The 57671-nt window shown below is 71.0% G+C and carries 46 protein-coding genes and 4 pseudogenes (2 of these 50 running past the window's edge); 21 read left to right on the top strand and 29 right to left on the bottom strand.

Translation table 11 applies throughout. The features are described from left to right. The 3 genes from ACFYYF_RS31980 to ACFYYF_RS31970 form a co-directional block, all read right to left on the bottom strand. Window positions 1–822, bottom strand: the 5' portion of a protein-coding gene (locus ACFYYF_RS31980; protein ID WP_388780963.1) for a serine hydrolase domain-containing protein. The gene continues 756 nt to the left of window position 1, outside the view; the window shows 822 of its 1578 coding nt (coding positions 1–822); its start codon is at window positions 820–822; the stop codon falls past the left edge of the window. 111 nt (window positions 823–933) lie between these two features. Further along, on the bottom strand, window positions 934–1461 hold the full coding sequence (locus ACFYYF_RS31975) for a hypothetical protein (protein ID WP_388780962.1): 528 nt from the start codon (window positions 1459–1461) through the stop codon (window positions 934–936). A gap of 152 nt (window positions 1462–1613) precedes the next feature. Beyond that, on the bottom strand, window positions 1614–1964 hold the full coding sequence (locus ACFYYF_RS31970) for a DUF5958 family protein (RefSeq protein WP_388780961.1): 351 nt from the start codon (window positions 1962–1964) through the stop codon (window positions 1614–1616). Window positions 1965–2004: 40 nt separating this feature from the next. Between ACFYYF_RS31970 and ACFYYF_RS31965 the strand changes: the two genes are divergently transcribed. Together ACFYYF_RS31965 and ACFYYF_RS31960 are read left to right on the top strand one after the other, a co-directional pair. Then, entirely contained in the window at window positions 2005–2448 is a 444-nt protein-coding gene (locus ACFYYF_RS31965; RefSeq protein ID WP_388780960.1) for a nuclear transport factor 2 family protein, read from the top strand. Window positions 2449–2839: 391 nt separating this feature from the next. After that, the gene (locus tag ACFYYF_RS31960; protein ID WP_388780959.1) at window positions 2840–3814 is read left to right on the top strand and encodes an NAD(P)-dependent alcohol dehydrogenase; all 975 of its coding nucleotides are present in this window, start codon (window positions 2840–2842) and stop codon (window positions 3812–3814) included. 19 nt (window positions 3815–3833) lie between these two features. Here the strand turns inward: ACFYYF_RS31960 and ACFYYF_RS31955 are convergent, their stop codons facing one another. The 3 genes from ACFYYF_RS31955 to ACFYYF_RS31945 all read right to left on the bottom strand — a co-directional run bounded on the left by ACFYYF_RS31955 (window position 3834) and on the right by ACFYYF_RS31945 (window position 6664). Next, a complete protein-coding gene (locus ACFYYF_RS31955) occupies window positions 3834–4721 on the bottom strand; it encodes a hypothetical protein (RefSeq protein WP_388780958.1) in 888 nt (295 codons plus the stop codon). A gap of 239 nt (window positions 4722–4960) precedes the next feature. Beyond that, a complete protein-coding gene (locus ACFYYF_RS31950) occupies window positions 4961–5374 on the bottom strand; it encodes a hypothetical protein (RefSeq protein ID WP_388780957.1) in 414 nt (137 codons plus the stop codon). Between the two features lie 306 nt (window positions 5375–5680). After that, window positions 5681–6664 (bottom strand): ArsR/SmtB family transcription factor, encoded by a 984-nt coding sequence (locus tag ACFYYF_RS31945; protein WP_388780956.1) that lies wholly within the window; start codon window positions 6662–6664, stop codon window positions 5681–5683. Between the two features lie 286 nt (window positions 6665–6950). Here ACFYYF_RS31945 and ACFYYF_RS31940 point away from each other — a divergent pair, with 286 nt between their 5' ends. Next, window positions 6951–7706 (top strand): hypothetical protein, encoded by a 756-nt coding sequence (locus ACFYYF_RS31940; RefSeq protein ID WP_388780955.1) that lies wholly within the window; start codon window positions 6951–6953, stop codon window positions 7704–7706. Between the two features lie 219 nt (window positions 7707–7925). After that, a complete protein-coding gene (locus ACFYYF_RS31935; RefSeq protein WP_361690337.1) occupies window positions 7926–9404 on the top strand; it encodes a glutamate--cysteine ligase in 1479 nt (492 codons plus the stop codon). 107 nt (window positions 9405–9511) lie between these two features. On the opposite strand, the gene ltaE is transcribed toward ACFYYF_RS31935, so the two are convergent. Next, window positions 9512–10639 (bottom strand): low-specificity L-threonine aldolase, encoded by a 1128-nt coding sequence (gene ltaE / locus ACFYYF_RS31930; RefSeq protein ID WP_388780954.1) that lies wholly within the window; start codon window positions 10637–10639, stop codon window positions 9512–9514. A gap of 446 nt (window positions 10640–11085) precedes the next feature. Here ltaE and ACFYYF_RS31925 point away from each other — a divergent pair, with 446 nt between their 5' ends. Beyond that, complete coding sequence (locus tag ACFYYF_RS31925; RefSeq protein WP_388781004.1) at window positions 11086–18015, top strand: glycoside hydrolase domain-containing protein; 6930 nt, start codon at window positions 11086–11088, stop codon at window positions 18013–18015. Window positions 18016–18041: 26 nt separating this feature from the next. Here the strand turns inward: ACFYYF_RS31925 and ACFYYF_RS31920 are convergent, their stop codons facing one another. Next, window positions 18042–18698 (bottom strand): LUD domain-containing protein, encoded by a 657-nt coding sequence (locus tag ACFYYF_RS31920; RefSeq protein WP_388780953.1) that lies wholly within the window; start codon window positions 18696–18698, stop codon window positions 18042–18044. 164 nt (window positions 18699–18862) lie between these two features. Here ACFYYF_RS31920 and sigJ point away from each other — a divergent pair, with 164 nt between their 5' ends. Beyond that, the gene (gene sigJ, locus ACFYYF_RS31915; RefSeq protein ID WP_388780952.1) at window positions 18863–19801 is read left to right on the top strand and encodes an RNA polymerase sigma factor SigJ; all 939 of its coding nucleotides are present in this window, start codon (window positions 18863–18865) and stop codon (window positions 19799–19801) included. A 174-nt stretch (window positions 19802–19975) separates the two neighbouring features. Here the strand turns inward: sigJ and ACFYYF_RS31910 are convergent, their stop codons facing one another. Beyond that, window positions 19976–22669 (bottom strand): glycoside hydrolase family 5 protein, encoded by a 2694-nt coding sequence (locus ACFYYF_RS31910; RefSeq protein WP_388780951.1) that lies wholly within the window; start codon window positions 22667–22669, stop codon window positions 19976–19978. A 236-nt stretch (window positions 22670–22905) separates the two neighbouring features. Beyond that, window positions 22906–23340, bottom strand: a complete 435-nt coding sequence (locus ACFYYF_RS31905; RefSeq protein ID WP_388780950.1) for a VOC family protein — start codon at window positions 23338–23340, stop codon at window positions 22906–22908. Window positions 23341–23547: 207 nt separating this feature from the next. Here ACFYYF_RS31905 and ACFYYF_RS31900 point away from each other — a divergent pair, with 207 nt between their 5' ends. Next, the gene (locus ACFYYF_RS31900) at window positions 23548–24318 is read left to right on the top strand and encodes a polysaccharide deacetylase family protein (RefSeq protein ID WP_388781003.1); all 771 of its coding nucleotides are present in this window, start codon (window positions 23548–23550) and stop codon (window positions 24316–24318) included. A 167-nt stretch (window positions 24319–24485) separates the two neighbouring features. On the opposite strand, the gene ACFYYF_RS31895 is transcribed toward ACFYYF_RS31900, so the two are convergent. Together ACFYYF_RS31895 and ACFYYF_RS31890 are read right to left on the bottom strand one after the other, a co-directional pair. Further along, window positions 24486–24692, bottom strand: coding sequence for a hypothetical protein (locus ACFYYF_RS31895; protein WP_388780949.1), 207 nt, complete (start codon window positions 24690–24692; stop codon window positions 24486–24488). Between the two features lie 432 nt (window positions 24693–25124). Continuing rightward, window positions 25125–25295 (bottom strand): hypothetical protein, encoded by a 171-nt coding sequence (locus ACFYYF_RS31890; RefSeq protein WP_388780948.1) that lies wholly within the window; start codon window positions 25293–25295, stop codon window positions 25125–25127. A 211-nt stretch (window positions 25296–25506) separates the two neighbouring features. On the opposite strand from ACFYYF_RS31890, the gene ACFYYF_RS31885 reads away from it, so the two are divergent. Further along, the gene (locus tag ACFYYF_RS31885; RefSeq protein ID WP_388780947.1) at window positions 25507–25821 is read left to right on the top strand and encodes a hypothetical protein; all 315 of its coding nucleotides are present in this window, start codon (window positions 25507–25509) and stop codon (window positions 25819–25821) included. Between the two features lie 973 nt (window positions 25822–26794). Here the strand turns inward: ACFYYF_RS31885 and ACFYYF_RS31880 are convergent. From ACFYYF_RS31880 to ACFYYF_RS31870, 3 genes are all read right to left on the bottom strand, one after another. Continuing rightward, window positions 26795–27655 (bottom strand): DUF4394 domain-containing protein, encoded by an 861-nt coding sequence (locus ACFYYF_RS31880; RefSeq protein WP_388780946.1) that lies wholly within the window; start codon window positions 27653–27655, stop codon window positions 26795–26797. Between the two features lie 453 nt (window positions 27656–28108). Then, the gene (locus ACFYYF_RS31875) at window positions 28109–28258 is read right to left on the bottom strand and encodes a hypothetical protein (protein ID WP_388780945.1); all 150 of its coding nucleotides are present in this window, start codon (window positions 28256–28258) and stop codon (window positions 28109–28111) included. An 82-nt stretch (window positions 28259–28340) separates the two neighbouring features. Continuing rightward, a complete protein-coding gene (locus ACFYYF_RS31870; protein ID WP_388780944.1) occupies window positions 28341–28769 on the bottom strand; it encodes an ATP-binding protein in 429 nt (142 codons plus the stop codon). Between the two features lie 515 nt (window positions 28770–29284). On the opposite strand from ACFYYF_RS31870, the gene ACFYYF_RS31865 reads away from it, so the two are divergent. The 6 genes and pseudogenes from ACFYYF_RS31865 to ACFYYF_RS31840 all read left to right on the top strand — a co-directional run bounded on the left by ACFYYF_RS31865 (window position 29285) and on the right by ACFYYF_RS31840 (window position 33519). Next, window positions 29285–29656 carry a DUF6153 family protein gene (locus tag ACFYYF_RS31865; protein WP_388780943.1) on the top strand — a complete coding sequence of 124 codons (372 nt, stop codon included), beginning with the start codon at window positions 29285–29287 and terminating at the stop codon, window positions 29654–29656. Between the two features lie 228 nt (window positions 29657–29884). Continuing rightward, a pseudogene (locus ACFYYF_RS31860) lies at window positions 29885–30426 on the top strand (DUF305 domain-containing protein). Window positions 30427–30490: 64 nt separating this feature from the next. After that, window positions 30491–30816: pseudogene (locus ACFYYF_RS31855) on the top strand ((2Fe-2S) ferredoxin domain-containing protein); the annotation flags it as partial. Window positions 30817–31183: 367 nt separating this feature from the next. Then, window positions 31184–31678, top strand: coding sequence for a hypothetical protein (locus ACFYYF_RS31850; RefSeq protein WP_388780942.1), 495 nt, complete (start codon window positions 31184–31186; stop codon window positions 31676–31678). Window positions 31679–31789: 111 nt separating this feature from the next. Continuing rightward, window positions 31790–32665, top strand: coding sequence for a class I SAM-dependent methyltransferase (locus ACFYYF_RS31845; RefSeq protein WP_388780941.1), 876 nt, complete (start codon window positions 31790–31792; stop codon window positions 32663–32665). A 473-nt stretch (window positions 32666–33138) separates the two neighbouring features. Then, window positions 33139–33519, top strand: coding sequence for a sigma factor-like helix-turn-helix DNA-binding protein (locus ACFYYF_RS31840; protein WP_388780940.1), 381 nt, complete (start codon window positions 33139–33141; stop codon window positions 33517–33519). Window positions 33520–33847: 328 nt separating this feature from the next. Here the strand turns inward: ACFYYF_RS31840 and ACFYYF_RS31835 are convergent, their stop codons facing one another. Then, complete coding sequence (locus ACFYYF_RS31835) at window positions 33848–34150, bottom strand: putative quinol monooxygenase (RefSeq protein WP_388780939.1); 303 nt, start codon at window positions 34148–34150, stop codon at window positions 33848–33850. Between the two features lie 366 nt (window positions 34151–34516). On the opposite strand from ACFYYF_RS31835, the pseudogene ACFYYF_RS31830 reads away from it, so the two are divergent. Further along, window positions 34517–34714: pseudogene (locus ACFYYF_RS31830) on the top strand (SCO5918 family protein); the annotation flags it as partial. Window positions 34715–34825: 111 nt separating this feature from the next. Here ACFYYF_RS31830 and ACFYYF_RS31825 read toward each other — a convergent pair. The 3 genes from ACFYYF_RS31825 to ACFYYF_RS31815 form a co-directional block, all read right to left on the bottom strand. After that, on the bottom strand, window positions 34826–35185 hold the full coding sequence (locus tag ACFYYF_RS31825; RefSeq protein WP_388780938.1) for a hypothetical protein: 360 nt from the start codon (window positions 35183–35185) through the stop codon (window positions 34826–34828). Window positions 35186–35860: 675 nt separating this feature from the next. Then, a complete protein-coding gene (locus ACFYYF_RS31820; RefSeq protein WP_388781002.1) occupies window positions 35861–36802 on the bottom strand; it encodes an SMP-30/gluconolactonase/LRE family protein in 942 nt (313 codons plus the stop codon). 222 nt (window positions 36803–37024) lie between these two features. Beyond that, on the bottom strand, window positions 37025–37909 hold the full coding sequence (locus ACFYYF_RS31815) for a helix-turn-helix domain-containing protein (RefSeq protein ID WP_388780937.1): 885 nt from the start codon (window positions 37907–37909) through the stop codon (window positions 37025–37027). A gap of 136 nt (window positions 37910–38045) precedes the next feature. Here ACFYYF_RS31815 and ACFYYF_RS31810 point away from each other — a divergent pair, with 136 nt between their 5' ends. After that, a complete protein-coding gene (locus ACFYYF_RS31810) occupies window positions 38046–38582 on the top strand; it encodes an SRPBCC family protein (protein ID WP_388780936.1) in 537 nt (178 codons plus the stop codon). 245 nt (window positions 38583–38827) lie between these two features. Here ACFYYF_RS31810 and ACFYYF_RS31805 read toward each other — a convergent pair. Together ACFYYF_RS31805 and ACFYYF_RS31800 are read right to left on the bottom strand one after the other, a co-directional pair. After that, window positions 38828–38884, bottom strand: a pseudogene (locus ACFYYF_RS31805) (hypothetical protein); the annotation flags it as partial. Window positions 38885–39138: 254 nt separating this feature from the next. Further along, window positions 39139–40032 carry a PIG-L deacetylase family protein gene (locus ACFYYF_RS31800; protein WP_388780935.1) on the bottom strand — a complete coding sequence of 298 codons (894 nt, stop codon included), beginning with the start codon at window positions 40030–40032 and terminating at the stop codon, window positions 39139–39141. 196 nt (window positions 40033–40228) lie between these two features. Between ACFYYF_RS31800 and ACFYYF_RS31795 the strand changes: the two genes are divergently transcribed. After that, on the top strand, window positions 40229–42535 hold the full coding sequence (locus ACFYYF_RS31795) for a helix-turn-helix domain-containing protein (RefSeq protein WP_388780934.1): 2307 nt from the start codon (window positions 40229–40231) through the stop codon (window positions 42533–42535). Window positions 42536–43149: 614 nt separating this feature from the next. Here ACFYYF_RS31795 and ACFYYF_RS31790 read toward each other — a convergent pair. From ACFYYF_RS31790 to ACFYYF_RS31780, 3 genes are all read right to left on the bottom strand, one after another. Then, a complete protein-coding gene (locus ACFYYF_RS31790; protein WP_388780933.1) occupies window positions 43150–44664 on the bottom strand; it encodes an endonuclease/exonuclease/phosphatase family protein in 1515 nt (504 codons plus the stop codon). Window positions 44665–45036: 372 nt separating this feature from the next. Beyond that, a complete protein-coding gene (locus ACFYYF_RS31785) occupies window positions 45037–46638 on the bottom strand; it encodes an SAM-dependent methyltransferase (RefSeq protein ID WP_388780932.1) in 1602 nt (533 codons plus the stop codon). Window positions 46639–46954: 316 nt separating this feature from the next. After that, a complete protein-coding gene (locus ACFYYF_RS31780) occupies window positions 46955–47176 on the bottom strand; it encodes a hypothetical protein (RefSeq protein ID WP_388780931.1) in 222 nt (73 codons plus the stop codon). A gap of 126 nt (window positions 47177–47302) precedes the next feature. Here ACFYYF_RS31780 and ACFYYF_RS31775 point away from each other — a divergent pair, with 126 nt between their 5' ends. Next, a complete protein-coding gene (locus ACFYYF_RS31775) occupies window positions 47303–47578 on the top strand; it encodes a hypothetical protein (protein ID WP_388780930.1) in 276 nt (91 codons plus the stop codon). Between the two features lie 846 nt (window positions 47579–48424). Next, window positions 48425–49639, top strand: coding sequence for a glycoside hydrolase family 3 N-terminal domain-containing protein (locus ACFYYF_RS31770; protein WP_388780929.1), 1215 nt, complete (start codon window positions 48425–48427; stop codon window positions 49637–49639). A gap of 257 nt (window positions 49640–49896) precedes the next feature. On the opposite strand, the gene ACFYYF_RS31765 is transcribed toward ACFYYF_RS31770, so the two are convergent. Both ACFYYF_RS31765 and ACFYYF_RS31760 read right to left on the bottom strand, forming a co-directional pair. Further along, entirely contained in the window at window positions 49897–52308 is a 2412-nt protein-coding gene (locus tag ACFYYF_RS31765) for an ABC transporter permease (RefSeq protein WP_388780928.1), read from the bottom strand. Then, window positions 52305–52997 (bottom strand): ABC transporter ATP-binding protein, encoded by a 693-nt coding sequence (locus ACFYYF_RS31760; RefSeq protein WP_388780927.1) that lies wholly within the window; start codon window positions 52995–52997, stop codon window positions 52305–52307. Before ACFYYF_RS31760 ends, ACFYYF_RS31765 begins: the two co-directional genes overlap by 4 nt. 219 nt (window positions 52998–53216) lie before the next feature. On the opposite strand from ACFYYF_RS31760, the gene ACFYYF_RS31755 reads away from it, so the two are divergent. Beyond that, window positions 53217–54662: a sensor histidine kinase gene (locus ACFYYF_RS31755; protein ID WP_388780926.1), complete on the top strand. Its 1446-nt coding sequence runs from the start codon at window positions 53217–53219 to the stop codon at window positions 54660–54662. Beyond that, complete coding sequence (locus ACFYYF_RS31750) at window positions 54659–55408, top strand: response regulator (RefSeq protein WP_388780925.1); 750 nt, start codon at window positions 54659–54661, stop codon at window positions 55406–55408. The genes ACFYYF_RS31755 and ACFYYF_RS31750 overlap by 4 nt, the downstream gene beginning before the upstream one ends. 28 nt (window positions 55409–55436) lie before the next feature. Here ACFYYF_RS31750 and ACFYYF_RS31745 read toward each other — a convergent pair whose 3' ends face one another. The 3 genes from ACFYYF_RS31745 to ACFYYF_RS31735 form a co-directional block, all read right to left on the bottom strand. Beyond that, a complete protein-coding gene (locus tag ACFYYF_RS31745; RefSeq protein ID WP_388780924.1) occupies window positions 55437–56114 on the bottom strand; it encodes a hypothetical protein in 678 nt (225 codons plus the stop codon). A gap of 30 nt (window positions 56115–56144) precedes the next feature. Further along, window positions 56145–57284: a winged helix DNA-binding domain-containing protein gene (locus ACFYYF_RS31740; protein ID WP_388780923.1), complete on the bottom strand. Its 1140-nt coding sequence runs from the start codon at window positions 57282–57284 to the stop codon at window positions 56145–56147. Between the two features lie 179 nt (window positions 57285–57463). Beyond that, window positions 57464–57671: the 3' end of a HEAT repeat domain-containing protein gene (locus tag ACFYYF_RS31735; RefSeq protein ID WP_388780922.1), read on the bottom strand. The gene runs 2051 nt beyond the window's last position; the window shows 208 of its 2259 coding nt (coding positions 2052–2259); the start codon falls outside the window, past its right edge; it ends in the stop codon at window positions 57464–57466.

The following is a 57671-nucleotide window of genomic DNA, read 5'->3' as shown; positions in this document are numbered from 1 at the left end:
GAGCGGCGTGTTGGCGCCGGTGAGGTCGGGTACGTAGCCGCGCATGAAGTCGGTGACCAGTCCCCGGGGGTCGTCGGCGATCCGGGCGCCGGTCATGCCCGTCGGCCCGTACACCCTGCTCCTCATCTCGTCGGCGAACGTGCCGGTGAGGTCGTCGCCGGTCACGCCGGAGGCGAGCAGGGGGAGGTAACCGCCCACGGAGTAAACCGTGTTGTTGTAGTGGTAGCTGGTGTCGGGCGGCGCCACCACCGGGAGGGTGACCAGCGACCGGAGCAACTGCGGTGCTGTCGGGTCTCCTTCGTGGAGGCCGGACAGGGCGGTCGGTTCGTCGATGCCGGTGGCCATACCGAGCAGGTCGCGGACCTTCAGGGAGCGCGTGAGCCGATCGGTCGGGGCCCTGAAGCCCGGCCAGGCGTCCACGGCCCGCTGGTCCCAGGCCAGTTGGCGCCGGTCGACGTAGGTCGCGGTGAGCAGCGAGGTCATCGACTTGGTCGTGGAGGCGACGAGGAACCGGGTCGACGGGGTGACCGGGATGCGGCTCTCGATGTCGCGGACGCCGAGCGGCAGGGTGAGCAGTACCCGGTCCCTGCTGACCACGGCGACGGCCCCGCCGGCCAGGCCCATGGCGGCGAACTCGTCCCGCACCCGGGCGGCGAATCCCTGCCAGCCGTTCGCCGCCACCGATGGCGCCGCTCCCGCCGCGTCGGCCGGGGTCGGCCGGACGCCCAGTCCCGCGGCCAGGCCCGCCGCCATGACTCCCCGGATCGCGGTCCTGCGTGTCGTGCCGGTCGACTTGGCGGCACGCGCGGTGTCGAGCCCCATGGGCGTTCCCCTCATTGCAACGGGCGGAAGATGAAGTGCTGTCGGGCGGTGCGGTGGCGGGGCCGTCCCGGCGCGGCCGAGGTGCGCGGCCCCGCCGCCGTCCTCGTTCCGTCAGCGGCCGTCGATGACGAGGTACTGTCCCTGCGCGTCGTAGTCGACACGGCAGGTCAGGTTGCCCTCGGCGGCGCACGCCGGCTTCACCTTGCCGTCCGTCTCGACGGTCGCCGTGACGCGGACCTGCCCGGCGTCGCCCTCGGAGCGGTACAGGGCCGTGGAGGGACCGTCGATCGGGACGATGACGCTGTAGTTCGGGTAGATGACGGCGGGGTATTCGCCGCTGCCGTCCTGCGAGGCGAGCCGCACTCCGTCGAACGGCAGGCGGCTGCCCGAGATGATGCGTACCGCCGCCGTGGTCGCGCCCGGGGCGCCGACGCCCGACGCCTGGGCCCCGTTCCCGTTTCCGGAGCCGACGACGTTGTCGTGGCCGACGTTGAAGATGTCGCCGTCCGCGCGCTGGTTCACGTTGTTGATGACGATCAGGGGACCGTCGCCCTTGTCGGCCGCGACGGCGGCCGTGCCCGGCAGGGCGACGAGGGCGGAGACGAGCAGTGCGGCGGCCCTGGCAACTGTGCGGCTCACAGATCGTTCCTTCGCGTTTGTCCGTTGGGTTCGAACACGACCGTAGGAACCGCGCAACCGCTCGTGCCGCACCGTCGCCCGCCCGGGTGGTGTCGCTGAGCCGATCGCCGCACGCCGCCTTGGCACGCCGCAGGCCACGTCGGCGGGCCCGGTCACGGTGCCAGCCGATGCCACCAGTGACCGCACCCGTCGGAGCAGAAGCGCTCGCGACGCCGTTCGTCCGCGACGGCGAGCACAGCGATCAGCAGCCGGAAGGCTTTGCGGCGTTCGTCGACCGGGGCGAGGCGGGCGATCTTCCCCAGTTGCTCGTCGATCCTGCCACGGGTGATCAGCACGGCGGGGGTGTACGTCGGGCGCAGCCCGGAACGCCGGACGGCCTCCGGTCCGTCCGCCTCGACGGCCCGAGCCTGGATGCGGTGGTGGCACAGGAAGCGCGGTCGGCCGGGCCGACGCGAGGCCCGTGGTCGAGACAGGCCGCACGCCGGGCGATCGGCAGGGGACAATGGTCACTTGCCGCATGTGCGTACCGCCTGGGGAGGTCTTGTGGGTCCGAGTCCGCGCGAGGTGTTTCTCCGGCTTGTTCACGGGGTCGCCGACGCGAACTTCGACGAGTTGCCCGGTCTGTACGGCGAGGTCACCGATGTCCGCCATCCGATGGCGACGCCGGAGTCGGAACCGTTGACGAGTCGGCGTGCGCTCCAGGAGCACTTCACGGTGCCGCCGGAAGCGCGGGAGTCCCTGCCGAAGAGGCGGGTCGTCGATGTCGTCGTCCACGAGACCGCCGACCCTGAAGTGATCGTCGCCGAGTTCGCCTACGAGTTCACGTCTCCGGACGGCTCCGCGGCCAAGGTGCCCTGCGTCTTCGTCATGCGCGTCCGGGAGGGCCGGATCATCGAGTCACGCGACTACATCGACCCGATCCGCACGTACACGGCACGCGGAGATCTCGACCGCCTTCTCGCGGTGTTGCGGAAGGACGCTCCGTAGCCTCCTGGCGCCAGGACACCAGCCCGACGGCCGCCAGGAGTTGGAACTGCCGCTCCGGGTCGGCTTGGCCGATCGTCAGGCCGATCCATCGTTCCGAGTCGGGCCATCGCCACACCCGCATGCTCCCGGCGACGAGGCACAGGTGGCCGGGCGGCCCGGGCCCGGAGTCTGGCGTCGGTCACGGCGAGGCCGTGCCTTCGGTGAGCGGTCTCCGTGACAGCACACGACCGGCGTCGGGGCACGGGGAAGCACCCCCGCCCCAACCCCGTTGCGTCACCTAGGGATTCGCCCCGATATCCGTGCCGCGGGCGCTTGTCTAGCATCGTCAGTGGTGCTGAACTCCCGGTCAGCCGATCCATTCCGCACCGAACCCGTGCGCTTCGGAGGCCCGATGAAGGCGATCGCCCAGGAACGGTACGGCTCACCCGACGTCCTGGAACTCAGAGAGGTCGACACGCCGGCCGTCGCCGACCACGAGGTCCTGGTTCGCGTCCACGCGGCCTCGGTCAACGCCCGCGACTGGCACTTCGTACGAGGTGATCCGTACCTGGCGCGCCTCGGACTCGGGGTGCGCGGCCCCAAGGTGAAGATCCGGGGCACCGACTTCGCGGGCCGGGTGGAAGCGGTGGGCAGGGCCGTTAAACGGTTCCGTCCCGGCGACGAGGTGTTCGGCGAAGCGGATGCCGCGTTCGCCGAGTACGTGTGCGCCCAGGAGAGCGCGGTGGAACCGAAGCCCACCGCGCTGTCGTTCGAACAGGCGGCCGCGCTACCGCTGGCGGCGAACACCGCGCTGATGGGCCTGCGTGACCTCGGACAGGTCCAGCCTGGGCAGGAGGTGCTGATCAACGGCGCGTCGGGCGGGGTCGGCACGTTCGCGGTACAGATCGCCAAGGCGTTCGGCGCGGAGGTCACCGGTGTGTGCAGTACGAGAAACACCGAACTGGTCCGGTCGCTGGGCGCGGATCACCTCGTCGACTACACCCAGGAGGACTTCACCCGGAACGGACGGCGGTACGACCTCGTGTTCGACCTGGTCGGGAACCACTCGTTGACCGCGTTCCGCCGGGTGCTGAAGCCCACGGGGACACTCGTTCTCTCCGGTGGGGGCGTATTCGAGGGCGGGAGTGTCGTCGGGCCGATGAGTCTGCTCATCAGGGGGCAGCTGATGTCACGCTTCAGCCGCCACCGGCTGTTCGTCCTCGCGGCGGCGCCGAGCCAGGAGAACCTGGCTGTTCTGAGGGAACTCGCCGACTCCGGCAGGCTCACCGCCGTCATCGACCGCACGTACCCGCTGAGCGAAGTGCCCGAGGCGATCCGCTATCTCGAAGAGGAGCACGCCCGCTCGAAGGTCGTCATCACCGTCTGAGGCGACTCCGGCCCGGTGGTCACGGCGCGGGGAAGACGAGGCGCACCCCGTTCTTCTTGGTGGCCTGGTGGAGTGACGGTACGAGGGACTTGCGCAGTGTGCGCACCTCGGTGGCGTGGTCGTCGAGGAATCGGGCGCGCAGCCGCAGCCGCGCCGGTTCGCGGACGGCCTCGACGGGGCGCATGCAGTCGGCGTACGCGCTGCCGAGGGCGCGCTGGACGGCGGGCAGCCGGTCGGGAGCGGCGGTCTGGTCCTGTGTGTCGGCGAGGGCGAAGAAGCCGTTCTCGTCGCGGACCCGGATCCCGTGTCCTGACAGGCAGCCCGGCAGGGTGCGCAGGGCCCGCACCACGGCAGGATCGCGGCGCAGGGAGACGAGCGTGTCGAACCACTGCCCCTGGAGTGTGGCGTAGGACGTGCGCAGCTCGGTGGCGGCGGCGGTTCCCTCGGCCAGGCAACGACGCACCTCGGCCGCGGAACCGGAAGCCCCCCTCTCACCGGCCCCGCTCCCCACGCGTCCTCCGTCCCGGCTTCCGCTCCCACCAGTCGTTGCGGTGCCGGGCGTCGCGGCGGGGACCGTGGCGCTGTCGCTCAGCCCGTGGCGGGCGACGAAGACAAGGTCGGGCAGTTCGTAGTACCGGATGAAGGTGACCGGGGCCTGTTCGGGCAGGGTGGTTTCGTGCTCCTGGGCACACCGTGCCGCGGCGGCGCGCGCCTCTTGTCGTACGAAGACGTCCAGTCCCTGGGTCCAGCGGGTCTCGGCACCGGTCGCGGGCAGGACCATGCGGACCGGGTCGTCCGGCAGGGCGGTGCTGAGGCGGGCGGCGGACACACGCCCCGCCGGGGACGGGCCTGTCGGCGACACGGTGTCGGCCGAGCACGCCGCGGTGAGCAGAGCGGCGGCGGCCACGACGGCGAACCGCCCCGCGGCACGGCCTCGCCCCGGTCGTGGGGGCCACATGAGTGCTCCGGTACGGGACCGACGCCCGCCCCGGTCCGGCGACCGACGCTCGTCGACCCGACGCACCATCCGAACCACTCCCCCATCTCCTTCGCTCTCGTGCTTTCCCCCCGGGCGGGGCGCCGTCGGCCTGCGCCGACGGCACCCCGTGCGACTCGGGAACCGGGCCCGCGGTGCGCGGGACCCGGTCAGTTCGTGATCTTGACGGAGTCGCCGCCGTCGAGCTGGCTCGCCACCGTGAACGGGGTGTTGTCGTTGACGTCGGTGCACAGCCAGTACTTGGACTCGTTGACGCTGTGACTGCCGTCGGAGGCCCAGACGTAGCCCTTGTTGCAGGTGTGCCAGACGCCGCTGGAGTTGCGCAGCCGGCCGGCGTAGTAGTCCCCGTACGGGGAGGTCGAGTCGTCCGAGTAGGTGAGGTTGAGGTCGCCGCAGCTGCTGCTCGCGGACTTGTAGCGGATCGTCCCCACGCCTTCGTTGCCCCCGGTGGTGAGCGTGGTGGTCACGCAGGCCTGCGGGGCGGCGGAGGCCGCGGGAGCGAGCGTCAGACAGGTCGCGGCGGACACGAGCGCGAACGCGCCGGCGACGATTCCCCTGGTCATGCGGGTCATGCTTCCCCTTTTCGGTCTTCTCCGGTCTTCGGTCGTACCCACGTCCATGGGCACGACCGTGGGTCCGGGCGGGCAGCGGCTGCCGCGTCCGGAGTGCACGCCGCAGACGCTCGCAGAGCGGGCCCGGCGCGGACCACGACCTTCGAACGGGCTCGAAAGTCCCCGGCCGGGCGGCGGAGTTCCTTACTCCAGCGGTGTCCGCGGGACCGACGTGACGCGTGGGACGGATCGGGACGGGCCGGTCCTGCCGCGAGTCGTGCGTCATGACCGGAAGTCGACGTGCGTGGCCTGTGCGGTTCAGGAGGCGGCGGGTGCCCGCCGGAGCATGGCCGCCCCCAGCGGGGTGAGGGTGTGCAGCACCGTGTTGTGCCACCGTCGGCTGGTGATCAGACCGGCGTCGCGCAGGACCGTGGTGTGATGCGTGGCGGTGGAGGGCGCCACTCCGAGGAAGCGTGCCAGCTCCGAGGTGGTGGCGCCGAGGGCGAGGGAGCGCAGGGCGGCGGCACGGGTCCGGCCCAGCAGCGCGGCGAGCGGGGCGTCGTCGGCCGACACCGCGGTGGGCGGCCGGGAGTCGTGCAGCGGGTAGACCAGCACCGGGGGCAGGGTGTCGTCGGCCAGTGAGATCGGGGACTGCCAGCAGAAGTACGACGGGACGAGGCGCAGTCCGCGACCGCCGAGATACAGGTCCCGGTCCTCCACGTACTCGACGTGGAGGACCGGTGGATGCCAGCGCATCAGCGGTGACAGCCCCGCGAGCAGCCCGTCGATGCCGGCGTCGAGGGTCTGGCGGGCCCGCAGCACCCGCTCCCCCGCGATTCCGGCGCAGATGCGGTCGAGGTGGGGTGCGACGACGGCTTCGTGGTAGGCGCGCAGGGCCTTCGCCAGCTCCTCGCGGGTGCCGCGTTCCACCAGTCTGGGCGCCCAGGACGGGGCTCCGCTGAGCCGGTCGAGCGTGCGCACCTCGCGGGCGACGCGGGCGGGCGGCGTGTCGACGATCGCCGCCAGTCCCCGGTCCAGGCCGTCGGCGGACTCGTGCGGGGTGAGGAAGTCGGGGAGGTACCGCGCTCGGGGCAGGACAGGGACGAGGAGTTGCCGGACCGCGGCGCCGAGTCCGGTGCCCGCGAGGGTGCCCCGGGTGGTGCGGTACCAGTCGGCGTACGCCCAACGTCCGCGCGTGGTCTGGAGTCTGTGCAGGCTGCAGGTGATCTCCCAGAGCGGGTCGGGAGTACCGGCCACCCGGATACGGGTGAAGTCCTCTGGCGTGAAGTGGATGCGCAGCACGGGATTCGCCCCCGAATCGACCTCGTCCGGCTCATCAAGCAGCCTCCGGCATCTGATGTCACAGGCGAAACCGATGGATTCGGCCGGTCCCCATGCGTCACGGCCGGCATACCGGTCCCGGCCACGGCCGGGTGGAGCGGGCACCGCCCGGGCGATACAGTCCGGCCGTGCGTTGATCCTCCAGGCGGCGGCCCTGGCCCAGTGCCGCCGCGGACGGTACGGGCGCCTCGTCACGGGGTCGCCCCGGCAGGCATGCCCGTCATCACCCCACCGGAGTTCCGCACCCATGAACACCCAACAGTCCCTCGCGTACGACGCGTTCGTCGAGCGCGCCGCCGCCGATCCGGCCGTCGTCGGCCTCGTCCTCAAGGGGTCCCGGGCCCACGACGGCATGGTCACCCCGTACTCCGACCACGATCTGTACGTGGTCCTCGCGGACGGCACCGCGACCGATCCGCCCCGGTTCGCGCGTAACCTCGGCACCGGGCTCGACCTCGTCGTCGTCACGCTCACCGAGTTCCGTGGAGCCGCGATGCCGGACTGGGAGCGCTACGCCCTCGCGCGTGCCCGGGTCGTGCTCGACCGGCTCGACGGGGGCATCGCCCGCATCCTCGCCGACCGGTCGCGGCTGACGGCCGGCGAGGCGTTCCGGAACTCCGCCACGTGGCTCGACGCCTACGCCAACTCCCACTACCGCTCCGTCAAGAACCACCGCGACGGTCAAGCTCTGGCCGCCCGCCTCGACGCCGCCGACGGCGTACGGTTCCTGCTCGAACTGCTCTTCGCACTCGACCGCCGCCCCCGGCCCTACAACAAGTACCTGAGCTGGGAGCTCGCCCGGAACCCGCTGCCGGGCTGGGACACCGACGCGCTGCTCCGTGCCGTGGACCGCGTCTCGGCCACGGGTGACGTCTCCCTGCAACGGCGCCTGTTCGCCCGCGTCGAGACGGCGGCCCGGGCGGCCGGACACGGCGAGGTGCTGGACGCGTGGGGCGACGGCCTCCACCTCATGCGGCCGCCGGCCGACGGCTTCGGCGGGTGACGGGAGCAGGGGTGGCGGCCGGAGGCCCGCGCACGGAGATCTTCCGCCCGGGTGCGACCGGCGACCCGCCGACAGTCACCCGGCGAAGCGGAATGGCGACCGTGTGTGGCTCCTGCGGCAGGCCCCCGTCACGGCGCGGAGGGCCCTCCGCATGGTCAGACCCGCCCCATGGTGCGACGCTGGATGCAAGAGGTATCCGTGGGGCCACCGGGAGGGCCGATGGGACGCGACGTTCCGGCGCTGGTGTTCACCCGCGAGGACCGGCGCCGTTACCGGATCAAGATGCAGGACTGCCTCGACGCCTTCGCACAGATGCTGCGGGAGTCCCGGTTCGACGTGGAACGTCCTCAGGTGGGCCTGGAGATCGAGCTGAACCTGACGGACACCGAGGCCGAGCCGACGATGCGGAACGCCGACGTGCTCGACGCCATCGCGGATCCCGCCTGGGACACCGAGCTGGGCCGGTTCAACCTGGAGATCAACATTCCGCCCCGGCGGCTGATCGCGGGTGGCCCCGACGCCTGGGAGGAGGAGATCCGCGCCGCCCTGAACCACGCCGACGAACGCGCCAGGACGATCGGCGTGCATCTGATCATGATCGGCATCCTGCCCACCCTGCGGGAGTCGGACGTCGGACCGGAAGCCCTGTCGGAGAACGCCCGCTACCGGCTGATCAACGAACAGGTCTTCGCGGCCCGCGGCGAGGACCTGCTCATCGAGGTGGACGGGGTCGACCGGCTGCGGACCTACGCGGACACCATCACGCCGGAGGCCGCCTGCACGAGTACGCAGTTCCATCTCCAGGTGTCTCCCGAGGAGTTCGCCGACTACTGGAACGCGGCGCAGGCGATCGCCGGAATCCAGGTCGCGCTGGCGGCCAACTCGCCCTTCCTGTTCGGCAAGGAGCTGGCGCACGAGACCCGCATCCCGCTCTTCGAGCAGGCGACGGACACCCGCCCGCAGGAGATCAAGGCGCAGGGCGTACGACCCCGGGTCTGGTTCGGGGAGCGGTGGATCAACAGCGTCTTCGATCTCTTCGAGGAGAACGTGCGCTACTTCCCGGCGCTGCTGCCGTTGTGCGAGGACCAGGATCCGACGCAGACGCTGGATCGGGGGGACACCCCGGAGCTGTCCGAACTCACCTTGCACAACGGCACGATCTACCGGTGGAACCGTCCGGTCTACGCCGTCGCCAGGGGCAGGCCGCACCTGAGGGTGGAGAACCGCGTACTGCCCGCGGGCCCGACGGTCGCCGACACCCTCGCCAACGGCGCCTTCTACTACGGATTGACCCGCGCGCTCGTGGAGGAGGACCGGCCGGTGTGGTCACGGATGTCCTTCTCGGCCGCCGAGGACAATCTGCACGCCGCGGCACGGCACGGCATCGACGCCCGCCTGTACTGGCCCGGAGTCGGTGAGGTGCCGGTGCCCGAACTCGTCCTGCGACGACTGCTGCCGCTCGCGCACCAGGGCCTGGAGCACTCGGGAATGGACGCGGCCTGGCGGGAGCCGCTGCTCGGGATCATCGAGCAGCGGTGCGTCACCGCGCGCAACGGCGCGGTCTGGCAGAAGGAGATGCTGCACCGCTTCGAGGCGACGGACCACTGCGGCCGTCACGAGGCGCTGCGGCGCATGACGCGGCAGTACATCGACTACATGCACCTCAACGCACCAGTCCATACATGGCCGGTGGACTGACCCATCCCCCAACGCGCAGGCCCTCACCTGCCGGTGGAAGGACGCATCGCCGCCACACGCGCCCGGGCGGAGCCCCTCTGAGCAGGTGAGCCAACAGCCCCGGGGAATCAGCCGGTTGCCAGCTCCGTCATGGTCTCGCGCACGATCCGCACCGCGCGTTCCGTGTCGGCACGTGTCACGTCCAGGTGGAACACGAACCGCAGTTGGCCCGGGTATCCCGCACAGAGCAGGCCACGACGGGCCAGCCGGTCGCGCACCTCGTCGGTCTCGACGCCGGGGGCGGATTGGGCGAAGACCATGTTGGTCCCGCTCGGCTCCATGGTCAGGCCCTCGACGTCCCTCAGCCCCTCGGCGAACACCGCGGCGTGCGCGTGGTCGTCGGCGAGCCGTGTCACCTGGTGGTCGAGCGCGTACCGTGCCGCGGCCGCGAGCACGCCCGCCTGGCGCATCCCGCCGCCCAGGACCTTGCGCCAGCGCCGCGCCTCGGCCACGAACTCCCGCGATCCCACGAGCGCCGAACCGACCGGCGCGCCCAGGCCCTTGCTGAAGCAGACCGACACACTGTCGAAGTGGCCGGCGATCAGCCGTGCCTGCTCGTACGGATCGCCCCCGGCGGCCACCGCGGCGTTGAACAGCCGCGCCCCGTCCAGGTGCGTGGCGAGCCCGTGCTCGCGCGCCACGTGCGTGGCGGTCTTCAGGTAGTCCATCGACACGGCCCGGCCGCCGATGGTGTTCTCCAGGCAGAGCAACCGGGTGCGGGCGAAGTGCGAGTCGTCCGGCTTCACGGCCGCCGCGATGTCCAGCGGGTCCAGGGTCCCGTCCTCGCGGTGCGGCAGCGGCTGGGGCTGGATGCCGCCGAGCACGGCGGCGCCGCCGCCCTCCCACCGGTACATGTGGGCCATCTGGCCGGCGATGTACTCGTCCCCGCGGCCACAATGGGTCAGCAGAGCGCACAAGTTGCTCTGCGTGCCCGAGGAGACGAACAGCGCGGCCTCGAATCCGAGCACCCCGGCGATCCGCTCCTGCAGCGCGTTGACGGTCGGATCGTCGCCGAAGACGTCGTCACCGACCTCGGCCGCGGCCATCGCCCGGCGCATCTCCGCGCCGGGCCGGGTCACGGTGTCGCTGCGCAGGTCGATGACGTGACCAGGCTCGTCGTGGGCGGCGTCGGCCGCGTCCACGGCACGGGAGACATCGACGGCGTCGGTCGCGCGGGCAGCATCAGTGGTGGGCACACGCATACTCTGCCACGCCGCCGGTGACCTCGGCTGCCGGGGTGCCAGGGTCGTGGCCCCGAGTCCGAGGGTCCGAGTTCGAGGGTCCAAGTGCGAAGGCGCGAGCCCGAGGGTCCGACACCGGGGTTCCGAGTCCGGGGTTCCGACTCCGGCGCTGCCGACAGGCGCTCACGGCCGTCGCGGCGTCCGAAGCGCTCCCTCCGTACGCACGTCGTTCGCCCGCCGTACGCCTTCTCCGTGTCTGATGGCGGGCGATCGTGAACACGACAGGGTGCAATCCGGCGCAGGAGTGTCATTCTGTGTGTCCACTGCCGTCTCACCCCGGGCTGCGCATTCGGCACCTGGGTTGACAACGTTGTCTTCCGGTTGCGGCCGGACCGTGTTGTGCGTATGAGCGACGCTGGAGAGGTTACGTGCCCGACAGATCCCGTCCCCCCGTGCCCCGCGTGATCCCTCCGGCGACCGCCCGGCGCGGCCGCCGTCCGCTGCGCGCGACAGTCGTCGTACTGCTCACCTGGGCGCTCGCCCTCGCCGCGCCGGGCGTCGGTACGGCCGCCGCGACACCCCTCCCCGTCACGTCCGCGGAGGCCGGTGGGACATCCGACGGCACGGACTACACGAAGCTCGTCGACCCCTTCGTGTCGACCGCCGGCGACGACGGCAACGACCTGCCGGGTGCCCAGGCGCCGCACGGTCTGGCCAAGGTCAACCCGATGACCACGCCGGACCGGAACCACTCGGGGTACGACTACGACGAGGACCACATAGCCGGGTTCACCACCACGAACCTCGACGGCGTCGGCGGCTCGGGGGGCGGTGGCGACCTGCTCGTGGTCCCGACGTCCGTCCGGTACGACAAGCGCCCCGCCCCCAGCACGTACGCCCATGCCTACAGCCACGACGACGAGAGCGCGACGCCCGGCTCCTACCAGGTGGGGCTCGGGGCCCTGTCCGGAACCGGGTCGTCGGTGACGCAGGGCTCCGGCACGGTCAGGGCCGAGGTGACCGCGACGACGCGCACGGCGCTGGAGCGGTACAGCTTCCCCGCCGGATCGGACCCCGAGCTCGTCCTCGACCTGGCGAACAACTTCACCAGCCGCACCCGCTCCACTCTGAAGGCCACGACGCTCCCGGACGGGACCACGTCGATCGGCGGCCTCGTCGCGGGGTCCTTCAACGGCGCCGCGTACCAGCTGTACTACCAGGCCACCACGAACGTCCCCGTGACCTCGCTTCGGAGCTGGGGCGACGACGGCAGGCTGAGCGACGCCACCACGCAGGGAGGCACCGACACGGGTGTCGTCCTCGCGTTCGACAAGGCATCTGCGGACGACATCGAACTGCGTGTCACCCTCTCGCCGATCAGCGCCGAACAGGCCGCGACCGACCAGCGGAACGAGGTGGGTCACCTCACCTTCGACCAGGCACGCGCGCAGACGAGGGCTGACTGGAACCGCACGCTCGGCGCCGTTGACGTACGGGCCTCCGCCACGTCCGATCCCGGGTCCACCCTGACCAAGGAGTTCTACACGCACCTCTACCGCATGTACGCGCTGCCGGTGAACGCCACGAGCACCAGCGGCACGTACCGCGGCGTGGACGGAGCGGTCCACACGGCGAACGGCTTCACGTACTACGACGGTTGGTCCACGTGGGACGACTTCCGCAAGTACTCGGTCGAGGCGTACATCGACCCGGCGACCTACCGGGACATGGTGCAGTCGCTCATCGAGCTCTTCGCCGACGCGCACACCGCCGGCAAGAACCCGGGCGGTCTCACCCACTCGGTCCCGACCGTGCGGTGGGAGCGCTCGGCCGTGCTGGTCGCCGACGCGCTGTCCAAGGGCTACGAGGACTTCGACCGGCTCGACGAGGCCTACCCCGCGCTGCTGTCGTACTCCGGGTACTACACGGGGGCGCAACTGCGGCAGGGTTACGTCACCGGGGATCCCGGTACGACCGTCCAGCGCGGCTACGACCAGTGGGCGCTCTCCGTCATCGCCGACGCGCTCGGCAAGGCGGCGGACGCGAAGAAGCTGCGGACTCAGTCGACCATGGCGATCGACAACCTCGTGAAGTCCGGCGCCTGGACCGCGGCCGACGGCACCGGGGTCGGTCTGCTCAGCCCGCGCGCCGCGAACGGCGACTGGCAGAGCGCGGACCACGAGAAGTTCGAGGCCGCGGGCCTCTACCAGGGCACGCTCTGGCAGTACCACTGGTACGACGCCTACGACATGGGCGGTCTCGTCGAGGCCATGGGCGGCGCGAAGGCGGGCCGGGCCGCCGTGGAGCACATGTTCGGCGAGGACGCCGGCGCCGACGACGGTTCGGCGATGCTGCACTCCAACGCGAACGAGATCGACCTGCAGGCCCCGTACCTCTTCAACTATGTCGGTGAGCCGAGCCTGACGCAGAAGTGGGTGCGCGCCATCTACACCGGCACCACCTGGAATCGCTATATCGCGACCGGCTCCTCGAACGAAGTCCCCAGCTCCGGAGGCGAGTTCCGCCCGCCGGTCAGGACCCAGGTCTACAAGCTCTCCCCCAAGGGCTTCCTGCCGACCATGGACAACGACGCCGGCACCATGTCGACGATGTTCGTCGCTGCCGCCCTGGGCCTGTTCCCGGTGACCGCCGGTTCCAGCCAGTTCCAGATCGGCAGTCCGTTCTTCGACTCCACGACGATCCGCTACGCGAACGGCGCCCGGTTCACGGTCAAGGCCGAGGGAGTGTCGCCCGAGAACTACTACGTGCAGAGCGCGACCCTCAACGGCGCACGGTTCGGCAACACTTGGCTCGACTACTCGCAGGTCGTCTCCGGCGGGACCCTGAAGTTCACCATGGGCCCCAAGCCCTCCTCGTGGGGAGGGAAGACGAAGCCCGGCTACTCGCTGAACACCGACGCGGGCGACACGGGCGGCGGCACCGGAACGGGCCGGGGCGACACCGTCGTCTCAGCCGACCCCCGCACTGTCGCCACGCGCGAGGACGGCACCGTCGACGGCGGCGTGAAGCTCACCCTGTCCGGCCCGGCGGAGTTCGCCGCCCGCAAGGGCACCAGCCTGACGAGAACGGGGGCGGCGACCGTGACGGGCCTGCCGGGCGGTGTCACGGCGGACCTCCGCGTCACCGGCTCGCGTACGGCGACGCTGTCACTCGGTGGCGGCACGGAGACCGACGCCCGCTTCGGCATCACGTTCCAGGACGCGGCCTTCGCCCACGGCGTGCGGGCCTCCACGGTGCGCGGCACCGGCATTTCGCCGACCGACCCGCTCCTCCTCTCCGCTGCCGCGGTGCATCGCAAGACGCTCGGCGCGTTCGTCGACCAGGCCTCACTGGTACGCACCGGCAACTACTCCGACGGCTCATGGAATGTGTTCCGGTCCGCGCTCGAGCGCGCGCGGACGGTCCTCTCGGACACCGCCTCCGCGACGGGCACGATCATGGCCGCGGACGACGCGCTGCGGTCCGCCGCCGACGCGCTCACCATCGACGAGGGCGGCTACGCCGTCCTGCAGGCCGAGGACCCCGACCAGAAGGAGGGCCCCAGCCTGGTGAGCGAGGCGTACTACTCGGACGGCGACCTCGGCGGCGTCACCGAAGGGTCGTGGGAACGGTTCACCGGACTGGACTTCGGCGGGGTCGCACCGCGCAGCGTCTCGGTCCGCTACGCCAACTCCCAGGCCACCACGGCGAAACCGAGCAGCGTCGACATCCACGCCGGAGCCGCCGACGGTCCCCTCGTCGCGAGCGTCCAGCTCCCCGGAACCGGCGGATGGCAGTACTACAGCACCGTGCAGGCGGCCGTCACCGACCCGGAGGCGCTGCTGGACGCGTCGAGCGTGACGTTCGTCTTCCACGCGCCGCCCGGGCAGCCGTGGGTGTCGAACTTCGACAGGTACCAGTTCTCCCCGTACGAGGTGTCCGCGTCCTCCGGGACCACGCTCGCCACGCTGACCGCGCCCAACAGCACCACGACCGGCGGCGGTTCGCTCCCGCTCAACCTCGCGAACGGCATCTTCGAGAACACGACCGACGGCGCGTGGGCCGAGTGGAAGGACACCGGCCTCGGTGACGGCGCCGACACGGTCACCGTCCGCTACGACAAGCCCCGGTCACGGGCGGCGTCGGACGGGCACATCGAGCTGCACCTCGGTTCGAAGGACGGCCCGAAGAACGTCGAGATCCCGCTCGAGTACAGCGGATCGGGCTGGGGAACCGTCGCCACCACGACCGTGCGACTCGATCCGGGCGTCTTCAGCGGCGTCCAGGACGTGTACGCCGACTTCGTCTCCAGCACACAGACCACCTCGCAGCCCTACGTCGCCAACGTCTACTCCCTGACGTTCACTCAGGAAGCCGACGCCCCCGTGGCGTTCGATGCCACCGCGTTCCGCTCCAACAGCGGCGGGGGTCTCAAGAGCGAGCCGGTCGGCTGGACCGGCGCGGGGTCCACCACCGACCTCGGCGGCACCTACGACGGAGCCTGGCTCGACTACGGCGACATCCGCTTCGGCGGCTCCGCGAAGAGCGCCGTCACGATCACGTACGTCAACAACTCCGCACGCTGCGGCACCGGTTCGGCCGTCCAGCTCTACCTCGGCTCCTTCGACGCGGCCGCGCCGGGGACGCCGTACGCGACCATCCCCCTGCCGGTCACCGGTGCCGCCTGGTCTTCGGGAGGGACGACGAGCCTGACCCTGCCCAGAGCGATCACCGGCACGCATGCCGTCCATCTGCGCCTGGTGACCACGCCGGACTCCTCGCACCCGTACGTCGCGAACCTGGGGCGGATCACCTTCACGCATGTCGAGACGCCCGCCGTCACGGAGAAGTCCGCCCTGCGGAAGGCGATCGACCAGTACGCGGGACTCTCCGCGTCCGCGGAGCGCTACGACACCATCGACTTCGGTGTGTACCGGCGTGAACTCGCCGCCGCGCGCACGCTCGTCGAAGCCGACGCCGTGACTCAACTGGAGGTCGACACCCAGACCCGCGGTCTCACCCTCGCCGCCCGGCAGTTGGTCCCGCTCCCGCGGCTGAGGCTGGAGAACCTGGTCGCGATCACGTCGGTCCTCGACGACGACCGCTACACGGAAGCGTCCTGGACGGCCTTCACCGACGCGCTCGCCGAGGCGAAGGCCGCGATCGCGGACGACTCGGCCACCGACGAGACCCTGACGGCACGGTATGCCGCGCTCGACCACGCCCGGGCCGCGCTCACCACCAGGCCCAAGGCGGTGCCCGCCGCGCCCGGCGCCGTGTCGGCGGCCTCCTCCGGCACGAGCGTGACCGTCGCCTGGTCCGCGCCCGGGGACACCGGCGGTTCGCCGGTCACCGGCTACGAGGTCACCCTCGACGACGGCCACCAGGTCGAGATCCACGATCCTGACAGCCGGCGCACGACGTTCACATGGCTGGGCGACGGCAGGTCGTACACGGCCCGCGTCCGGGCGGTGAACGCCGTCGGCCGCTCGCTGCCGAGCCCCGCCACCGCGCTCGTCGTGACCGGCGGCGGCAAGCCGCAGAAGCCGGCCGTGACCAGCGTGATGACGGACGGCAAGCGGGTCCGCGTGACCTGGCGGCCGGCCGGCGACGGCGGATTCCCGGTCATCGGCTACACCGTGGCCCTCGGCGACGGAACCACCGCGCACCTTCCCGCCACGACGGACACCGCCCTCATCACGACCACCGGCAAGGCGAAGGCGCATACGGCGACCGTCACCGCGGTCACCCTGGCCGGCACCTCGGCCGACCCCGACACGGTCACGCCCACCGCGGAGACGGCCACGGCCGCGGCGGACGTCTCCGACCCGACGTACGAACCGTCCCCCTTCCCGGACGGCACCCTGAACGCGTCCTACCCGTCCGACAGTTGGCCGACGACCGGCGACGGGAACGACTACTTCGAAAGCCTTCTCAAGGGTGTCGACGACCTGAACACCGGCATTCTCGGCACCAACACCAAGGTGGCGAAGGGCACTTCACCCACCGCTGAGAACGACCGGACCGCCGTGGCCATCAACAACGCCGCCACGCAGAAGGACGTGGACCGCGCCGAGGTCGACGCGACGAACAGCGCCACGGTCACGATGGCCGACGGCCTCGGCGCCAGACTCGGACAGATCTACAGCGAGGCCCTGAGCGGCGGCCGGCTGCCCAAGACGAGCGCCCTGTTCTCGCGCGTCACCAAGGGCCTCGACGGGGTCGACGCGGCGAAGAACCACTACGGCTACCAACGCCCGTACGTGCGACTCGGGTTCGTCGGTGGCGGCGGCGCCGTCTACGAGTCGCAGGACGGCTCCTACGGCAGTCTCGCCACCAGCGGCTCCTACCCGAGCGGCCACACCTACGGCGGCTACGAGGCCGGGACCGTCCTCGCCACGCTCCTGCCGGAACTGGCGCCGTCGATCCTCGCGCGCACCTCGGAGTACGGGGACAACCGTGTCGTCCTCGGGTTCCACTACCCGCTGGACGTCATGGGCGGCCGCATCACGGGACAGGCCACCGTGGCACACCGGTGGGCGGACCCCGAATTCCGGAAGCTGCTGACGCAGGCCCACACCGAGATCGAGAACGTGCTGCTCGCCCGGTGCGAGCAGCAGGGATACGGCGACACCCTCACGGCCTGCGCGGGCGGCTCCTACGCCGGCCTGAGCACGAGACAGCAGGTCGACCTGTACACGCGGCGCCTGACCTACGGGTTCTCCCAGGTGGCGAAGCCCGGGCAGACGCTCAGGGCACCGGCCGACGCGGCGGCTCTGCTGATCACGGCCTTCCCGGACCTCACCACCGAGCAGCGCACCCAGGTCCTGGAGCAGACCGCGACGGACTCCGGATATCCGCTGGACCTCACCGCGGAGGGCGGAGCGAGCTGGCAGCGGATCAACCTGGCGGCCGCGATGGCGGCACACGTGGTCGTGGGCGCCGACGGGTCGGTCACGGTCACCGACTTCGCGGATGCCACGAAGGCGAGTGTCGCCGACGCCGACGCGATCAGGGTCGGGGGCGTCCCGATCGACGGCTTCGATCCGGAGGTGTCCACGTACGTCGTCGACTGGCCGAACGGCAAGAGGATCCCGGCCGTCTCCGCCGTACCGGCCGCGTCCGGCGCGCGGGTGCGGGTCACCGACGGAAGCCCGGTCCTGTCGTCGACCGGATCCCGATTCGTCGGCCGCACCGTCGAGGTGACCTCGGCCAACGGCTCGGTCACCCGGACCTACTCCGTGGGGTTCCGGCTCACCGGCCGGGACCACCGTCCGGTCACGGCCGGCGGCTCCGGCGGAACGGGCTCCACCGGCGGCTCGCACTTCTGGTCGCCGGAGGCGCGGTGGGCCGAGCGGCTGGGCATCTCCGCCGCACACGGCACGACGTGATGGCCGGTCAGCCGGCTCCCGGCGGCTCAGAACCCGATGGCCTCGCGGAGCAGCAGGACGGTGGCCCGCCCGGGCTGGGGTTCCGCGTTGAGGACGAGAAGGCGATTGAGGGCACTCGGCACGCCGTAGACCTTCATGGCGCGCTCGTCCTCCAGCGGGACGCAGTGCTCGTCTACGCGGCGCAGCGCGGTGTCCAGGTCGGGCACCACCTTCTGCGCTCCGACCACCAGGATCAGACGGGGCGCGGCACCGGCGTAGCCGGGCAGTTGGCTTCCGCTGGCCGAGGCGGCCACCAGCGAGCCGGTCTCGGTGACCGCCGCGACACTGCCCACCACGACGTCGGGGCAGGCGAGCATCCGCCAGATCTCGGCCATCTGGGTCGCCCGGTCCATGGCCAGTCCGCGTCGCTTGACGGAGTCGTACCGCCCGCTGTCGTTGATGTCGTCCTCGATGCCGGACAGGCGCAGGGTCTCGCTGGCCACGGTGAACACGGTGGCGCCGTCGGGAATCAGGTCCTTGACGCGGGCCCGCGCCGCGCTCGCGTCGTCGAGGATCTCGACGTCGAAGTTCCTCTCCTTCAAGGCCGAGGCGACCCGCTCCAGCCGCTCGTCGGTCGCCGGGTCGGTGAAGGAAGGCGCCGCGGTCGCCTGGTTCGCACGTGTCTGCGGGGTCGGGGCAGTCATGGTGTCTCCGGTCTTCCGGTCCACTGGATGGTGTGTCGTGTGTCGGTCTCACCCCTTCGACAAGACAGCGCACCGGAATGTGAGGCCGGGGGGCGCCTCACATTCCATGGGGCTGTGTTGTCGAAGAGGTGACAGCGGACGCGACCGAGGGAGTTGTCGACACCATGAGCACCCGATCCGAGCCGGAGCGGGACCGACCCGACCCGGGCCTGGACGCGATCGTGAGCGAGCGCCGTCACCTGATCAATCTCGCCTACCGGCTGCTGGGCTCGCTGACCGAGGCCGAGGACGCCGTCCAGGAGACGTACACCCGCTGGTACGCCATGTCCCGGCAGGAGCAGGACGCCATCGAGTCCCCCGGCGCCTGGCTGACGACCGTCGCCGGACGCGTCTGCCTCAACGTGCTCGGCTCGGCACGCGCCCGGCGCGAGACGTACGTGGGTGAGTGGATTCCCGAGCCGCTGCCCGGGCGTACGGAGTGGATCAGCGGGCGGCCGGCGGGCGCGAGCGTCGATCCGGCCGACCGGGTCACCCTGGACGAGTCGGTCAGTCTGGCGTTCCTGGTCGTGCTCGAATCGATGACCCCGGCCGAGCGCGTCGCGTTCGTCCTGCACGATGTCTTCTGCCACTCGTTCGCCGAGGTGGCCGAGATCGTCGGCCGTACGCCTGCGGCCTGCCGCCAGCTCGCCTCCTCGGCCCGCCGGCGTGTCCGGGCCGCACGGCCTTCCGCGGCCCCCGCTCCTCGACGCGCCGATGTCGTCGGCGCCTTCAAGGACGCGTGGGAGGCCAAGGACATCGACGCCCTCGTCGGCCTGCTCGATCCGGACGCCGTCGCGACCGCCGACGGCGGCGGCCTCGCCCAGAGCTTCCTGCACCCCATCGAGGGCGGCGAGCGGATCGCGAACGCCTGGGCGGGACTGGCCCATCGGCGGCCGGACGACATGACGCTCCTCGAACGCACCGTCAACGGTCAGCCGGGCCTGGTGGCCCAGCAGGACGGCGTCGTCGTGACGGTGCTCGCGTTCGAGGTCGTGGGCGAGCGGATCAAGCACATCTGGGTCGTACGCAACCCCGAGAAACTCCGTCGCTGGGCCACGGTCTGACACGCGGCCGCGCCGCATCCCGTCCCGCGTCCCGTCCCGAGCCCGTCCGACGTATGCCCATGGCCTCCGATGCCGTCGGCCGGTCCGCCCCCGAGGCGGGCCGGCCGACGGCTGCCGTACGGCCGGGCGGCAACCGGTGGTTGTCCCTGGCCGGTCGGCAACCGGCGGCCGCTCCTATGCCACGTGGAGGGTGTAGCGACCGGAGGTGTGCGCGGTGAGGCGCCAGCCGCCGGGCTTCTCGGTCAGCCGGATCCCCTTGAGGCCACCGCCCTTGACCTCGGGGCGACCCGTGCCGGGCACCCACACGTCCAGCGTGCCCGTCCCGGAGCCGGCCAGCCGCAGGTCCCGCTCGGTGAGGGAGGACCGCAGGGAGCTCAGCCGGCCGGGGGCACTGCGCGGGTACGCCTGGGACAGTGCCGTGGTCTCGAAGGCCGGGCTCGCCAGTGGCTTGCCGCCAGGGCAGGTGTACAGGACGACACCGCCGCCCGAGGTCGTGGCCTCGGGGTCGTTCTGCGGATCGCCGCAGGCCTTCTTCCACACCCAGATGGCCGAGCCCAGCACATCGGAGTTCTGCCGTTCCAGGAAACGGTCGAACCGGGAACGGAAGTCGTCGGGTTCACCGAACCATCCCCACTCCCCCGACCACAGCGGTGCCCCGTACGCCCGCGCGGTGCGCTCGGCGGTGGCGTAGCCCTGCTCGATCGAGGTCAGGGTGACGCCGAGGCCCTGGTCCATGGTGATCGACTCGCTGTACAGGTGGGGCGAGAAGACGAGCAGCGGGTCGTCGGCGAACCCGGCCGGCGGGGTGGTGTCGAAGCCGAGTCCCGACCACAGGATCGAGGGCTCGAAGAACACCAGGTGGTGGAAGCCGCCGGCCACCTTCGACTCCGCGGTCCGGATCGAGGTGATCGCCTGCTGGTAGAGGCGTCCGAGCAGGATCGAGGAGGTGACGCCCGGCGCGTTGCCCGGGCCGGGCTCGTTGAGGAGGTCGTAGCCGGCGACCGCGGGATCGTCCGCGAAGATCTTGGCGAGGCGGCCCCACGTGCGGGCGAACGCGGTTCCGATGCCGTCGGTGTCGTTGTAGAGGTTGGTGAACGCCTGCTGCACGTTGGGCGAGAGGTCGCGGCCGAGGAAACCGCAGGCCTTGGCGCCGTCGGTGCGGGTCGCCCACTTCGGGGCGCCGTCGTTGCCGAACTCCGGTGAGGCGTTGGCGCGGCACCGCGTTCCGGGCGCCGCGCTGACGTACTTCGAGAAGGTGTCCTGGTGCATGTCGAGGACGGTGTGGATGCCGTGGGCGGCAGCCTGATCGACCGCGGTGCGGACGCGTGCCAGGTACGCCTCGTCGAAGACGCCCCGCTTCGGCTCCAGGGCCGACCAGGACAGGGCGAGGCGCTGGACGCCGAACCCGTACCGTTCCATCAGGGCGTAGTCGGAGTCCTTCAGCGGCCACACCGTGGGCTTGGCCGGGTCGGGCTGCCCGTAGTCGATGAGCTGATTGACGTTCACACCGCGGAGCAGCACCTGCCGCCCCTCGCTGTCGCCGATCACCGGGGACTGTCCGTCCTCGCGCAGCACGGTCAGCGGCAGCAGCCCGCTCCGGTCACGGCCGGCGGTCTGCGTCTGCGAGCCGACGGCGGCCACCGCCGGATCCGGTGTCAGGGTGCCGGCGGTGAGCGCGAACACGGCCGCCACCGCGACGGGCGGCGCCCATCGGACGACCCAGGCGAGGCTGCGCTCGGCCGAGGGCTCCGTCCGTCGCCGCCACGCCAGTTCCGCGACCCAGGGGACGCACACGACGCCCGCGCACACGCCGGCGGCCACACCCTCCGCGATCCGTACGAGGACGGACGCGACCGGGAACAGGGCCCCGCCGAAACCGTTCAGCAGCCCGTCGAGAATCCACAGCGGCGCGAATCCGAGAACGCCGGCCGCGGTGAGGGTCGTGGCGAGGGACCACAGTGTCGCCCCGGTGCGGGCCCGGGTCAGGCCGGGCGACACCACACGGCGCCAGAGACCGATGCCGGCGAGCACCGAGGCGGTCCCGGTGACCAGCGCCGTCGTCAGAAGGCCGCCGGGTATCGGTCCGGCGGCCCAGGCGAACACGCCGGTCCCCGACTGGAGCGCCACGGCGGCGCCGGCCGGCAGCCAGGCGAACCCGGCGACCGGGTCGAGACCGGCACGCGATGCCCGTGCGGCAGGCTCGGTGCGCTCGTCGGTCTTCCCGCCCCCGGCGGTCTTCGCGACCCCGGCGCCCCCACCGGTCGCGCCGGTCTCGCCGGACTTGCCGTCCTCGGCGACCTCACTGGCCGGGCCGCTCTCACCCGCCTTGCGACGCCCGGCGCCCTCGCCGGCCGCCTCCCGACGGAGGCGCCACACGCCGATCCGGTACGCCGACGCCGCCAAGCCCGCGACCAGTGGCCCGAACGCGGCGTACTTGGCGCCGGTCAGACCGCACTCGGCGAGCAGTGCCCCGGCCGTCGGGAAGATGTGCAGCCCGTCCGGTCCGGCGATCGCCAGCAGCAGCACGCTGTAAGCCAGTTTGGCCAGGAATGCGACCAGGACCAGACTCGACCAGACCCCGCCGAAGACCCACCGTGCCCTCGCCCCGGGGGCCGCGGCGCGCACCAGCCGGTGGACGGCGAGCGCGCTGCCGCCGATCAGCAGGGGCAGGAACACCACGGTGGCCCATGCGGGGCTCGTGGCGTTGCCGGGGACGAATCCCGCGTCCAGCCAGTTCTCCGGAGCGAACAGACCGGTCCCGTCGGCATAGCCGAGGGCAGCGCAGAGAACCGCCAGGACGAGGGCGGTGGTGAGGGACGCGAGGCCGGCGAGCAGACGGCCGCCGCGCTGATCGTCGGCAAGGGGCATGGATGGAGAAGATAGGGCAGCTCCATGGCCCCACGGAAGGCCTGTGAGCAGGAATTTCTCCGGATTCGGGGGACCTGGACGCGTCCCGTCGGCGTGCTGGGCCAGGGCCGCTCCACCGACACGTTCCGCGCGGACGCGTACGGGGCTCCGAACTCCCCCTCCGGGCTTGGGATTCGCCGGTCGCGGCGCTCGTCCCGCACGGGAGACCGGTGTGCCCGGCCCGGCGGCCCCTCCTGTCAGTCGAGATCGAACTCGTTGCCCTCGATGTCCCGCATCCCGATGCAGGACTCGTTCTCGTCGTCGGCGACCAGCGTCCGCACGTGGGTCGCGCCGAGGGCGACCAGTCGCTTGCATTCGGCCTCCAGTACGGCCAGACGCTCCTCACCCACGAGACCGGTGCCGACGCGCACGTCGAGGTGCACCCGGTTCTTGACTACCTTGCTTTCGGGTACGCGCTGGAAGTAGAGGCGCGGACCGACACCCGAGGGGTCGGTGCAGACGAACCACGAACCCTGATCCTCGGGGGGCCGTGAACGCTCGTACTCCTCCCATGTGTCGAACCCCTTCGGTGGTGACGGCACGACGTAGCCCAAGACCTCGCACCAGAAACGGGCGACGCGCTCAGGGTGCTCACAGTCGAAGGTGACCTGGAACTGCTTGACAGTTGACATCGGTCCACCGTAACAGAGTGACACCATGCGTGAACTCTCCGTAGCAGTCGGCGCGTTGACGCCACGCCAGGTCGTTCTCGCGGGCTGTGTCCGCGTTTCCTCGCGGAATTGTCCGTGATCCGTAACAGACGCATCCCCCGGCCGCCCTCGCTCGTCCTGCCAGTTGGTCGGAGGGCGACCGAGGAACTGCGGGAGAACGGGGCGGACATGGCACGGCACGGCAGCAAGCGGGGCTGGTACGCGAAGGTGGGCGCGGCGGCAGTCGGGGTGACGGTGCTGGCCGCCGGTGCCTCGGTATGGACCGCGCAGGCCGGCGCCGTACCCGACGCGTCGCCCCGCCCGGCCGCGTCGGCCGGGCAGTCCGCCGTCAAGCCGGTCGCGGTGACCATCGCGCATTCCTCGGACAAGGGGACGAGCGGCGTCAACATCACCATCGACGACGGCCCCGACCCCGTATGGACCCCTCAAGTGCTCGACGTCCTGCGCGAGTACGGAGTGAAGGCCACCTTCTGCATGGTGGGGACCCAGGCGAAGGCCCACCCGGATCTCGTGAAGAAGGTGGTCGCGGCCGGACACCGGCTGTGCGACCACTCGGTGTCGCACGACACCACCATGGACACCAAGTCCGAGGCGTACCAGTCACAGCAGATACTCGACGCCGAACGCATGATCACCGAGGCGTCCGGGGGCGTACGACCGATGTACTACCGGGCGCCCGGCGGTGCCTTCACCCCCTACAGCCGCAAGCTGGCCGCCTCGCGCGGCATGCGGCCGCTGGGCTGGAACGTCGACTCGAAGGACTTCGAACGGCCCGGCACGGACGCCGTCGTCGCCACGGTCGAGCAGGAGCTGCCGAACGGGCCGACGCTCCTCTTCCACGACGCGGGCGGCGACCGCTCCCAGACGGTCGAGGCCCTGCGCCTGCTCCTCCCCCGCCTCAAGGAGCAGGGTCGTACCTTCGGCTTCCCGGTGCGCTGAGCAGCGGCCCGCGGTGTGTCCCCGGGGCTGATGCCCGGACCCGATCGGGGGCAGGGAGCGCCGGTCGGGCCGGACATCGGACAGGCTCGGACACGTCGACCGCCCGGAAGCCGTGGGCTTCCGGGCGGTCGAGCTGTGTCAGGGGCGGGTCGGCCCCGTACGGCGGATCAGCGCTGCGGTGCCCCGGGGGGAAGTGCCAGGCCGGCGGGCGCGGCGGGCCAGGTGCGCTCCGCCGCGGCGGGAGCGGAAGCCTCGAGAGGCGGCATCACCCGCTGCAGGTCCCTGCGAATCCGCTCGGCCTCACCTCGGACCTGCGCGGGAACGTCACCGCGCTCCGCGACGAGCTGGCGGTAGATCGGGGCTTCCTGGAACACGGACAACGCGTCCTTCCTGTCGGGGCCTCGCGCCGGACACGGAGGCGGTTGCCGAGTGTACGGGCCTCACGGGCCCCCGATTTCCACACGGGACGCCGACGGCCCCACCGCACGCCCGCCGAGCCGCGATCGGGCCTCGACGAGACCGTTCCTCCTGTCCCCCGCCGACCCCAACGGGGCGCACGGAAGCGGCTTTTCGGCCTCCGTCACATTCCCGTACCACTGAGAATGTGCGGCTGGCCACACCGACGACAGGGAGGGCACTTGGCGCCGGATACGAAGACCCTGCGGTCCTTTCTGGTGCCGGCGCAGGAGTCGACCGGGCAGAGCCTCACTGTCATGAACGGGATCGCGGCGCGCGGAAATCGCGAGGCTCACGCTCGTCCGGGTGCCGGACCGGTGGGCCGCAACCGCCGGTTGCGGCCCACCGGCTCAGCCGTTGCCGTTGTTGTCCGCGACCGCGGCGGTGCCCGCCACGGTGGCGGAGGCGACAGTGCGCTGCTGGACCGTCTGCGCGCCGGCCTCGGAGGAGGCCGTGAGTCCCACCAGGAGCGTGCCGAGGGCGAGGGCGGCGGTGGCGGCGGCGACAGGGGCGAAGCGCATGAGTGAACTCCTCTGGGAAGGAAGACCTTTTCGACGCCGCTGATATTTCCGCTCCGCGCTCCCCGTCCGTTCCCCTCTGGGCACCCCCCCGATCCCCACCTCATGAGCCGCCCGCCGTGCGGGACTCACCGAGCGTTCTCCGGCACGTTCACCAGGGAGAACACAGGCCGCCCGCCACCGAGCGGGGGCCGTGTGGCTGCCCCGCACACGGATGCACGCCGCTCTCAAGCGCGCCGCCCGCCGACGTGGCATCGAGGCGGAAGCCGACCGCATCCGCGACGTCTTCTTCCGTACCGAGTGGGCTCACCAGCCGCCGCTGGTCGAGGACGCACTCGGCAAGCAGATGCTCGCCCTGCTCATCCAACTGGAAGCCGCCTGCACTGCCACCGACGACCCTGCCGAGGCAATGGAAGTGGCGTTCCCTCCGCACCCGGACGCCGACCTCCTGCTGAGCTTCCCCGGGCTCGGCGTACAACTCGCGGCCCGGGCCCTCGCCGCCGCTGGCCCGGGCCCCGCTTGGTCGTAGGCCTCACCGAACAGCTCGAAGGAGACCGCTGAGATCGGCACCCCGGCCCCGACGGCCATCACGCTCGCGACGGCCTTTTGCGGGACACACAAACACTCCGCATCGTCGCTCGCAGAGTGGCCTCTTCTGAGCCCCGTGACGCCGTCGCCGAGCTCCACCGCCCGGGCGAGTGCGCCCGACCCTCGCCTTCCCACGCTCGTCCTGAAGACGACAGCGGCGAGAGGTCGGCCGCGAGACCTCGGGCTGGAGTCGCCATGGGGCGAGTGATCATGGCCCCGTAGGCTCATGGCTGGCCGTACTGGTACCGCCTCGCCGACGCCGCCGGCACTGGGCGGCTGCCCAGCCTGGACCCAGGAACCTGGCTCGCATCCGTGCCGTCGGCCGGCCCGTCGCCCCTGCACGGCCCTGCTTGGCCGGCGGATACTGGGCGCCCGGGGCGTATGCGGGTAAATGTGGTGGACGCGGAGTCGGACACGGTGCGGCCCCATCCTTGGCTCTGCGTCTGACGAGGCTGTGTCAACCGTGCCGAAGGACTCTCCCCGTCACGGCCCAGGCATAGAGATCTACGGCCGCATACGACATCTCGTGGCCGACGCCTGCGGCCTGCCCCGGAGCGTCGGGACCGTCCCCCAGGTCCACGACGCCCAGGCGGCGAAGGAAGTCCTTTTCCGGCTGCGCCCGATGTAGCCCTGGTTCACCGCCATCTGGGCCACCCGTCCCGCCGGAGGCAACCTGGGGATCTGGTCCGAACGTCATCTGAACCTCACTGCCTGGATTGCTGCCAGCCAGAAGGGAACCTCCGGGCTGCCCCGCTGCACCTGCTGCCGGTCGTCGCGTCTAGCCGACAACCGGGCCCATGAACGCCGGCCGTCACCGAGTACCTGCGGTGCCGACGCCGGAACCGACTGCTGTCGCCGGCGGCACGGCCTGCGAGAGATTGCTCTCGCAGGCCGCTTTCTCACCGTTGCGTCCGTTACGGCTGCTTTTGGTTGATCGGCAGAGCCAGGTCGGTCACCCGGTACTTCTCCGGGAAGGAACCCTTGTCCGTCGCCTTACCGGTCAACAGGTTCACCCCGTAAAGACGGTGGGCACCGGCCGTGCTGATGGCCGCGAAGCCGTGGTTCATGCCTCTGGCCGGGTCGTAGTAGATGTCGAATCCGGCGTCGGGGGCCGCATCGACACCGAGGTTCCCGGTGGGTGCCAGAGTGCCTGCGTTGGCCGGGGACTGCAGTGAGATACGGTCGGCCATCGTGTCGAGGTCGAACAGGGTCGTCGCCGTCGCGGCGTTGAGGTCGTTGTTGGTGTAGGCGACGCCGGTCACTCCCCGCGCGGTGGACGGCGGCATGGTCGGGTTGGTGAGCGTGCCGTCGACGGTCGTGGTCAGCGGGCCGGCGGGGTCGTCGATGTTGTGCCGTAGATTCTGCCCGGTGTCGGAGACGACCCGCAGCCGGTTCGCGGCCGGGTTGAAGTCGACACCGAACGCGGTACCCGAAAGCTGCACCGTCAGCTGGGAGACCTTCCGGGCTTTCGCGCGGGCGTTCAGGGTGTAGATGCCGCCCCTGTCGCCGACGCCGTACAGCTTTCCGTTCTGCACACGGAAGTCGATACCCACCAGCCTGCTGTCCCCGGTCAGCCCGGAGATTTTGCCCAGCGACCAGGCCTTGGCGGGCCTGTCGACATCGAACTCGACCAGCCGCCGGTCACTCGTCAGACCGATCGCGGTCAGCTCGCCGCTTCTGGCCGCGGCCGGGACACTGGCTGCCACTGCGAGCGCAGGAGCCGCACACGAGGCCGCCAGGACGGCAGCGGATACCGCCATCACGCGTTTACGCATGTTCTCTTCCCTTTCCCGATGCCCCGAACAAGATCGCCCGGAGCTCTGAAGGGAATCCGCCGCCCTGTCAGACACGGATGGGCGCTCACCCCGCAGGCCACCCGTACGGCCCACACGCATCACCCCTACGCCCCGCACACACCGGCCGGACGAAGCGAGTGCCGCCACCCCTTGAACGTGCGTCGCCGCACCTCGATGAGACCGCACACGCCAGGTAGGACACGTGCTTGCACAGGACGGCCGCGTCGAGCAGGCCATCGCCCGCCTTCGCCGCGGCCGCCTGGCAAGCGGGCCGCAACCGACCCGGCCGAACCGCCTCCTGGTCCCGGGACGACCGCACCGGGTCTTCCACTCCGCCCGCACGAACAGGCTGAGGTGCTCGCGGGCGCGGTGGTGCACGGCGACTCCAGGACGGGACCCACACTGTGGACCGTCGGCGGTGGCCGGGTTCCGTCAGCCGGCGGGCTCCTCCGGCACCGTGGTGTACCGGTGCCGTACCCACAGCGGCAGCGCGACCCAGCACGCGAGGTACCAGGCCACCACCGTGCCCACCAGCCAGGGCACGAAGCCGTCGTGCGTGGCCACCCGGAGGATCAGGAACACGGCGGACGTGAACGTGGCGACCAGCCCACCGCCTGCGCCTTGATGCCGCGGCCGGCCATAATCGCCACACCCCGCTCAGTAGTCATCTTGCGTTGCCCTCTTCACGCGGTTCACGGGCGTCGAGTGATAGAGCGACCCAGACAGTTTTGCCGTCGGGAGCTGGGGTGACTCCCCAGGCGGTGGCGAGTCGGTCGATGATGTGCAGTCCGTGGCCGTGCGGGGTGTCCGGGCGCCAGGGCCGGGGCACCGGCCGGGTGGTGGCCCGGTCGGTGACAGCAACAGTGAGCCGGCCGCCGTCAAGGTCGAAATCGATACCGAGGCGCGTGGCGCCCGGTGTATGCAGATGAGCGTTGGCCAACAGCTCGCACGCCACCAGGAGCACGTCGTCCCTGCATCTGTCATGTCCATCATCCGCGAGGTGTATCGCATCAAGTACATGACGGATGCAGGACATGCCGGGCTCCAGCGCATTGCGGCTGTCGGCAGTGAGATCGAAGTCCCAGTGATCCATAACGTGCACATCTCTGCTTCTCCACTGGCGTCACAAACGGATGCCAGACGTGGGCACGCGCTTCGTTTTCCGCGTAGCCGATGCGGAGACTTTCGTTTCTGTTGAGCCGCTGATGGAGGGCGGGCTGATCGTTCTTGGCGGCTGGCTCTGACGCCTGCTCGTCCTCAGTTCGGCGTGACGGGCCGCAACGGCCGTACTGCACGCTCACGTCGCGGGCGGATGGGGCGGACAGCAGTTGTTCGCCGTCTCGGAAGACGGTTGATCGGGGCGGGATAGATCTTCACGACGCGTCGGTTCGGCTCCAGTGATCACCTCCGCGGCAGCGCACAGGTATGCGGAAGCCGCCGAGTGACGCGCCGGCGACCTGGAGGAACGGCACAGGCACCAGGTGGAGAACGACGATGTGGGATGAGGCACTCGGCGGAGTGTTCGACTGCCGAGGTGGAGGAAGCCCCACACGATGAGCCCATGATCTCGCGCGCTCGCACGGACTCCCTTGGGAGTTCTGCGCGCTGATGTGGCTGGTCCTTGCCGTGGTGGCGGGTGTGCTGGGCATGCATGCGCTGTCACCCGCCGGTATGCCGGCTGCGGGTCGACACGACGTCATGATGGCGGCGGAGTCCCCTGGGCATCGCCCCGAGCCCGATCACCTCGCCGGTGCGGACTGCCGGCATCTGTCCGACGCGGGCGACGGCGGCATGGTCATGGACCACACCGGCGGGACATGCGCGGCGGGCGGTACGTCCACCGCTTACGTTCCGCCTGCTCTGACGCCCGGCGTGGCTGCCCGTGCCGAATCCGCGGCGGCCGTCGGCGGCCCGGCCCCTGGGCCGGTCGACGGTCGCGCACCACCCGATCTTTCCGAGTTGCAGCTCCTGCGGGTCTAGAGGCCCCCGTACGGCACCCTCCTGACGGGGTGACGCGCTACGGCCTGCACGCATCCGTTTCTCCCGCGCCTGGGCGCGGGCTCTCCAAGGAGATGTACCCCTCATGGACCTCGCCGTTCCCTCCTCCGCCGAACCGCGATCCTGACCGCCATCGGCACCGCAGCGGTGGTACCGGCCGCCTGCAGCAGCAGCGATTCCTCCTCGCCGTCGAGCCACACGGGGCGCAACATGGGAGGTGCGGTGCCCACCTCCAGCCCCTCAGGCGCTGCTTCTGCCGCGCAGGGCAACCACAACACGCAGGACGTGTCGTTCGCCCACGGGATGATCCCGCACCACCGGCAAGCCGTGGCCATGGCCGACCTGGCCGCCACACGAGCGAAGTCCCAGCAGGTGAAGGACCTGGCCGCGAAGATCAAGCAGGCACAGGACCCGGAGATCAACACTATGTCCGGCTGGCTGAAGGCCTGGGACGCGAAGGTTCCGAACGCAGACATGCACGCCATGGAGAGCATGCCGGGCATGGACCACTCCGGCCCGTCGATGCCCGGCATGACGTCGAACGACGACATGAACAAGCTGAAAGGCCTCTCCGGTGACGCCTTCGACAAGGCGTTCCTTCAGTGATGATCAGCCACCACGACAGTGCGATCGCGATGGCGAAGACCGAGCGGGCCAAGGGCGCCTACGGTCCCGCCGTGACGATGGCGAAATCGATCGTCACCTCGCAGTCCTCCGAGATCACCGGCATGGACAAGAGGCTCGGCAAGTAGCCCAACCCTCAGCCTTGCCGGGCTCGGGGCGGTCGCCGGACGGCCGCCCCGAGCCCGCAGGCCGATCCACCGAACCCGCACGGTGACCGTATGCCGGGGCCGCTGCCGCGGGACGGCCGAGGTGCCGGCCGTCGACCACCGTGCTCGGCTCGCCTCCCTGAAATCCGCCCTGGGATCAGTCGCCCAGGTCAGAGCGATGAACTGCCTCGACGCCTGTGACCAGGCCAAACGTCATCGTCGTCCAGCCGTCCTCGACGGGCCGGGCGCGGGCGGACGGCCCGTCCGGCTCGGACTGGTCAACGACCCGGACACCACGGCGGAGCCCCTCCGCCGGACATCCTCGACCTGTACGCGTTCAGCCCTTCCCGGCGCGTACGGCGAGACCTGGAGGACCGAGTCCTCAGCCATGGGCGTCGAGGACGTCGGCCCTGTCGTGGTGGCCAGCGAGCAGCCCCTGACGACGGCAGTGATCGCACCCGCCGGTTCTGAACGGAATATCCCGCGAACGGACGGCAAATGCCGCCCCAACATGGCGAATTGAAAAGGACATCTCTCCCTCATCGGCCTGAAAACAGACCATCTGCTCACCTAGGCTTGTACCGGACCGATCCCGGTGGCCGGTAAAGGCCGTCGGGTCGGGGCCTGCGAGGGAGGTGTCGGGCGGGTGGTGAGCTCGGGCGTTGCGGCGTCGAGTCGGAGCGGATCGGGCACAAGCCCCGACCCGGTGCCATGCCGGCTCCGCGGTGGAGTGCTCGCGGTGCCGACCCTGCTGCCCGGTTCGTTCGCGCACGCGGGCAGTGGCGTGATCCCCCATCCCGCCGTGTCCGTGCCGCTCGCCGCCCTGACCGCAGTGGTCGGTGTCGCCCTGGCGGGTGACGGGCTGCGTCCGCTGCGAGTGATCGGCGTCCTCGACTGCTCACTGCTCGCGACGCGGGTCCTGCTCGTTCTGACCGACCACCGCGATCTCCACTTCGGCCCGTCCACAGCCTTCGTGATCGTCGGACAGGCGGCGGCGGTGGTCGCGATCGCTCTGCCACTGGCGCACGCGGACACGCCGCTCGTTCGCCTTGGCGCGGCACTCACGGCGGTGCTGCCGATCCGGTGGCTGGTCTCCGCGTCGGCGCCCGTCCCCGGACCGGTCGCCGCGTTGCCCGTGGGGCCGCCCGGCACCATGCGGTGCCCGGCGGCACTTCTGGTCCGGGCCTGTCCGCACCGCGGCCCGCCGCGCACTTCCAGGACTCCCTCTCTGTAACTCCGTCACGGAGCCTCGCGCCCGCACGGAGCTTCATCGCGCCTGCCCTCGTCGGGAGGAAGGCGGCGGGCGCGCGCACCGGACGACTGATGTGATCAAGGAAGTGTGTGGATGCAGACGAACCATTCGGACGGTCCCGCCGGGCGGGCTCGGAGCGTACTCGGCCGCTGCAAGCAGGTCGCGAGGCAGACACGGGAGACGGGACTGAGGGTCCTTGCCGGCCTGGGGATGAGCCAGTCCGAATCGAAGATCTCAGCCGAATCGCAGCAGTACTGGGCCCAGCCGGGCGGACAGTCCTGGGAGAGCGACTCTCACTGGCGCGCCGCGCCCGAGTTCGACAGCACCGACCTGTGGTCGCGGATCGGAAGGAAGCACCTGGCGCTGTTCGACAAGGGCGCGCGCATGGTGGAGTTCGACCGCCCGTTGGACCGGGTGGTCGAGTGGGGCTGCGGCGGCGGCGCCAACGCGGTGCACTTCGCACCGCGCGCGAAGGAGTTCGTCGGGATCGACATCTCGGCGCAGACCCTGGAGGAGTGCGCGAAGCAGGTCGCAGCGGTCTGCGACACCACGTTCCGGCCCGTACGGATCGACGTCGCGGAACCCGATGAGGCGCTGCGGCAGATCAACGGCCCGTGCGACGTCTTCCTGTGCTTCTATGTGTTCGAACTGCTGCCCACGCCCGAGTACGGCGAGCTGGTGCTGCGCATCGCGCATTCGTTGCTGGCCCCCGGCGGGCTGGCGCTCATCCAGGTCAAGTACAACGACGGCCGGTGGCTGACCAAGCCCCGTCGCCGGTTCCGCAGTTCCGCGCTCGCGGACCTGACCACCTATCCCATCCCGGTGTTCTGGACGCTGGCCGAAGGGTGCGGCTTCACGCCGGAGATGATCCACCTGGTCCCGAAGAACGAGCTCGACGAGCGCTACGCCTACTTCCTGCTGCGCAAGGGGGAGACCGAGGGCCAGGAGTCTTCGAACCACCCCCGGTGATCGCGCGGTGGTCCACGAGCAGGACCTCGACGGTCCACACCCCGGGTATCGCCCGGTCACCGGGTGCGGTGGGGACGCACGCGAGAACGGTGGCCCCGCAGGAGAGGACGGGAACTTCCTCAGAGGTGTCCGTGAAGAGCGTGGGCCAGGTGGTGGTGGTGGCTGTGGCGCCGGCCGCCCCGCACCTGCTCGGCGTCGGCCAGGTGGGGATGGCCGGCGTCCAGGTCGCTGTGCTCGTGCTCGGGTGCATTCGGTAGTGGGCCAGGTCTGAAGCAGCCGGTTGGCGCGCTGTTGACGGCAGCCGGGAGGAGGACAGGTACCCAGCCGCTTCACGGCGCCTTTGTGCTCCGCCGACAGAGCGCGAAGGCACCCCGGAACTCGCCCTCAGCCTGGTGAAGTTGCCCTCCCACGGCATCGTTGCGGACGCGGTGAGAAGGGGGCGGCGATGCGACGTCGGGCACGTCCTGGGGGAGGTGCAGGGCAAGGGCGGGCCGTTCGCATTCCGGCAGGCGGATCGGCATCCTTTGGACGGCTTCGCGGTCGGCGACGACGCACAGGACCACAGCGTGAACCTCGCCGTCGCCCCTCACCAAGGCCCGTGGACAGCGCCCTCGAACCCGCAACGGACTGACGAAATCCGTCACGAGCTGTCAAAGCTCCCGGCGGCTCAGCGGCGCGTGCTCAGCCTCGCCTACTACGACGACCTAACGCAAACCCAGATCGCCCAGGTCACCGGTTTGCCGCTGGGAACGGTCAAGAGCCACACCCGTCGCGGGCTGTACGGCTTGAACCGTTGCCTCGAAGAGGTTGGCGAGAACAGCCCGCGTGCGCGGCCCCTCCAGGCGGACGGCTGATCGTCAGGCCAACCCGACGATCAGCTACGCCAGAACGCCTGGGCCGCCGTCATCTCCGTCGGCGCTCGAGTGCCTGCCGCCTCAACGGCGTTGCTTGCACGGAACGCCCGGGGATCGATCACCTTCCCCATTCCTGGACAGATGCTTCGTAAAGGATGGAGACGAGCGACGAAGTTATCGGCGCAGGACACCAGTGAGGATGTAGCGGTCGGTTTTGTGGGCTTATCGGGGCCTGTACTTGGCGGCCGGGAATGTCTGAGCAGCAGGCTGATGAACGTGCGACAGAACTCGCTGCGTCATCTCTCGTGTCCTGCTGATCCGTCCGGGGTCATGTCGGGAGCTTGGATGCCAGTACGTCGACGTTCTCGATCACGGGCGACACGGTGAACAACTCTGTTGCCCGCTCCCCGAGTGCCGCGCCAACGCCTCCGGCAAGGTGCGCCTGTCGACCCGCGTCGTCGGGAAACACGTCGAAGATGCCGAACGTGGACCTGTCGAACTGGACGGCGAACCAGGCGCGGGTGTCGGGCTCCTGGTCGACGATCGCCTGCGCGTCTTTCAGGAACTGAGCCACTTCTGCTTCCTTACCCGGTTTCGCCTCTACCCGGACCAACAGCCCGACACGCACCATGGGTTTCCTCCTTCGATCAGTGCCTTCACGCCAACTCCTCCGCGAATATCGCAGCGTGTGTGGCAGTTCGATGTTCGGGACACGCCGGTCGGGGCACACTCTTCACGAGTGGGTCTCTGACCGTCGGACCAGGGCGGCGCAGCGTCTCGGCCCGTTCGGCGAGCGCGTTCCCCACGGGCAGGCGCAGCACCTCCGGGCCGGCCGCCGGACTGGCCCCGAGAACGGCGAGGGCGTGCCGGTGGTCATGTCGCCACTGTGGCAGCCGGGTGCGCCGACCCGCCGCGCGCCGGGCGGCAGGTATACCGTCCGGGGGCGGATGCTGCTCGGATGGGTCAGCCAATGCCGAAGCATCAAGCAGGAGCGGGCTCCGGCGCATCCGTGACCCTCGGCCGCCGCCACTACCCCGTCAAGCAAGTCGGCCGGGGCATCACCCGGCAGGACCGCCGTGATTTCATCGCCGCCGAAGTCCTCCGCGCGATGACGCAGCTCGGCTTCACCCGCCGCGCCCTCCCCGGTACGCGCCCCGAGCCCGTTTCCGCGACGCTCGGCACTCCCGTGTCCGTCCGACCGAGGCAAACAGGCACGAAACCGACACCTGAACAGCCGTGTGGGCCCGACCGGCATGCGCCGGCCGGGCCCACACCGCTCGCAAGGGGTTCCCGTCGCAGTGGTGGCTCAGTGGTCGGAGTAGCTGAAGTCGCCCATGGTCCAGGCGCTGACCTCGGCGATCGCGACGCGGTACATCCCGCCCGTCTCCGGGATTCCGACCGTGCCCTGCAGGATCCGGGCGACATGGAAGTGCAGATACGCGGGCGGTCCGTCGCTTTTCGCAGGGGTGTCGAAGACGGCGGAGAACTCGCCCAGGCGGGCGGAATCCGTCAGCACGTCCGACACCCGCTGCCTCCACACCGCTTCGGGAGCCAGCCGACCGGTGATGACAGCACCACCGGTGACCACGGTCAGGGACATCTGGTTGCTCCGCCCGGACTCCACCAGGGTGGCGACGTCAACGAGCAGTTCGTCAGGCTTGGACATGGGAAAGATTGTATTGAGCGTTGCTATTCCAGGGTGAAAACGGCTTTGGTGATGACGCTCATACGGTTGGGACTGATGCGGATCCGCGGAAGATCCCCCATCCGGACAACAGGCCCCGCGTGAACGGCCGGTACCCGGCGCGCGGTGCCTGAGGGTCCTCCCACGGACCCACACCAAGCGACGTCGCCGCGGATCGACCGGAGGCTGTCCTGGTCGCCTTCACGCCGAAGGGCCCAGGTCACTGCGGTGACCTGGGCCCTTCGTTGCTGACCTGCTTGATCGACGTCTCGCTGTCCGACCTGGTCAGGGCTTCACTCGTCGTCGATGGCAACAACCATCGATCCCGAACCCTCCGTCAGACAGTCGTGTTCCGGAAAGCGGTCCACGTGCAGACGATCTCCTTGGTCCGCCCCCGAAGCGAATCCTTCGATACTGTCGGGGGGAAGAGCCAGAGCCTCCGGGCCACCCTGGAAATCGACGGAATCATCGTCTCCGGACGACGAGATCAAGATCTTCCCGTCGGCCGGAAGCAATCGCATTCAGGACAACGATCTGCTGTACGGGAACGGATTCACGACTCTCTCCAGGGAGAGTTCTCCGCGCCCGCTTCACAACTCGCGCCCTGGGGGCAGCAGGTCTGAGCGTGCCCAGGAGAGTGTGAGTGCACCGGTCGAATCACCGCGCAAGACCTTCGTCATCACGCCTCCGATTGTCGCTCACGCCCAAGTGGGCGAGGACGAGGTTGGGGTCCTCCGCGGTGAGGTAGGCGGCGCTCGCGACGTGCACGGTGTTGCCCCGCAGGGCTATGGAGGTCGGGCCCTGGAGGCCGTCGGCGGCGGTCAGGACGGTGGTGTGGGTGCCGTCGGGCCGGATCAGGGCGACCTGGTTGACGGTGTTGAGAGCGGCGATGATCTGGTCGCCGCGACCGGTGAAGGCGAAGTCGTCGATCCCGGTCAGGCCGGTTGCGGTGACCCGGGCGGTGCCGGGGCGTCCGTCGGTCAGGATCGGGATGCGGACGATGGTGCCCTTGTCGAGGTTGGTGGCCCAGAGCGCCCCGTTGTGGATCTTCAGGCCGTTGGCGCCGAGGAACCCGACGGGGGCCAGCGCCGGGTCGGTGGACCAGACGGTAGCGGTGCCGCCGGAGGCCGGAACACGCCAGATGGTGCCCAGGGCGGAGTCGGTGACGTACAGGGTGCGGGTACGGGGGTCCAGGGTCAGGCCGTTGGGCAGGCCGGCGGCGGGCAGGGCGGCGATGCGCTGCGGCAGGCCGCCCGGGCGCAGGCGCCAAATGCCGGTCAGGTCCGCGGTGCCGGTGGCGTACAGGAAGTACAGGGTGCCGTCCTGGGCGCGGGTGATGCCGGTGGTCAGGGGGAAGCCCAGCGCCGGGGTGTGGATGCCGGCGTCGGCGGGTGCGGGCATAGTGGCCAGGATCAGGATGCTGCCGCTGCGGGAGACAGCGGCGATCTGGCGGGCCTTGGCGAGGGTGACGTACGCGGTGCCGTCCGGGCTCAGGGCGATGTTCTCCGGCGTCTGACCCTTTGCCAGGTCGAAGTGCACGGCGGTACGGGCACACCCGAGCGGGTCGGAGACGGCCGACGCCGGGGCCGGTGCGGCCATCGCGACCGCGGCGGCGGTCAGCACGGCGGCTGACACGGCGGTCTTGGTGAACTTGGTGAACTTGGTGAACTTGGTGAACTTGGTGAACTTGGTGAACACGGTGTTCCTTCGTTGATTTCGGGCATGCGGCAGCGGCACGCCGGCACATGCGGGTGGAGAGTGGGAGGACACCCGGGCCGGAACGGCATCCGCGGGTGCCGGACGGGAGCCAGGAGTGCGGGGTCAGCCGGCGTTGAGCCGGCTGTCCGAACGGGCGGGGGCGGTCGGGGTGGTGGCCTGGGCCAGGAGTTCCAGGGCGGCTCGCGAGGGTGAGCCCGCCGCGGTGGTCGCGACGACGAGGCTGGGGCCCGGCCCCTGACTCAGGGTCTGCTGCGTCACGGTCAGTGAGCCGACCAGCGGGTGACGCATCTCGTACTGCGCGACCGTGCAGGCCTTGACCCGGTGGTCGGCCCACATCGAGGCGAAGTCCTCGCTCTTCGCACTCAGCTCACCCAGCAGCGTGTGCAGTGCGGCGTCCTGCGGGTACTGGCCTGCCACCAGGCGCAGATTCCCCACCACCGCCCTGGCCTTGCCCGGCCAGTCCGCGTACAGATCGCGGGTGTGGGCGTCGAGGAAGACCAGCCTGGCCATGTTGGGGCGCTGCGCCGGTACGTCCGGGGCACCGGGGTCAAGGTGTCCGGCGAACAGCGCGTGGCCCATCCGGTTCCACGCCAGGACGTCACTGCGCCGGCCGAGCACGATCGCGGGGACGTGCCCGAGCGTGTCCAGCAGCTGGGCGGTGGGCTCGGTCAGGTGCTCCGGCGCGGGACGCCGCCGGCTGCGGGGCTTGGCCGTTCGGGCCAGGTCGTGCAGGTGCCGGCGCTCGGACTCGTCCAGCCGCAGGGCCCGGGCGATCGCGTCCAGCACCTCCGGTGAGGCGCCCAGTGAGTGCCCCTGCTCCAGGCGCGTGTAGTAGGAGGCGCTCACCCCCGCCAGCAGTGCCAGCTCCTCGCGGCGAAGACCCGGCACCCGACGGCGCTCCCCGTAGGTGGGCACGCCGGCCTCCTCGGGGCGCAGCTGCGAGCGCCGCGTCCGCAGGAAGTCCCCCAGCTGTGATGTCCCGTTCATGGCAACGAGTATGTGCCGACCCCGTGACGCACAGCCTCTCCCAGCCGGGGATAGGCACCAGGGGGACTGGCTCCCCGGCCCGAGCGGCGATGAGCTGAGTTCCCACCGCATCCCGCACTCGCACAGGAGGAACGCTTTGAGCAGCACGACCCGCGAACACGACCCCTTCGAGACCTTGAACGCGGCAGATTTCACCTTCACCAGGCGCGCATGGGTCGACGCCGCCCCCGTACAGGTCTACGACCTCATCAGCGACGTGTCCGCCATCCACCGGTGGAGCCCCGACGCCACCGACGTCGCCTTCGACCAGGACGCCGGCCCCCTGACGGGCGCCTGGTTCAGCGGCCGCAACCACAGGAACGGCAAGCAGTGGACCACCCGCTCCCAGATCACGCGGGCCGAACCCGGCACCGCCTTCATCTTCGTCGTCGGCGGCGCCGAGGACGGCATCGTGCGATGGAGCTGGACCTTCGCGCCCCAAGGACGCGGAACCGTCGTCCGGCAGTCATGGCAACTCCTGCGCCTCGACCCGGTGCTGGGCACCACGCTCGGCGACCTCGACGCGCTGAGCGACTACATGGCGGACAGCGCCGAAACCACACTGGCAGCCCTCGCCCAATGGATCGCCGAGGAACGCCACCCCGACACCGCCCTCAGCCGGCCGAGGGCATGATGTCCGGTTCGTCCAACCGCTGCTGCCTCTTCGGCCGGTGGCGGCGGAGATCTGGTGGGCTCGGACGACGGTCGAGTCGATCTGGACCGGTCAGTCGGTGTCGCCGACCGCGTCGGCCCGGGCCTGGATCTGCTGCAGGGTCCGGGTGAACACACCGCCCAGGGCGTAGCGGCGGAAGCGGGTGACACGATCCTCCACGGGCTGTGACGGGCCGGCAGGTCGCGCCAGGAGATCCCGGTGCGGATCGTGCCGATCACGCCATTGATGATCTTCCGGTCCTCGGCGCGAGGTCGGCCCGTCACGGCTCGCGGGATCAGTGGAGCGAGTAAATCCCCGTCGCGATCTGTGAGTTCATGGCGGCGCAACACACCCACCGTGATCCATTACGAGACGATCCCTGATGACGGACCCTCAAGCCGAACCCCAGCCGGCAGCACGCCCTCACGGCGGCGGCCCCATCCCCGGGACCGCCGCCGCGGTGTTCCCTGACAGGCACGCCCCCCTCCGCGCGACCTCGGCCGGAAGGTGTCCGCCGCGGTCGCGCCCCGTGCGGCGGTCAGTCGATCTTGCCCGGCCGGTAGTCGGACGGCAGCGTGCACACGAACTCGCGAGGATCGTTGTGCGCGTTCTCCAGCCAGTCCGGGACGCTGTGGTAGCCGAGGGCGTACAGATTCCGGCTGGGAGCCCAGGTGTTGTAGGCGTAGATCGAGTTCCGCTTGATCGCCATGTGGGCGCTGGGGATGTTCAGCACGTACGAAGCGCCGTCCGCGCGCCGGTCCCGGGGGAGGACGTAGGCGTAGATGTGGTGGAAGCGGACGTCCGAGATCACGCGGTCGTTCATCAGCCGGTAGGCCGCGTCACTGGAGGCCTTGTGGGCGGCCGTGCGGTCCAGCCACCCGGCGGAGAACTTGTGCGAAGCGCCCGGGTACTGCTCCGCGAGGGACTTCACCTTGGTCGTGATGCGGCTCACGAGCCTGTTGTAGCCCTCGACGGAACCATCGTCGGGGATCTTGAAGTTGATGACCTTGTCCACGCCCAACACCTTGGCGGAGGCCATGAACTCGGCCGTCCGGGCGGCGACGATCTTGCTGGTACCGTCGGTCGGCCAGGACAGGCCGTGGTGTCCGCCCGCCGCGCAGGGGTGCGGACTGCTCCACGTGGTCAGCGGGCACGGGTCGGCGTTCATCCGCTGGGCCAGATCGGGGTTGGCGCCATCGGTCACCAGGACGAGGTAGACGGGCCGGCCGGCCGCCTTGTGTTCCAGGATCGACCCGGCCAGACCGATCGCGTCGTCGTCCTGGTGGGGCGCGTAGAAGATGGCGGGCTTGGCGGCGGCCGAGGCGGCGGGCGCCCACCTCGTCTGGCTCGCCACGGCCGCGGCGGTCAGTGCCCCCGCCGCCAGGACGGTGCGCCTGGAGAGCGCGGCGGACTGCTGGTTGGTGTCGGTCATGTGGGATTCCCCGATGGTCGGTGGTTCGCGCACGGACGCGGCCGTGTGCGAGGGGAGGGTTGGTCGGTCCCTCGCCCGCCTCGAGTGGACCACTCGCCGCGTCGGCGGCCCAGGCGGTTCCTCCGGCAGAAGTGGCGTCCGCGATACTTCTGCCGGAGGCTCGCACCCGGACGAGCCGGGAGCGGGGGCATCGACCGTGGCCAGTGACACGCCCGCCGCAGGCGATTTCGGGCAGCAGTTACGCGCGCTGCGGACCGGTGCCGGGCTCAGCCAGGAGGCGCTCGCACACGCCTGTGGGGTGAGCGTGCGCGCGCTCGCGGACATGGAGCGGGGCAGGACGCGCGGTCCGCAGCGCCGCACCGTGCAGGCACTGGCCGCGGGGCTCGCGCTGGACGAGGCGGCCGCCCGGCGGCTGGAGCGGGCCGCCGCGCCGGGTCGGCCACGCCCCCGGACGGCCTCCGCACCCGCCGCCCCCCACGCCCTCGCCCTGCCGCGCGACATCCAGGACTTCACCGCCCGCGGCCCGGCCCTCGCCCGGCTGTGCGACCTCGCCGACCGGGCCGGCGCCGCCCGTGCGGTGGTGAGCGTCGTCGCGGGCCAGCCGGGGCTCGGCAAGACCGCGTTGGCGGTGCACGCAGCCCACCGGCTGGCGCCGCGTTTCCCCGACGGGCAGTTCGCCGTCGACCTGCACGGCATGGATCCCGAGCCCGTGGCGCCGTACGACGTCCTGGGCAGGCTGCTGCGGGCGGCGGGTGTCGCCGACGGTGCGGTCCCGGTCGGCACGGACGACCGGTCCGGCCTGTGGCGGTCCGTGCTCCGTGACCGGCGAGTGCTCCTGCTGCTCGACAACGCGGCCGACGAGTCGCAGGTCCGCCCCCTGCTCCCCGGCACCGGGCCGTCGCTGACGGTCGTCACCAGTCGGCACGCCCTGGCGGGCCTGGAGTCGGTCCACCGCGTCGACCTGGCCCTGCTGCGCCGTGAGGAAGCCGTCGAGCTTCTGTCCCGAATCGTCGGGCCGGAGCGGGTCCGGGCCGAGGCACAGGCAGCCCGTGACCTGGCCGAGTTGTGCGGACACCTGCCGCTCGCCCTGCGGATCGTGGGCCAGCGGCTGCTGAGCAGGCCGCACGAGCGCCTCGGCAAGCTCGTCAGCCGACTCGCCGCCGAGGGCCGCCGTCTGGACACCCTGCGGGCCGGGAGCCTCGGGGTGAGCGCCGCCTTCGCCCTGTCGTACGCCCAGCTCCGCCCCGAGGCGCGCGCGTTCCTGCGCCGGGCCTCCCTCGCCGCCGGACCCGATTTCAGCCCCGCGACCGGCGGGCTCCTGGCCGGTCTGTCCTGCGCCGACGCGACCGTCTGCGCGGAGGAACTGACCGACGCCGGGCTGCTGCACAGCGACCCCGTCGGCGAGCGCTACCGGTTCCACGACCTGCTCAGGCTCTACGCCGCCGAGCGGCTGGCGGCGGAGGACGGACCCCGGGTCCGCGAGGCGGCGCTGGACCGGACCGACCGGTGGGTGCTGCGCCGGGCCACCGCGGCCGCCCTCCGCTTCGACGTGGAGCACCACCAAGACGCCCCGCACGGCGACCCCGCCCCCGACGGGGCGCCCGCCGACCGCGAGGAGGCGCGGGCCTGGCTGGAGGCCGAACGCTTCCAGTGGCTGGCCGCGCTGCGCCGCGCCCACGAGACCGGGCTCCACCGGCAGGTCGTGGACACCGCCGAGGCGATGCACTGGTTCTCCGACCTCAACCAGCACTGGGAGCAGTGGGTGGAGGTGTTCCGCCGCTCCGCCGACGCGGCCCGCGCGCTGGGCAGCAGGCGGCTGGAGGCGGTCCACCTGAACTACCTGGCCTGGGCGTACAACCTCTGCGTCCACGATCCCCGGGCCGCCCTGGAGACCGCCGACGCCGCGCTCGCCGCGGCCCGTGACGGCGAGGACGGGCTCCAGACGGGCTGGGCCCTGGGGTACGGCGCCGGGGCGCTGCACCGGCTGGGCCTGGTGGAGGAGGCCCTCGCGCGCATGCGTGAGGCCGCCCGCAGCTTCGGCGCGCAGGACTCCCCGCAGGCCCGCCCGGCCGAGCTGTCCCTCCTCAACGCCCTCGGCGGCTACCTGCGGCAGGCCGGGCGGCCGGCGGAGGCCCTCGGCATCCACCGCCGCTGCGAGCGGATCTGCGACGCCGGTCCTCCGGGGCTGCCCGACGAGCTGATCGCGACGTACCGCGCCGTCGCCCGGCAGCAGATCGGCAACGACCTGGCCGCCCTGGGCCGCCGGCACGAGGCGGAAGCGCCGCTGCGCAGCGCCCTGGCCCATTTCCAGGACCTGCGCATGCCCGCCTGGGCCGAGCCGACACGGCTCGACCTGGGCCTCGTCCTCGGCGCGCTGCGCCACCCGGAGGCCCGTGAGACGCTGCTCGCCGCCCGCGACGCCCTGGCCGCGCTGGGAAACCCACGCCAGGCGGAGGCCGTCACCGCCCTCGCGGCCCTCGACGAACCGGTCGCCGGGGCCTGAACCGCCACGGTCCCGGATACTCGGGGCCTGGGTCCTCGGCGCCGCCGGGCACGCGCCCCCGCTCTCCGGTGCGGCGAGAGCCGGGGCGGTCGGTCCACCTCGTTCCACGCCTGGCCTCCGCACCGCCAACCGACGCACGGCCCCAGGTCGACGCGCGGGGTGCGGAAGCGGCAGCGGCCTGTGGAGCAGTGGACAGGGCGGTCGCGAGGACGACGGCGACGGCGGCCGCCGTGGTGAGCAGACGTCGGGTCAGGTGCATCCACCGGTCAACCCCCGCTCCCCGCCCGCCCGGTCACGGCCCCCTCCCAAGACCACCTGCCAGGGACAGCCGAGCATGTCGCCGGCCCCGCCCGCGCGCTGCCCCCGCCTACGTGCGGAACTGGGGGCACGGGTCGCTGATCCCCGGCCCCCATGTGCGGCGGAGCTGCCCACGCCGTGCGGCCAGGTCCGCGGCGAGGTGCGTGCGGATGGCACCCGGCGCTGCGGCGAGAGCGTCCGCGGCGATGCATGCTTCGTGCTCTTCCGGGCTGCCGCCTTTCGGTACCGCGCGGACCAGTGGGACCTTGGTCCGGAACGCCTGCGGGGCGTTGCGGACCAAGGTCGCGTCACTGCTCTCAGAATTGGAAGCGTGCCTTGATCGGATAGTGGTCCGAATTTCCGGCGTCAGCAACCACGTTGCACGGTGAGATGTCCGCGGAGGGCGGACCGAACAGGTAGTCGATCTTGATTTTGCGATTGTCCAACGGCTTGGTGACCTGACCGTCGCGAGGCCGCGTGCTCGACTGCCCCTCGTCGCATTCCTTGTCCGCCGCGTAAGCGGAGTCCATGACGGTGTGGGGCGTGTCCGTCGAGGCGGAGTCCGAGGGGACGGAGTTGAAATCGCCGCCGTAGACGGTCCGATAGCCGTCCGGAGTGTACGAATGGACGATGTTCTGCAGCAGTGCGGCCTGCTCCAGGCGCTTCACTCCGTGCGGGTCATCTTCTGCCGCGCCGGAGCTGAAGTGGACCCCGCAGAACTGCAGGGCCTGAGCCGGAAGCACAGCGCACAGAGCGGTCCGCTGTTCCATCCGCGTCCACACTTCCTTCCCCTCTTTGTTGACGATGGTCTGGTTCTGCGGCGAGGGAAGGTCGTACGACGTGTACCAGACGTTGGAGTCGGGCACCGCGAGGGCGATGCCGTAGGCACCTCGGTCCTCTGACCCGACCTTGGTTCTGTTGCAGGTCTTGGCGGCCTTCGAGGACGAACCGTCGATGGTGTACTTGATGGGGGCGAAGCGTACGTCCCATCCGGTGCCCGTCTTGCTCTCCAGCGCCTGCTCGATCGCCTTGGCGTGCGACTCGCAGAGTTCCTGGAGGAAGAGGGCGCGGTATTGCTTCGCATCCTCTCTGGAACCCAGCCGGTCGGAGATCTGGCTCCCCAGGTCCGTGCCGCCCACCCCGTTGTTCAGGCACTCTGTGTTGTTGTTGGCGCAGACGTTCCACGACATCACGCGGAAGTCGGCCGCCGGCGCGGGAGAAGCGGGGTCAGGGCGTCCCCCTTCGTCACTCGCGTTCTCCTCGCCGAGGAAGACGAGCTCGAACTTCTGCCAGGACCCGACCGAGTCACCCCGTGCCCGCAGCAGTCCCTTGTCGTCTCCGGGGTCGTACATCTCGGCGGTCACGTACTTGTAACCGTCATTCGTCCAGGCCTTCAGAGCGTACGTACCGTCCGCCTGCCTCTCGAGGTGGAGTTCTTCCCATTCGCCGACGTTCGAACTCCGGGCCCGGAGCAGATTCTGATGGCTACCGGAGTCGTTCCGCTCGGTCGCGACGTAGTTGCCGTTCGCCTCCGAACGCAGAGTGGCGGTCCACCCCTTGTCGTGGGTGTGCAGCGTGAACTTCTCCCACGATCCCAGCTCTGCGGGAGAGTCCGCGAACTTGCGCGCACGGAGCATGCCCTCGCGGTCACCGCTGTTCGTGACTTCCGCAGACACGTAGAGGCCGTCAGCGCCCACGGACCTGAGCGCGTACTTGTCGCCGGCCGTGACGGGCACCGGCCGCGCTTCCGCATGCGCCTGCACGGCCGACATGGCGATCACCGCGAACAGCGCGGTGCACAGCGTTGCTAAACGGCCTATTATCCGTCTCATTTACCCCTGCCTAAGAAAGTGAACAATCAAAACGCGCACGGTACGGCACCGCCCCCGGCGGCGAGCGAGACCGCGAACGGCCACAGGTCGACGGACAGCGTCCGTGAACCCTGCGAGTTCACCAGATCACGGCCGAACGCCGGTCCATGCGGAGACCACGCGGTGCCGCGCCCCGGCTGACGGGCCCGGCACGGTGGATCTTTCGTTCAAGACGACTGCCGACCCCCGGAGACGGTTGCGCCGCAGCTCGATCTTTTTCGATCCGGCCCAACTCCCGGGAGCCTGCGCGCCGCGGGCGCGACGGGGCCGGGCCCGGGCTCCTGGGTGGAGTCCGGGCCCGGCCTTGTCGTGCGGCGCCCGGCGTCGGAGGGCTCAGTTTCGGGACGCGATCACCCTGGCGAGGGTCAGCAAGCCTCCCGTGTCAGCGACGATCGGGTCCTCCTTGGCCGGACCGGTTGTCCACTCCAAGTCGGCGAACTCCGCACAGGCGCGGTTCCACAGCAGCCACTCCCGCCAACCGTCCTCCAAGGCGTCCGCCGTCTCCACCGTGACCACCCCGCTGCGCTCCCAGGTCCCCCGCCACCATTGAGCGGTCCGGAACGTCCAGAAGTCCGCGTCGGCCGCCCACCGCGACAAATGCTCCGGCACCGGCTCCGCGTCGAGGTCGTCCCGGGTGCCCGGTGCCGCCATCGCGATCTGCCCGCCGGGCCGCACGCACCGTGCCAGCGTCGGCAGGTAGCGGACGTCCGTCCCGAAGTAATGGTAGGCATCCACACTCACGACCGCGTCGAAGTAGCCGTCGGCGAAGGGCAGTTCATGCGCCTCGACACGCAGCGGCGCCACCGATCCCGCGCCTGTGCCGGCCTCACGCACGCGCCTCCAGTTCTCCCCCGGTCCGATCCAGAGGTCCGCCGCCGTGACCTGCACGCCGAACTCGCGGGCCAGGAACACCGAGGTGAGAGCCGTCCCGCAGCCGAGGTCGAGCACCCGCATGCCCGGCTCCAGCCGCATCGCGCCGGTGAGCCACTCCATCAGCCACAGCGGGTGCGGTCCCATCACGTTGGCCATGACCCACACCGGGTCGTATGCCGCGCTCCGCGGATACTGCGGCAGCGTCAACCGCTCGGCCAGCAGACCGGGTTCGGCGACGGGCGGCTTCCACAGCGAGGTCCGCCCGCCACCGTCCCCGACTGCTTCCGTCTCCGGCTTCCGGGCGACGATCCGGGCGAATCCCAGTGTCCGTCCCAAGTCCGCTCGCAGCATCGCGGCGACGCCGGCCGAGCCACGCTCGGGGTCGGCCCCGAGGACCGCCTCCTCCCAGGCGAGCCAGTTCGCCGCGCCGTCCCGGAGGAGGTCCGCACGGTCGACGGCCACCTGTCCCGAGGACTCCCAGAGCCGCCGCCACCATTGGGGGGTGTGCCAGCCGTTGTAATCCCAGTCCCACCACGGCGCGAGGTGCTCGGGCACGTGTCCGTCCAGCTCCTGTACGGTGCCCGGGGTGACGACGCCGATCTGTCCACCGGGCCGGACGAACCGCAGCAGGGACGGCAGGAACCAGTGGTCCGTGCCGAAGTACTCGTAGGCGTCGACGCAGACCACCGCGTCGAAGTACTCCTCGGCGAATTTCAGGTCGTGCGCGTCGACGCGCAGCGGGACGACCGAGTCCTCGACGCCGGCCGCGCGGATCCGCTCCCAGTTCTCGGACGGGTCGATCCACAGGTCCGCGGCGGTGACGTGCACGCCGTATTCGCGGGCGAGAAAGACGGAGGTCAGGGCGCGCCCGCAGCCGAGGTCAAGAACGCGCATGCCGGGACGGAGGTCCATCGCGGCGGTCAGCTCATCGACGAGCCAGAGGGCATTGGGCCCCATCTGGTTCTCGAGTACCCACTCGGCCGGGTAGGCGGCGGCGCGAGGTGCAGCGTCGACGGCGATGAGGTCCTGAAAATCTGTCAGGTCGAACGAAGAGTCGCTCATGGCGAGAGAAGGGTTCCTTGTCGAGAGATCAAGGACCCGGAGAACTGAACGGACGAAGGGTCGCTGCGTCAGCCCCGGGCCCGGAAGGCGGGGATGGCGGAAGCACTGCACACGGCAGCACCGAACCCGACGGTCATCAACCCACCTCCTCACGCCTCGAACAGCTCCCAGACCGACGTCGCGCACAGTACCAGACCGCCGTGGGAAGTGCGGGTGGAGTCACTGACGGCGGCGGCGAAGGTTGGGCCGGCCCGCCCAGACCCCGCGTACGGGCCACAGCTGATGATCTTGCCCCTGCTCCGAGTGGTGGGGGGCCTCAGGTGTGCAGATGCAGGGTCGTGCGCGGTGAGATTTTGTAGGTGCCGCGGTAGTGGGCGGCGAAGTGGCCGGGCCAGGAAAAGCCCCGGTGGGCGGCGATCCGGGCGATGGCCGTGGTGCGAGGGTCGGCGGCGAGCAGATCGCGGTGGGCGCCTTCCGTACGGGTGCGGCGCAGGTGAGCCCAGGAACTGTCCGAGGCCTGAATCTGCCGTCGGCTCATCCCACCCGACCAGGATGCGGGCATGCCATCGCCTGGGGTCGCTCCGGAACGCCGTCACGCGGGAACGGGATCGGCCGGCCCGGTGCCGGCACGAGCGGATCGGCTCATCAGTGCACTGTCGTGGTGGTGGGTGTCCGCGCCCCTCCTGTTGTCCGCCCCGGCGATCACGCGCGCCCTGGGGTGCCGGGCGCCCGGCGAGAGGTCAACCGGGTCTTCGGCGTGATGGCCCTGCTCGCCACCGTGCTCGCTCCGGCGGCGGGGCTTGTGGTGGCTCAGGTCCGGGGCCGGCGAAAGGCACGCGGGCGGTTCCTGGCCATGGCCACGGTGTCCAGCGGGCTGGTCCTCGCCGTCTTGCTCTTCACCGTACTGTTCCCCGAGTGCCCCGACGGGTACCACTGCTGAGCACCGACCGCCTCATGTCCGCCGGGCGCGGGTGCCCGTCGCGGAGGATCGCCCGGCCGGGTATCCCGTCGGGCCCGCTATCTCCTGGCGAGGTGCCGGAGTTGCCGCTCGTGCGCCCCCGGCAGTCAGTCCTTGCCGGACGTGGCCGAAAGCCCAGTCTCGGGTCGCCGGGGGCCTGGGCGTCACGCAGGGCTTGTACGTACGCGCGATCCTGGGCGATCCGCGCGCACCTCATCGCCTCGGCCGACGAACCCGTGGCCGGGGACGACGACGGCGTTGCTCCGCACGAACTCGCTCTCATGGATCAGCACACCGTCCGCGACCTGCTTCAGCACGGGGGCTCCCTCCGCTCGTGACGTGCGTCCGCTCCTCGTGACCGTAGTCGCCGCCGAACACTTTCCTCGACATCTGCGGGGCCGAATCCAGCGGTTCCCGCGTGGACGCGGGGCGGGCACCGGACGCATGCGGTTCTAGGGGCCAGCGGGGGCGCGGCGGCGGAGTCCGGGGTCTACGACAGGGGAGCCCATGGGTCTACGACCGGGGGCGCAGGGCCTGCGGCCGGGGAGCACGGGGCCTAAGACCGGGGAGCACGGGGCCTAAGACCGCGGAATCCAGGGCCTGCCGGGGATCGGTGGAAGTCCCCGATCACCCCCACTACCCTTATGGGGAGATATGCGCCGTTTTCGGTGACGCGACGAGCTTCGGCACAGCGCACGTGTCGGGGCCGTGCAAGGCAGCGCCACACGCTCGGATCCCGGCCATGTGCGCGGAGGTAAGCTGTACACGGCAACTGACTACCCGCTCAAGATACAAGCGGTCCCCACCAGGCACCCTCGGAGTATCTTCATGGCATCGCACCAGTCGCCCACCCACCGCTCCGGCGTCAGTCGACGTGTCTGGCTCGCCTCGGCGCTGGCTGTGTCTCTCGCGGCGGCGGGAGTGGGAGGTGTGCAGGTCTCCCGGGCGGCCACGATCGATCCCTCCACTCCGGCGTCGAAGCTCGCGGCGTCCACGTGCGCCGACAGGACCTACTCGGCGATGACGTCCGCGCAGCGGGTCGGCCAGCTGTTCATGGGAGGGGTCACGCCGTCCGCTCCGGACAGCAGCCGGATCGCCCTCATGCAGCAGTACCACGTCGGCTCGGTGTTCCTCGCCGGGCGCAGCAAGGCCGGGACGACGGCGACCAAGTCCGTTGTCGACGGCCTTCAGGCGAAGGCGGACACCGTGGCCGGGCATCGGGTGGGCCTGCTGGTGTCGACCGACCAGGAGGGCGGACAGGTACAGGTGCTGTCCGGCCCCGGTTTCTCGACCATCCCGAGTGCGCTGACGCAGGGGACGTGGACGACGACGAACCTGCAGAGCGAATCGGCCGGGTGGGCCAAGGAGCTCAAGTCGGCCGGCGTGAACCTGAACCTCGCGCCCGTCGCGGACGTCGTGCCGGCGAGCCTGGGCACGGCCAATCCTCCGATCGGCAAGTTCAACCGCGAGTTCGGTCATACCGCCGCGGTCGTGGCCCCGCACAGCGACGCGTTCCTCAAGGGCTCCCTGCAGTCCGGGGTCCTGGCCACGCTCAAGCACTTCCCCGGACTCGGCTACGTCCGTGGGAACACCGACACCACGGCAGGCGTCGTGGACACGGTGACGACGAGCACGAGTTCGAGCATCACGCCGTTCAAGTCCGGGATCCAGGCCGGGGCGCCGTTCGTGATGATCTCCTCCGCGACGTACAGCAAGATCGACCCGAACAACCGGGCCGCGTTCTCCTCGAAGGTGATCCAGACGTTGCTGCGCAAGGACCTCGGGTTCAAGGGCGTGGTCATCTCTGACGATCTCGGGAACGCCGTGGCGGTGAAGGCCGTGGCCCCCGGCGACCGCGCGGTCAAGTTCCTCTCGGCGGGCGGCGACATGGTCCTGACGGTCGAACCGAACCTGATCCCGGCCATGACCAAGGCGGTGCAGAGCCGGATGACCCAGAGCTCGACCTTCAGCACCCAGGTCAGCCAGAGCGTCCACCGCATCCTGAACGCCAAGCAGAAGGCGGGCCTGCTCAACTGCGGTTGAGCGGTGCCGCGTCCAAGTACGAGCACGACAGCCGCCGTTGTGGAGCAGCCCGCCCACCACCGGCCCCTCGGCCGGTCAACCAGAGTGACGGCCATGGTGGACAGTCTGTGACGACATCGCGGTGACGCTCACGACCGCCCGGCGTCGGCTGCCGAGGAGCTGAAGCGTTCTCCGCGTAAGTGACGTGCGCCCCCGGGGCCGTGCGGTTCGCGCCCCCATGGCTCGGCGGGCACCGCACGGCGTCGCGGGCGCGTCGGTCACTCGGTGCGCAGGGCCGTGGCCGTGCGGACCTTGGCCGCCCATCCCGCCGGGGCCATCGCGCCAATGAGGGCGACGAGCACTCCGGCCAGTCCCAGCAGCACCAGTTGCGTGGCGTCGTACACGTCGAGGACCGAAGGCGGAAGGCCGGTGCCCGCGGCCTCTCCCATGACCGGCAGGACGTAGTCGTGCAGCGCGAAGCCGGCCGGGACCCCGATCAGTGCGCCGACGACGCCGATCCCGGCCACGGAGGCGAGCACGAGACTCACGGTCTGCCGCGGGGACATGCCGAGTGCCTTGCACACCCCCAGGTCGTGAACGCGCTCGCGGGTGTCGAGGACGACGGAGTTGAGCACGCCGAGGCCCGCCACGGAGACCAGCATCAGGGTGAGGAGCGCGGCCATGGCCTCCAGCAGGACGATCATGTTCTCCCCTTCCGGGGCGGACTCGGCGAAGGCGGCGCCGCCCAGCGGTTCGACCACCGCGGCGAGCTTCCGCGCGTAGTCGGCGGGCGAGACCCCCGGCTCGACCTCGATGTGGAAGGCCTCGGGCTTCGCCCGGGAGAAGCTGGCCAGGTCCGCGTGGACCCGCATGCCGTCGTCCGAGGTGTCGAAGGCCTCGCCGACGATGCGCAGGCTCACCGTCTCCTTCTGGAACGTCACCCGCACGGACTCGCCGATCCTGGTGCCGGTCCGCTCCAGGAAGTGGGTGGGAACGACGACCTGTCCGCGCCCGGTGATCCAGTGACCCGCGATCATCTCGTAACTGCCGGCACGGGAATCACCCTGGTAGAGGGTGGCGCGGACGGTGCCGGAGATCCCGGCCACCGTGGCGTCGCCCGTCGCCGTGCCGTAGTACGAGGCGGTGCCGGACTGCTTCGCGATCGCGGCGCGCACCGCGGCCGGATCGGCCGACGACTGCTGCTGGTTCGACCCCGAACCGGCCGGAGAGCGCCCGGAGTTGGCTGCGGGCGCCTTCTGCACCCGGCCGGGGCCGGGGCCCGAGCCCGCCCCGCTGATGGCCGTGACATCGGCGCTGTTCTCGGGATCCTGTGCGTTCGCCACCGCGTTGAGGGACTGCGTCAGTCCCACCGCGAAGGTCGCGGCCACGGTCCCGAAGGTCACGGCCAGCACCATGGCGATCGCGCGCACGGGATGCGCGAAGGGACTCGCGAGGCCGTACGTCACGGGTCGGGGCAGCGGGAGCCGCCCGGCCGCGCGGTGCGCCCACTGACCGCGCGTGGTGCGCGGCGCCCTGCCGACGGCAATGGCCTCGACCGTACGCAGCCTCCCGGCCCGTAGCGCGGGCACCAGCGCCGCCACCGCGACCACGAGGAGCGCGCCGGCGGGCACCACGACGTCCACCCACCAGGCCACCGACAGCGACACGGTTCCGTACACGGACTCGGTGTCGTTGAGCAGCGGCACGGCCAGCAGGTTGCCGAGGACGACACCCAGGGTGATGCCGGCCGCGGCGGGGATCAACGCCTGGGCCACGTAGGCCCGTACGACCTCGCGCGGGGTGAATCCGATGGCCTTGAGGATGCCGATCCGGCGCAGGCTGGTGCCGACGGCGCCGCTGATCACGCTGCCGACGATGATCACCGACATGACGATGCCGAGCACGCCGAACGCGAACAGGAACGGGATCGTCGCCGCCGCGCCCTGATCGGCGGCGCGCTTGGTGTCCAGCCAGGACTGGGTACCGACCAGCGCCCCGGCGGGCAGGGCGGCGGCGAGCTTCTTGCGGTCGGCGGTGATCTGCGCCTTCGTGGCCGCGGAGTCGAAGCGGTAGAGCATCTGGTTCGTGAGGCCGCTCTGTCCCGTGGCGAGGGCCCTGACCTGTGCGGGGGTCGCCCAGATGTCGGCGCTCCCGCTCGCGGACAGTGCGAAGCCGACGATGGTCAGCGTCTTCGCGTCCGCCGCGTCGGAACTCTGCAGGGTCGTGCCGAGCCTGAGATCCGGGCCTCCGAACGAGGCGGACAGCACGATCTCACCCGATGTGCTCGGCCACCGGCCCGACTTCAGGTCGAGTGCGTCCACGTCCTTGCCGGGACCGGACCGTCCGACGAGTGTCAGCGCGGGCAGGTGTCCGCCGCCCGGGCCGATCGGGTTGATCGTCGTGGTCGGGAACGGTCCCGCGCTCGCCGTGACCCCTTCCAGGCCCCGGGTGCCGCCGAGTTGGGCGGCGTCGGCCCGCTTCGGGTCGAGCTGGGCGGTGAGGTGCGCTCCGTGCTGCCGCGCGAAGGCGTGGTCGAAGGGAGCGTTGGTGGCGACCATCAGGGACCCCGCGACCACGGCCGAGGCCACCGCCATCATGGTGGCCACCGCGATCACCAGTGTCTGGACGCGCCGTCTGCCGACCCCGGAGCGCACGACCCGCCCGAGGGCACCGTTGCCGAACCCGGTCATCGGACGGCCTCCGCGTGCGTGTCGAGGGCGACCTTGCCGTCGACCAGATGGATCGTGCGCTGCGCGCACGCACGGGCCAGCTCCAGGTCGTGCGTCACCAGGACGACGGTCTGCCCGCCGCGGTGCAGATCCACGAGCAGGTCCCGGACCTCCTGCCCCGACGCGCTGTCCAGCGCACCGGTCGGTTCGTCGGCCAGCAGCAGTGCGGGCTTGTTCACCAACGCCCTTGCCACCGCGACCCGTTGGCGCTCTCCCCCGGACAACCGCCCAGGGTAGGCGAGGGCGTGCTTCTGGATTCCGAGCACCTCCATCAGCTCACCGGCACGCGTGGCCGCCGCCCGCCGGGCGGTTCCCGTCAGCTGAGCGGGGAGCTGGATGTTGTCGGCGACGGTGAGGTCGTCGAGCAGGTTGAAGAACTGGAAGACCATGCCGATCCGTTCGCGGCGGAAGCGGGCCAGCGCGTGCTCACCGAGCCGGTCGATGCGCTGCCCCGCCACCGTCACCGCGCCCTCGCTCGGCCGGTCCAGACCGGCGATGAGATTGAGCAGCGTGGACTTGCCGCTGCCGGACGGCCCCGTCACGGCCAGGGCCTCGCCCTGGGCCACGCCGAGATCGACCGGTCCGAGCGCCGCGGCGTCGGCGCCGCCGTACCGCTTGGCCACGCCCTCCAGTTCGATCACGTGATTCATGGGTGTCCGTCCTTCGTGGTCGGGATGCCGATGCCCTGTGCGGGCTCGATGAACGTACGGACGGAGACGGCGGCGGCGCGTCGGCCGTGGCACCGACATCCGGCCCTCCCCGCGGAGGACCCGGCGGCGGGGTCATCCTCGAGGAGTACGCCTGGCGGACAGGTGCGGCGGTCACGCAGACGGACGTGGTCCCGTGCCACGGGACCGCACAATGTGCGGATGGAGAAGGAGGACCCGTACGGGCGGCCGCACGACACGTCGCCCGCGGGCACACGGCGGGAAGGGCCCGGCCCGTGGCGGGAGCGACCTGGCCACTGGCGGGAGCGGGCCGACCACTGGCGGGAGCGGGCCGGCGACGTGCTGCGGCCCCGGACGTGGTGGGCGCACGTCCGGGACGCGATGCGGCCCGAGGGCGAACCCGCCCCGCTGTCCCGGCGGGCGGTGCGCCTGGACGTCGTGCTGGCGGTCGTCCTGACCGTCGTCGCGCTCGTCGTGGCGGCCCGCTACCCCGGGGACGGACCGGTACGGATCAGCTCCCGGGCCGTGACCGAGGGCCGGGACGCGATCCCCTACCCCCCGGCCGCCCCTGAACCCGGGCCGATGTTCGAGCCGGCGACCGAGCCCAGATCCGGGTCCTGGGTCCTGGTGGTGCTGTCGGCGCTGCCGCTGGCGGCCCGGCGCAGATATCCGCTGCTCGCGTTCGGAGTCATCGCCACCGCCGTACTGGCCCTGGCCGACGGCGTCTCCTGGATCAACGTGCTGACCTGCAGTGTCGCGGCGTACGGAGCGGTCGCGCACAGCCGCTACCGGACGCGGGCCCTGGCGGGTCTGATCGTCGCGGCCGTGCTCGCGGGTCTCGCGTTCCGGAACGCGGATCCCATGCTTCCCGGCTGGTCCAGTCCCGCCGTGGTGCTCCTGGTCGTCGGGGTGCTGGCCAGCCTCGTCCGGCTCGGGCGCCTGCGGCTGGAGGCCAGCCGGAGGCGTTTCACGGACCTCCAGCAGGCCCAGGAGAAGGCCATGCGCCGGGCCGTGGAGGAGGAGCGCGCCCGCATAGCCGCCGAGCTCCACGACGTCGTCACCCACAATGTGAGCGTGATGGTGATTCAGGCGGGCGCGGCGCGCAAGGTGATGGACGCGGCGCCGGAGCGGTCCAAGGAGGCACTGCTGGCGGTGGAGGCCGGGGGCCGCGCCGCCATGGCCGAACTCCGCCATGTGATGGGCCTGCTGTCGGGCGCGGAGGCGGGCGCCGACACCCCCGCCGACGGTCTGGAGCCGCAGCCCGGCCTCGGGCAGCTCGACGCCCTCGCCGAGCGGGTGCGGGCCGCCGGGACTCCGGTGGGTCTGACGGTGTCGCTGCCTCCGGTGCCGCTGCCGCCCGGGGTGGAACTCACTGCGTACCGCGTCGTCCAGGAGGCGCTGACCAACACGATCAAGCACGCGGCGGGCGCCGGCGCGGCGGTGTCGATCGGCTACTCCGGTTCCTGGCTGGAGATAGAGGTCACCGACACGGGAGCCGTACGGGACTCGCCCCCGGTGGACGGCAACGGCCGCGGGCTGATCGGGCTGCGCGAGCGGCTGGCGGTCTACGGCGGCAGGCTCACCGCCGGTCCCACGGTGTCCGGCGGATACCAGGTCACCGCGCGCGTCCCGTGGGAGGCGGTGTGAACGGGCCGGTCCTGCGTGCCGTCATCGCGGACGACCAGGCCCTGGTGCGTACCGGTTTCGGGATGATCCTCGCCGCCGACGGCATCGAGGTGGTGGCCGAGGCGGCGGACGGCGCCGAGGCCGTCGACGCCGTCGCGCGTACGCGTCCGGACGTCGTCCTCATGGACATCCGGATGCCGCGCATGGACGGCATCGAGGCCACCCGGCGCATCCTGGCCGGCAGCCCCTACGACACCGACGGAACCGGGGGCTGCGAGGGCTCCGAGGACCTCGGGGGCACCCGGGGCTCCGAGGGCACCCGGGTCATCATCCTCACGACCTACGACCTCGACCACTACGTCTACGCGGCGCTCACCGCCGGAGCGAGCGGCTTCCTGCTCAAGGACGTCACCCCCGAACACCTCGTGGCCGCCGTGCGCCTCGTGCGCTCGGGCGACGCGCTGCTCGCGCCCACCATCACCCGCAGGCTGATCGAGCGCTTCGCGCACCGCGAGGAGTCCCCGCGGACCGGACTGCACCGCGATCTGGCGGGGCTGACCCCGCGCGAACTGGAGGTGCTGCGCCTGCTGGCGACCGGCCTCAGCAACGCCGAACTCGCGGACCGACTGTTCCTCAGCCCGACCACGGTGAAGACGCACGTGGGCCGCATCCTGTCGAAGCTCGATCTGCGGGACCGGGTACAGGCCGTCGTCCTCGCCTACGAGAGCGGGCTGATCTCCCCGCAGGGGCCGCCCGGCACCGGATGAGGTCCTGCGGACAACTTCCCCGTACGGATCAGGAGTTCACAGTCCGCAGGAAGCTGTCGGCGTCTTCGGGTTCGGCCAGGCGGCCCAGCTCCAGCCAGGAGCCGTCGGGGAAGCACAGCCGGAACGTGGCGAACCCCCGCGGCTGACCGGCCTCGCTCTCCACACGGACTTCGGAAGACGGGTACTCCGTGACGATCCGGAAGTCGTCCGCCTTCGTGGGGGACAGCCTGCGGCGCGGAGACGCGGCCAAGCAGACTCGGTCGCGGGCCAGCATGACCAGACGCTTCGGGCTGGGCGACTGCGTGTACCAGCCCAGGAGCAGCCGGCCCGCGGTCAGGTTCCAGTCACCGTCGAAGACGCCGTCGGCCGGATCCTCCCCGCCGCGACCGTTCGTCCCTCGACCGCCGTCAACGGACGTCCGGCCCCCAGTAGTTGGGCGGTTTCGCGTGGACCTCGCCGACCGCTTCCCGTCGAGACGGTCGCCGAGCTTGTCGATCAGCATCATCGGGACGACCACGAAGAAGAACGCGACCGCCCCGACGTACAGCAGCCAGTGGTGTCCCGGCTTCAGCCGGCCCTTGCCGGCGACTCGGTGGACGTCCGCGGGCGGCTCGGGGATCCTCTTGTGGATCTCGCACCAGACCACGGCCGTGGGGTCCTCCCCCAGGATCGACCGCACCCGCCGCTGAACCTTGCGCTTCGCCATACGAGCAATCCTAGGAGGCCGCGAAGTTCGTCAGCCCTTGACCGTCCTGCTCTCGGCGGCGGGGATCCCCTTGTCCCACCAGTGGTTGTAGCGGCTGTACGGGGCAGGGTCCCGGTCCGCGAGCAGGGCGGCGAGCTTCTCCGCCTCCTCGGTCAGCCCCCGCCAGGCCGCCTTGCCGAGCGTGCGGAACGCGGTCAGTTCCAGGCCTCCGTCAGCAGTCCGCCATACCCCGGCGACCTGGCCGTCGACGAGCAGGGTGGGCAGGGTGTCGCCGTTGCGCCGCACGACGAGCGGCCGGTACTCCTGGGGCATGAGACGTCCGGGCAGGGCGTGGGCCAGCAGCGTGCTGTCCCACATCGGCAGCAGCCTCGGCGGCGCGGGGGTGTCCTCCGCGGGTACGGCGGCGTCCGGCAGGTCGTAGAGGGCGGTGCGCGAGGGCCCGGGGACCCGCACCACCTGGTCACCCAGCTCGCTCAGCGCCTGAGTGATCACGGGGCGTCCCAGCAGCGTGAACCGCGCGAAGTCCTGTGCCGACGCCGGTCCGAACGCCCGGAGATGGGCGAGCAGGAGCCGCCGCACCCCCGCCGCCGCGTCCTTCGTCTCGCCCTCCGGGTCGACGGCCGAGGCGAGATAGGTGTTCGGCAGCTTGAAGGACCACGGACCGCCGGTCGGGGTGTGCTGGATGGGCGCGTACGTCTTCAGGGCCCACCACAGGCGGCGCGCGTGTTCGCCGAAGTCCGCGGTGAACTCCGCCTCCACGTCGGCTCCCGTGTGGGGGCGCGCCAGGAACTCGGCGAGGCGCGGGAGCAGCACGTCTGCGTCGTCGTCGGTCAGCTCGGTCGAGGTGTAGCGGCGGTCGTACAGGCGCGACGCCCGCAGACTCCGGACCATGGCGGCGTGGTACGGCGCGTAGTCGTCGGCGTGGACGGCGTGCAGGGTGATCCGCATGAGGCTCGCCTTCACGATCCGGCGGTCCCTGAACGCTGCGTCGAGATCCTCGGGCGCGAACCCCTCCACGCGGTTCCACAGGGCCAGGTACGGTGACGCGGGTGACTGTGCCTGGACGGCGCAGACCTGGCGCACCGCCTCCGCCACGTCCAGGCGCCTTCGCTCCAGGAGGAGTTGACGGTCCAGGGTCGCCAGGGTGAGCTGCCGCGAGGTGAGGGTCACCCCCTGATTATCCCGCCCGGTCGCCCGCCCGGGGCATGGACGGCATCTGGCTCACCCCCGGCTCCGGCAGCGCTGCTCCGCGCGCGGCGCCGCCCCTGAGACTCCGGCCTCCTCCGGCGCGGACCGCTCGGCCTCGGCGAGTGCCGCGCGCAGGCGCGGCGACAACGGGACGACGGCGCTCACCCACGTATCACCCCGGACCGGCCGGGAGCGTGGTCGTCCGGACGGTTCAAGTTCGCGGCACAGGCACGGAACTCGATGTCGTCGTGAATGATCTCGCTGTGGCTGCCCGATCCCACGATGCGGCGGTCCCCGTCGGCGAGCGCCCGGACGCGGTCGAGTTGGGCGGCGGTGAGCGCCGCGGGGCCGATCGCGGCGAGGGCGTCG

It is taken from the genome of Streptomyces sp. NPDC001914, assembly GCF_042891215.1.
GTDB lineage: Bacteria > Actinomycetota > Actinomycetes > Streptomycetales > Streptomycetaceae > Streptomyces.
The sequence above is the reverse complement of the archived record's forward strand: the minus strand, read 5'-3'. Positions and strand labels throughout refer to the sequence as shown.

Coding starts and splice junctions, on each gene's coding strand:
- ACFYYF_RS31960 (WP_388780959.1), top strand. CDS start 2,840: ATGAAGGCGATCGCCCAGGAACGGTACGGCTCACCCGACGTCCTGGAA.
- ACFYYF_RS31950 (WP_388780957.1), bottom strand. CDS start 5,374: ATGACCAGGGGAATCGTCGCCGGCGCGTTCGCGCTCGTGTCCGCCGCG.
- ACFYYF_RS31940 (WP_388780955.1), top strand. CDS start 6,951: ATGAACACCCAACAGTCCCTCGCGTACGACGCGTTCGTCGAGCGCGCC.
- ACFYYF_RS31935 (WP_361690337.1), top strand. CDS start 7,926: ATGGGACGCGACGTTCCGGCGCTGGTGTTCACCCGCGAGGACCGGCGC.
- ACFYYF_RS31920 (WP_388780953.1), bottom strand. CDS start 18,698: ATGACTGCCCCGACCCCGCAGACACGTGCGAACCAGGCGACCGCGGCG.
- sigJ (WP_388780952.1), top strand. CDS start 18,863: ATGAGCACCCGATCCGAGCCGGAGCGGGACCGACCCGACCCGGGCCTG.
- ACFYYF_RS31910 (WP_388780951.1), bottom strand. CDS start 22,669: ATGCCCCTTGCCGACGATCAGCGCGGCGGCCGTCTGCTCGCCGGCCTC.
- ACFYYF_RS31905 (WP_388780950.1), bottom strand. CDS start 23,340: ATGTCAACTGTCAAGCAGTTCCAGGTCACCTTCGACTGTGAGCACCCT.
- ACFYYF_RS31900 (WP_388781003.1), top strand. CDS start 23,548: ATGGCACGGCACGGCAGCAAGCGGGGCTGGTACGCGAAGGTGGGCGCG.
- ACFYYF_RS31890 (WP_388780948.1), bottom strand. CDS start 25,295: ATGCGCTTCGCCCCTGTCGCCGCCGCCACCGCCGCCCTCGCCCTCGGC.
- ACFYYF_RS31885 (WP_388780947.1), top strand. CDS start 25,507: ATGCACGCCGCTCTCAAGCGCGCCGCCCGCCGACGTGGCATCGAGGCG.
- ACFYYF_RS31880 (WP_388780946.1), bottom strand. CDS start 27,655: ATGCGTAAACGCGTGATGGCGGTATCCGCTGCCGTCCTGGCGGCCTCG.
- ACFYYF_RS31870 (WP_388780944.1), bottom strand. CDS start 28,769: ATGGATCACTGGGACTTCGATCTCACTGCCGACAGCCGCAATGCGCTG.
- ACFYYF_RS31865 (WP_388780943.1), top strand. CDS start 29,285: ATGTGGCTGGTCCTTGCCGTGGTGGCGGGTGTGCTGGGCATGCATGCG.
- ACFYYF_RS31845 (WP_388780941.1), top strand. CDS start 31,790: ATGCAGACGAACCATTCGGACGGTCCCGCCGGGCGGGCTCGGAGCGTA.
- ACFYYF_RS31835 (WP_388780939.1), bottom strand. CDS start 34,150: ATGGTGCGTGTCGGGCTGTTGGTCCGGGTAGAGGCGAAACCGGGTAAG.
- ACFYYF_RS31825 (WP_388780938.1), bottom strand. CDS start 35,185: ATGTCCAAGCCTGACGAACTGCTCGTTGACGTCGCCACCCTGGTGGAG.
- ACFYYF_RS31820 (WP_388781002.1), bottom strand. CDS start 36,802: ATGGCCGCACCGGCCCCGGCGTCGGCCGTCTCCGACCCGCTCGGGTGT.
- ACFYYF_RS31815 (WP_388780937.1), bottom strand. CDS start 37,909: ATGAACGGGACATCACAGCTGGGGGACTTCCTGCGGACGCGGCGCTCG.
- ACFYYF_RS31800 (WP_388780935.1), bottom strand. CDS start 40,032: ATGACCGACACCAACCAGCAGTCCGCCGCGCTCTCCAGGCGCACCGTC.
- ACFYYF_RS31790 (WP_388780933.1), bottom strand. CDS start 44,664: ATGAGACGGATAATAGGCCGTTTAGCAACGCTGTGCACCGCGCTGTTC.
- ACFYYF_RS31785 (WP_388780932.1), bottom strand. CDS start 46,638: ATGAGCGACTCTTCGTTCGACCTGACAGATTTTCAGGACCTCATCGCC.
- ACFYYF_RS31780 (WP_388780931.1), bottom strand. CDS start 47,176: ATGAGCCGACGGCAGATTCAGGCCTCGGACAGTTCCTGGGCTCACCTG.
- ACFYYF_RS31770 (WP_388780929.1), top strand. CDS start 48,425: ATGGCATCGCACCAGTCGCCCACCCACCGCTCCGGCGTCAGTCGACGT.
- ACFYYF_RS31765 (WP_388780928.1), bottom strand. CDS start 52,308: ATGACCGGGTTCGGCAACGGTGCCCTCGGGCGGGTCGTGCGCTCCGGG.
- ACFYYF_RS31760 (WP_388780927.1), bottom strand. CDS start 52,997: ATGAATCACGTGATCGAACTGGAGGGCGTGGCCAAGCGGTACGGCGGC.
- ACFYYF_RS31755 (WP_388780926.1), top strand. CDS start 53,217: ATGGAGAAGGAGGACCCGTACGGGCGGCCGCACGACACGTCGCCCGCG.
- ACFYYF_RS31745 (WP_388780924.1), bottom strand. CDS start 56,114: ATGGCGAAGCGCAAGGTTCAGCGGCGGGTGCGGTCGATCCTGGGGGAG.